The following is a 54,763-nucleotide window of genomic DNA, read 5'->3' as shown; positions in this document are numbered from 1 at the left end:
TTCCATCTTTGACCACGGATGTACTGGCACTGATGTTGAGGTAAGCTTAGGAAGGTCGGGTAGCTCCCGGCCTTTTGCTTTTTCGAGCCTGTTACAAATAGAAGTATTGTTGATTTTTACAACCAAACATGTAGAATGGTATTCGACAAAAGTATCATTATACAATCCAAGATTGCATAGATTCCAAAGAAATCACCTCGCATCTCGAGGTTTGTTTTGGTGTATTACTCGCACATTACTGCAGGGTATTAATATATTATCTCTCAGATGCGCCAACGATAGGGGCGCATATTCGCAGAGCGGCAAATCCATAGGGAGCTGTGTGGCGGTCAGTCATGTACAGCCGATGGTTGAATGCATCTTGAACATTTGTCTTTTGGCGGCAAAATATTAAGCTGGCAGACTGAAAGATCGAGCAGATGACGGATCAGACAAACACCCCATCTTCCGAAACGCCGGCGCAGCTCAAATGGCTGACGCCGGAGAATGTTGGCACGGTATTGAAGGGCCTCCCGCTCAAGGCCCAGGCAGCCTTGCGTGCCGGCGCCCATCTTCCCCGCGGCACTCTGACGATTACGACTCCTGACAGGAAGGTCTTCAAAGTGGGCGGCAAGCAAACCGGGCCGGACGCTTCGCTTGTCCTGCACAACTGGAACCTGCCGCGACGTGCCTTTGCCGGCGGCACGATCGGCGTCGCCGAATCCTACATGGATGGCGACTGGGACAGCCCCGATGTTGCCACCTTTCTCGAACTTTTCGTCGTCAATGAGCAGGTCGGCGAAGATCTTGCCGGAGGCTCCAACTGGTTTATCAATACCGTACAGAGAATGCGCCACTGGTTGAATGACAACACGCGGACGCGTTCGCGCAAGAACATCTCGGCACACTACGATCTCGGTAACGCGTTCTACCGCGAATGGCTTGACCCAACGATGACCTATTCCTCGGCGCTGTTCGGCGAAGGTGCCAATGACCTCGAAAGTGCGCAGACCGCAAAATACCGCGCCCTCGCCCGCAATATCGGCATCACGGCCGGCAGCAAGGTTTTGGAGATCGGTTGCGGCTGGGGCGGCTTCGCCGAATATGTCGCGCGTGAGGTTGGTGCCTATGTGACGGGGCTCACGATCAGCCGGGAGCAATTCGAATATGCGACCCAGCGCGTGCAGAAGGCAGGCCTTTCCGACAAGGTCGACATCAAATTTCAGGACTACCGCGACGAAACAGGGAAATATGATCACATCGCCTCGATCGAAATGTTCGAGGCAGTCGGCGAAAAATACTGGCCCGTGTTTTTCGGCAAAGTGAAGGAATGCCTCAATCCGGGCGGCAGTGCCGGGATGCAGATCATCACCATCAATGACAAATCCTTCGATCGCTATCGCAAGCGTCCGGATTTCATCCAGCGCTACGTGTTTCCTGGCGGAATGCTGCCGACACCGGAAAAGCTGAAGAGCCTCGGCAAGGATTTCGGCCTCAGCATGTATCGCGAGAACGTTTTCCCGCAGGATTACGCCCGGACACTCGCCGAATGGCGCCAACGCTTCTGGGGTTCCTGGGACCGGCTGCGCCACCTGGGCTTCGATGGCCGTTTCAAGAAGCTCTGGGAGTTCTATCTCTTCTACTGCGAGGCCGGCTTCCGGTCCGAATACATCGATGTGCGCCAGGTGTTCTACAAATCATGACAACCGATACGCTCGACGAAGCATTTGAACGCGTGTGGAGGATCGCGGACGGGCTCCATCTTCCCGAGCTAGTCCGCAGCACAACCCACGGCACGCCCTCGTTGAAAGTGAAGACATCCTTCATTGGCCGCTTGAGAGACAAAGACACCTTTGCCATCCATTGCCCGCTCGAGGAAAAACCGCTCCTCATGGAGAACGTCCCGAACATTTATTTCGAGACCGACCACTACAAGGGTTGGCCGTACGTCCTGATGCACCTCGACGCCGTTTCAGATGCCGAACTCGCCCATCGCATCAAACTCGCCTGGCACGCCAAGGCGCCTGCCAAAGTCAGGAAGGCCGCGGCGACGCAATGACGATCCGGTTGGACGGAGAATCCGATATCCGAGGAAGGTTTGAACAGGAATGGTGCAAATTCGGACAAGAATCGGCGATTCCTGTTCAACGAATGGCAATTCCGGTACAGGATTCTCAACTCCAGCGCGAAATATTGGTGTGGTGACGCGAAGTTCCCGCTAACCTGCGATTTCTATGAGCGCTGTCTCAACCCCGAGACCGGTTCGGTCCGCGACTTCCCGCAAGGCAAATGACGAGTTGATTTTCGTGACATGCGGCATCGCCGAAAGCCAGAATTTGTGTATCCGCTCATAGTCTTCGAGATCTTTTGCCGCAATTCGAAGCAGATAATCGTATTCGCCTGACATGAGATAGCAAACCAACACGTTGGGGCAACGCTTTACCGCTGTTTCGAACTCACGAAGCTGCTTGTCCGCCTGCCCGGAAAGAGAAATATTGACGATTACAATGACCGGATGGCCGAGCATCTTGTTGGAAAGCCGCGCATGATAGCCGCGAATGACACCCGACTTTTCCAATATATCCAGCCGCCGCGAGCACGCCGATTGCGACAGTCCGACCTTCTCGGCAAGCGTCGCATTCGACATGCGGCCATCCTTCTGCAGGCTGTCGAGAATGGCGATATCAATCCTGTCCAATGACATTGTTCGAGCTTTCTTCGATAAATGCACGATATTGCGCAAGAATATTCGAAAATGGAGCCTCCGTCGAGCCTTCTTGGCAAGGACATGCGACACGATTCGTGGTGTCATATCTGTCTCAAAAGGGAACTCTAAAAACACTAACAGGAGGCGTTATGCGCGTAGGCTGCCCGAAGGAAATAAAAAACCATGAATATCGCGTCGGCCTCACTCCGGGGGCCGTACGCGAATACATCGCCCATGGCCATACGGTCATCGTCCAGTCCGGAGCTGGCATTGGAATTGGCGCCGACGACGGAGCCTATCAGGCAGCAGGCGCAAAGATCGTCAAGACTGCAGAAGAAGTTTTCTCGCAATCAGATATGATCGTCAAAGTAAAAGAGCCACAGCCATCAGAATGGGTGCAGCTTCGCGAAGGTCAGATTCTCTATACCTATCTTCACCTTGCCCCGGATCCGGAACAGACCAAAGGTCTCTTGGCTTCCGGTGTTACCGCCATCGCCTACGAAACTGTCACCGATGACCGCGGTGGCCTGCCGTTGCTTGCGCCTATGTCAGAAGTCGCCGGTCGCCTTGCGATACAGGCCGGTGCGACCGCGCTCCAGAAGGCCAATGGCGGGCGCGGCGTGTTGCTTGGCGGCGTGCCAGGCGTCCTGCCCGGCAAGGTCACCATCATCGGCGGCGGCGTTGTCGGCATCAATGCGGCGATGATGGCCACGGGGCTCGGCGCCGACGTGACGATCCTCGATCGTTCGATCCCGCGTCTGCGCCAGCTGGACGACCTCTTCCGCGGCCGCATCCATACCCGCTACTCAACCATCGAAGCCCTTGATGAAGAAGTGTTTTCTGCCGATATCGTCGTTGGCGCGGTTCTCATTCCTGGGGCGGCCGCTCCGAAGCTGGTCACTCGCGAAATGCTTTCCGGTATGAAGAAGGGCGCCGTCATTGTCGACGTCGCCATCGACCAGGGCGGCTGCTTCGAGACGTCCCACGCCACCACCCACTCAGAGCCAACCTACGAAGTCGATGGCGTCATTCATTACTGCGTCGCAAATATGCCGGGAGCAGTCCCGGTCACGTCCGCCCATGCCCTCAACAATGCTACCCTGCAGTATGGCTTGCAGCTGGCTGACCGCGGCGTCAAGGCGCTGGTCGACAATCCGCACCTGCGCAATGGCTTGAATGTCCACAAGGGCCGTGTGACCAACCAGGCGGTCGCCGAGGCGCTCGGTCTTGAAATGGTCGAGGCTAAATCAGTCCTGGCGGCTTGATTTAATTATATAATAACGAAAAGCCCGGAGTTTTCTCCGGGCTTTTTTCATGTCAACTCTATACGGCACTGGAAACAGTTGTTCCGAGCGGACCGCATGTGCACATAGGCAACATCATCGCGTCTCAGAAGTTCGTCGGCCCGATTCGCAATGTCGCCGGTCTTGATAACCCCACCCGTCCCATAAACAATCCGGTCCTGGCACGAATAGCCACGGAGGATATAGTCGCTGCTCTCACGAAACATCGCCGGCATTTCCGCCGTTTCCTCATAACGCACGCATTCGTCCGCGTGCAGAAAAATCGGGCCGGTTTCTGCATAGGGTTGCGGCGCCGGAAATGGCCGGTGCGACAGGATGAGATACCTGTCGCCCGCCCTCACATTCTGCAGGCAATGACGGCAGGGTACGCCGTCGCCATCTGAAATGTGCACCTCCGGCTTCTGGCCGTTAGCGTCTGCCCCGCTCGCCTGGTAGTGGCGGGTAAGTGTCGTGGGCATTGCAATGAATCGGATATTGCTCATCGGGTGAACTCCTTTGTTAAAGCAAAGAAAACACCTCGGTTCGCACTTTAGCCACCCGATTCTTGCCGCATTTCACTTCGTCACCGTAATATGAACAGTGACATAACTATAAGCATCGCTACCCGGAGCTTTGCTCGAAACGATCAGCTGATCGGTACCGACGAAGCCCGGCTTAGACGTGTAGTAAGCCCCAACCGCCGCTACTTTGCGACTGTTGCACTTGTGTAGTGCATGACCCGCCGCATATGAAGGAGAAATTGAGCCTTGCCAAAGATCGATTGTACCATTCGCTGGAGGAGTCGCGACCTTGAAGGCCGGAACTCTGCCGCTTGAGCAATCGGGATTGACCATGTGGGTGCTGAGCAGGCCCGTTTTGTGGTCCGATTTTGCAGAAATCGTGAAAGTAGTCGATCCAGTCCGCGTCGTTGTCAGCTCCGAAGTTTGACAACCCGCAACCAACAACACTGACGAAATTGCTGCCGCGGTCAGCAATACTTGCTTTGAATGCATTTAATTCCCCTGAGACCATTCGATAACGGGCTCGTAGAGAGATTCTCGGCGCTCGGCTATACAACTAAAGGTGGAAAAAAGGAGATACGAATACTAATTCCACGCTTCTATTTCTGCTTCTGCAAAACTGACGGGCTTGAAGCCCATTCTTTGATACATTTGCAGTGCTCGCGGGCTATCCAGCGTATTGGTCTCAATGATTACTTTTCGCGGACTACTCATCCATGCGGTCGAAATCGCCTCGTTGAGGAAGAATTTGGCGAGCCCCCGCCCCTGAAATTCCGGCACCAGGCCGAAATACAAGATCTCGGTTACGCCTTCGCCCTCATCGAGCACGAGTTCGAAGAAGCCTGCGGGCGAGCCATCGGCATAAAGCACATGGATGTCGACATTCGAACGATGGATGATCGCCGCCAAATCCCGATCGCTCAGATGACGATGCACTGACCAATGATGCGGCTTGCCGACCTGCTCGTAAAGAAACCGGTAGAATGGCAGGGAAATTTTCGTTGCCCGCATCAGCGCCAGCTTGAAGGCAACAGGGGTCGGAACCGACTGCGTCGGCCGTTCCGTCATTTCCAAGTGCGTAACACGCGTTTTCAGGATGCGTGGCTTGACTATGTCACTCATGACTTACGCTTCACCGGTTACGACCGGAGTATCCCTGGCTCCGCCCCACTCGGTCCACGAGCCATCATAAAGCATATTATCTTTGTGGCCGAGGGATTCGAGAGCAAGTGTAATCACTGCCGCCGTGATACCAGAACCGCAGCTTGTGACGATGGGTCTGGAAAGGTCGACTCCCGCCTGGTCAAAAACCTGCCGCAGGCCATTGATATCCTTCAGATACCCATTGTCAGCAAGGCTCGAAGACGGGACATTGCGCGCGCCCGGCATATGCCCTGAACGGAGCCCTTCCCGCGGCTCAGGGTCAACACCCTTGAAGCGGCCTGCCGACCGCGCATCGGCTATTTGCCGTGAGCCACTGTCAACGATCGTTCGCATGTCCGAAAAGCTGGCAACCTTCCCGGCATCAAATTTCGGCATGAATGCTGACGGCGCGATCTTCGTTGCCGTGTCAGTGACCGGTCTGCCGACGTTCTTCCAATTTTCGAATCCGCCGTCGAGCACGAAAACGTTCTTGGCACCCATGGTCCGGAACATCCACCAGACCCGCGGCGACGTGTGCATGCCAGGACCGTCATAAACGACAATCGTATCGTCACTTGTGATCCCCATGCTGCTCACGGCGGCGGCAAACACTTCCGGCTTGGGCAGGGTGTGCGGCAGCGGGGACCCAGGATCAGACATTTCCTCGTGGTCGAAGAAGATAGCACCCGGAATATGCGCCGCATCATACTCTGCCTTGGCGTCACGATTCTGAAACGGGAAATACCAGGACGCATCCAGGATACTCAGACCTGGTTGACCGAGCCTTTCCTGCAACCAATCGGGCGAAACCACATAAGCGCTCTTGTCCGTCACGTTCATTCTCCCTCCGGCAAGGAGCCAAAGCGGATACGAAACCGCCGGTTTTCCTTGCCCTTCTTCTCAATTTTTCCGATATGGACGGCACCAACCTCGCCGGTGGTTGCGACGTGGGTTCCGCCGCAGGGCTGCGAATCCACTGATGCGTTCTCCCCAATGCATACGAGTCTTATGCGTCCTGTCCCCGCAGGCGGACGAACATTCTTGGATTTGATCAGGCCCGGATTGGCCGCCAATTCCTCGTCAGTGATCCAGCGCGTGAAGATGGGGTGGTTGGCATTGACCAGTTCCATCATCTTCGCGGTCACGCCTTCCTTGGTCACACCGGCGTCCGGAAGGTCAAAATCTACCCGGCTGTCATCCTCGCCAACCGCAGCACCCGTAATCGGATAGGGACAAACGACGCTCAGCAAGTGACATGCCGCGTGCATGCGCATCAATTTATATCGCCGCTCCCAATCGATGCGGAGCCACAATTTCTCCTCCACTAACGGCACTGCCTGATCGGGTGCAGGGATATGAATGATCTCTTCCTTGCTCTCGCCGGTCACCGTCGTAGCAATCGCGATAGTCGAACCATCGGAGCGAACAAAAACGCCGCTATCACCCGGCTGACCGCCTGACGTGGCGTAGAACACCGTCTGGTCGGTCAGTATGCCGCCACGTTCGTTGATCGCAAGCACCGTCCCTTCGATAACCTTGAGGTAGGAATCGTCGCGGAAGAGAATTGCTGTATCGTATGCCATCAGGATTTATTCTCGTACGGAACGGATATATCGGTTTTCGCTTCCATCCATACCGGGACAGGCAGATCCTTGGAGCGCAAGAACTCCGGATTGAACATCTTTGATTGATAGCGATTGCCGTAATCGCACAGGACCGTCACGATGATGTGGTCGGGTCCCATGTCCCGCGCCATGCGAATGGCGCCGGCAACATTGATACCCGACGAGCCGCCGAGGCAAAGCCCCTCCTCTGTCACCAGATCGAATACGACCTCCAGCGCTTCCGCATCGGGTATCTGATAGGAAAAGTCAGGCCTAAAACCTTCAAGATTGGCGGTAACGCGGCCTTGTCCAATGCCCTCGGTGATGGAGCTTCCCTCGGCTTTGAATTCACCGGTTGTGTAGTAGGAGTAAAGCGCCGCCCCTAGCGGATCGGCGAGCCCGATCTTGATCGACGAATCCCTTGCCTTCAGCCCCTGCGATACACCAGCCAGCGTGCCTCCGGACCCAACCGCACAAATGAACCCGTCCACCTTGCCATTGGTATCGCGCCAGATTTCCTGCGCTGTGGTTTCGACATGCGCCTGGCGGTTGATGACGTTGTCGAATTGATTCGCCCAGATTGCGCCGTTCGGTTCGCTTTTTGCCATCTGCGCGGCCAGACGCCCAGAGACCTTCACGTAATTATCCGGATTTCTGTAAGGAACGGCCGGTACTTCCACCAGCTCTGCACCCAGTAGCCGCAAGGCATCCTTCTTTTCCTGGCTCTGGGTCTCTGGGATGACGATAACAGTACGGTAGCCCAAGGCTTTGGCGACCATGGTGAGGCCAATACCGGTATTGCCGGCCGTGCCTTCGACAATCACGCCACCGGGCCGGAGCAATCCGCGTTTCTCCGCATCACGAATAATATAGAGCGCCGCACGGTCCTTCACCGACTGGCCAGGATTCAAGAACTCGGCCTTGCCATAAATTTCGCAACCAGTGAGGTCGGACGCTTTCTTCATGCGAATAAGCGGCGTGTTTCCGATGGTATCGATCACTGAATCAAACATGGGGCCCGGTCCTTCATTCTGCTGGACCTGAACCTATTTGCCCCGGCTTAAGCGTTCAAGCGCAGAATTTCTCAATCGAGAGGATAAGCAGATATTTGAGCCAGCAAAAAGCCGCCGGCACGATGTGCCGACGGCTCGATAACGATTTCAGCAATGCCGATCAGGCTGCCTTGGCACCGAAGCTCTTGCGCTTGTTGCGGCGAAAAGGACGCTTCTGTGCCGGCGCACCGGCATCATTGCTCCAGACCTTTTCGCCGCGCGCTTCACGCGGCTTGCCTGCAGATTGACCGCGATGCGGCTTCTTGCCCGGAGCACCGCTACCGCCCTCACGGCGCGGCGGGCGCTGATCGCTATTTGCCGCGCGGGCCGGCAGGCTCGATAGATCGATCGGCGAATCTGCCATGGGCAATCGCATGCGCGTGACACGCTCAACGGCCTTCAGCTTTACGCTTTCTTCGGCCGGATCATACAGCGTGATCGCAGAGCCCGAAGCGCCGTTGCGCCCGGTACGGCCAATACGATGGACATAGCTCTCCGGCTCATCCGGCAGATCGAAATTGATCACATGGCTGATGCCGACAACATCGATGCCGCGCGCAGCGATATCAGTTGCCACGAGGACACGCACGGAACCGTCCTTGAAGCCGTTCAGAGCACGCTGGCGGGCGTTCTGCGACTTGTTGCCATGAATGGCAGCAACTTCGTAGCCGTCCTTCTCGAGTACGCGAGTAACAGCATCGGCTCCATGCTTGGTGCGGGTGAAGACAATGACCGAGGCCAGCGTCTCATCCTTGAGCATGGCCGAGAGAACCTGCTTCTTCTGCTTCGTCGGGATCATATGCACAACCTGCTTGATCTCGGCAGCCGTCGTGCCTTGCGGGGCAACTTCAACACGAACAGGATCGCGCAGCAGGCCAGCTGCCAACGCAGCCACTTCCTTTGGCATCGTCGCGGAGAACAATGCGGTCTGACGGTCGCGATGCGTCCCCTTTGCGATGCGCTTCACATCGTTGATGAAGCCCATATCGAGCATGCGATCGGCCTCATCGAGCACCAGCCAGCGTGTCTCAGAGAGATCGACGCGGTTGTCGCGAACAAGGTCGGTCAAACGGCCCGGCGTCGCAATCAAGACGTCGACGCCAGCCTGCATTTTGTTGATCTGCGCCACACGCGATACACCGCCAAGCACGAGAGCCGTAGAGATGTGCGCACCCTTGGAGAGCTTGCGGATCGTCTCTTCGATTTGCACTGCAAGCTCACGGGTTGGCGCAAGGATCAGCGCGCGGGCTGTCTTGCCTTTGCGCTTGTCACCGATGGTGATGATTTTCTGGAGGATCGGCAGGCTGAACGCGGCCGTCTTGCCGGAACCTGTCTGGGCGATGCCAAGAATATCCTGACCGGCGAGCTGTGCAGGGATAGCCTGTTCCTGGATCGGCTTGGGAGTAGCCATTCCAGCTGCCTCGACTGCCTTCAGCAGTACGGCATTCAGGCCCATGGCGGCAAAGCCGGTTTTTTCAATAGTTTCCAATTCAATCTTCTTTCATTGGCCGGCGCGGAAAGCCGCGGGCCACACAACGCATCACAGGGCGCAACCTGCGTGCAATAATTTTGGGATAAACGACGAGACGCGAGGAACCCTGCGCCAATGGCTTTGGGTTCATGCGACTTGCGCAGCCGTGCCCATCGCATCATGCGGATGGGTCTCAGACGCCACGAAGTCCTCAATCGGAAGACCGGGTTGCCCGGTCCAAGCGCCTGAGCGGCATATGGGCCTTCTCATGCAAAAAAGCAAACGATTTTATTGTGCGGCGCAAAAATGCGCTTTCACCTGGCGAAACGTTTGGCACCGGCGACGCACAAAATAACGGCAACGGTAACAACGACCATCGGCCAGCCAACTGGTTCGTGCAGGAGCGTGGCAGCCAGAACCAGACCAAAGAATGGCTGCAGCAGCTGGAGCTGGCCCACTGCTGCGATTCCACCCTGCGCCAAACCGCGGTACCAGAAAACAAAGCCGATCAGCATTGAGAACATCGAGACGTAGACGAGGCCGATCCAGGCAGGCTCGCCAACGGCGCTCCAGTTCCCAGGCATGACATAGACAGTCAGTGGCAGCATGACCGGCAGTGAGAGCACAAGTGCCCAGCAGATCACCTGCCATCCACCAAGCTTGCGTGAGAGCTGGGCCCCTTCGGCATAACCCAGCCCACACACGACGATTGCAGCGAACATCAGGAGATCGCCGGTTATCGACGCAGAAAGATTTTGCGTCAGCGCAAATCCTGCCACGATCAGGCTACCCAGAACTGAGAAAAGCCAGAACAGCGGGCGCATTCGTTCGCCGGCGCGGATGACCCCAAAGATTGCCGTGGCCAGCGGTAGCAGTCCGATAAACACGATGGAATGTGCCGCGTTGATGTGGCGCAGGGCCAGTGCGGTCAAAAGTGGAAAACCAACGACAACGCCCATTGCCGTCACGAACAGCGCTCCCAGATCTGATTTCGCCGGGCGCTTTTCGCGGAAGGCCAGCAGCAGCGCGAGGCCCAACAGGGCAGCGATGGTGGCGCGGGCGCTCGTTACGAAGATCGGATCGAAGTCTGCTACTGCGGCACGGGTTGCCGGAAGCGATCCGCTGAAAATCAGCACACCCAAAACGCCGTTGATCCAGCCTGCCGTTGTTTTGTCCATGCTCACTTGTCCAATCGCCAATTTCATTTTGACGTCTATCAATCGCAATCAATGGATTTTCCAGATAAGGTGCAGTACAATTCATACAAACTGTAATGGCATGGGAATCAATACAGATGGACGAAAGCGTTGCGATAAACCGCGAAACCATCACGCTTGTTGAGCGCGTAATGCAGGCCGTCCGTCAGCGCATCGCTGGACGAACGCTTGTGCCGGGTGCGAAACTGCCTTCGATCCGTAGCTTCGCGGAAACGATGGGAGTGTCAAAATCGACAATCGTCGAAGCCTACGACCGGCTGGCGGCCGAGGGCGTTATTCAGTCGCGACGCGGATCGGGCTTTTATGTGGCCGGTCATCTGCCACCATTGTCCTTGGCCGAGATTGGTCCGCGACTGGATCTGGCGATCGATCCGCTCTGGGTATCTCGCACTTCCCTTGAAGCGGGTGAGGCTGTTGCGAAACCCGGTTGCGGCTGGTTGCCTTCTTCATGGATGCCGGAAGACGGCATTCGAAGGGCACTGCGCGCATTGGCGCGGGGAAAAGACTCTTCCCTCGCCGACTATGCACCACCACTCGGAATAAGTGCGCTACGGCAACATCTTTCGCGTCGTATGGCGGAACATGGAATTGAAGCCGCAACCGACCAGATCATCCTGACCGAGTCGGGTACGCAAGCAATCGACCTTCTCTGCAGGTTCCTGATTGAACCTGGACATACGGTGATCGTCGACGACCCCTGCTATTTCAATTTTCATGCTCTGCTCAAGGCCCACCGTGCCAAGGTGATTGGCGTGCCCTACACTCCCTCCGGACCGGATCTCGAATACTTTGCCAAAGCGCTCACCGAACACCACCCTCGCCTCTACATCACCAATTCTGCGCTGCATAATCCGACTGGTGCTGTACTATCGCCCGTCATCGCCCATCGGCTGCTCAAGCTCGCCGAACAGTACAATGTCACAATCATCGAGGATGACATCTTTGCCGATTTCGAACATGAACCGGCCCCTCGCCTTGCGGCGTTCGACGGCCTTGACCGTGTTGTGCACATCGGGAGTTTCTCCAAATCTTTGTCCGCGTCCGTTCGCTGCGGCTTCATAGCCGCTCGGCGGGATTGGATCGACGGATTGGTGGATCTTCGCATTGCCACGTCCTTCGGCGGCGGTCGATTGGCTGCTGAACTCGTCCTTTGCATGCTGACCGATGGCACCTATCGCAAACACATGGATGGTTTGCGAACGCGTCTGGCTCGTAGCATGGGTGAAACCAGTTCAAAGCTGAAGTCCCTTGGCCTCACACCATGGATCGAACCGGCAGGAGGCATGTTTCTATGGTGCAGGTTGCCGGGCGACGCGGACGCTGCAGCAGTGGCGCAGCACGCGCTTGCAGAACGGGTGGTTTTCGCGCCTGGCAATGTCTTCAGCCAATCGCAATCGGCAAATTCCTATATGCGATTCAACGTTGCGCAATGTACCGATCCCCGCATTTTCGAGGTTCTGCAAACCGCTCTTGCATCAACCTAGATTGCAGCCGCCATTTTCTGGATCGTCAGGACAGTACGCCAGTTGCGCGCGGTCAGCGGGACCTTCAACACCTTGTCGAGAGCAAGGGCCAGCTTCGAAGTCCCAAACCCATCCGGCGTATAGAGATAAAGAACGCGGTTCCTCAGCGTGAAGCTTTCCGACTCGGAGGCTTTGCCGGCGAAGTCTGCCAGAGCTGACTCCGTGGGATCGCCGTCGAGAATGACCGCGTGAAGTGATTTCGGATTGTCGCTGGCCCCCGGGTAAGGGTTTTTGGCAATCATGCAGTTCCATTCATCGATATTGCGAACAGAGACGCGCGATTCGAAGCCGAATGTCGTTGGAAACAAGGCCGATATGCTCTCGCCGACACGACGCGCTGTCTGGTTGGACGTGAGAACCAGATTGCCGCTTTGAATATAGGTTTTCACATCGGTAAATCCTGCCTTGTTCAGCACCGTGCGAAGCGTCTCCATTTTCACGACCTTGTTGCCTCCGACGTTGATACCCCGAAAAAGCACAATATAGGTCGTCATCGCATCTCCTTGTCCTGCCGGTCTGCCAATTGCTCAAGCTTCAGAACTGTATTCCAGTTACGCGCTGTAGTGGCAACTTTTAACGTCGACTCAATTTTTCCGTGCAACTTGGATTCGGATGCCCCTTGCGGCGGATAGTAATAAAGCACCTTATCCACGATTTCGAACTGTTCCGGCAACCCGAGTGCTTTGCGGTTCAACGCCTCGACGGCTTCGGCGTCCGGCTCTTTCTCCATCAGGTAAGCGTGGAGTTTGTTGCCCTCTGCCGTCCGTTCCGGGAACGGATTGTTGGCGATGAGTTTCTTCCACTTGGGCCTGCTGACGATCATGATCGCTTTCGAAAAAGCAAACTTTTCCAGAGTAATAGCTGCAACTCTTTGTACAATTTGTCTAGGAGACAGGCCGGAAGTCAGGACCACGTTGCCGGTATTGATATAGGTGGCGACGCGCTCGAACCCATCCTCGATTAACGCCGCCTTTAACGGTTGGACTGGTAGTAGCGTCGCGCCGCCTACACCTCGAAACAGGACGATGTAGGTTGTGTGACGCCCCATGCCGCCTCAGGACCTGACGCCAAGAATACGCCTCCAAGGCGTTAGGCCAAACCGTTTGCTGACAACAAGATATGCAAAGATCAACAGGACAGCGACAAGTACAGACCCAAGGGAGATGCCATTTTCCGCCAAACCAGCCAGAAGTTTTGCGAAAAGAAAACCGAAAACAATAAAGGTTATGAGATCAAGAACGAAGGCGAGGACGATGCGCCAATGTGCCGTCGGCTGTTGCACGTCGTTCATCAGAAACCCTCCCCGCCCAAACTCAACTGAAAGCAAACCTACATGCGATCAATATAGAACAGCAACCCTTAGTTGCATTCAAATGATCAACCCTGCGATGGCTTCATTCTCGGTGATGTCCTGATATGCCCAACCAGCTTCGTCAAAGCGTTTGAACAGAATATCAAAATTGACCTTGTTCTTGGTTTCGATCCCAATCAGCACTGAGCCGAAATTTCGCGCGGACTTCTTGAGATACTCGAAACGTGCGACATCGTCCTCTGGGCCCAACAAATCGAGAAAAGATCGCAAGGCGCCGGGCCGCTGTGGGAAGCGGAAAATGAAATATTTCTTCAACCCTTCATAGCGCAGCGACCGTTCCTTCAGTTCGGGTAACCGCTCGAAGTCAAAATTACTGCCGGAAATGACCAGTATGATCCGTTTGCCCTTGATATCGCTCTTCTTCAGATCCTTGAGTGCATCAATAGCAAGTGCACCCGCCGGCTCCACGACAATACCTTCGACGTTGAGCATTTCCAGAATGGTTGAACTCAAGCGGTTTTCCGGAATCAAAGTGACAGCATCAGACGTGAAACCCTTGAGAAGCTTGAAGTTTTCTCGCCCTATCTCGGCAACCGCCGCGCCATCAACGAAATTATCGACGGCGTCGAGCTTGATGCGTTTACCCGCTTCAAGACTGCGCTTCAGGCTTGGAGCACCTGCTGGCTCAACAAAACGGAACCGGGTTTCCCAGCCAAGATCGGCAAGATAACGTGTGACACCACCAGAAAGACCGCCTCCGCCAACCGGCAGTATCATCAAATCGGGCTTGCGCTTGTCCGGCAGTTGCGCCGCGATCTCGTGCGCGACCGTCGCCTGCCCTGTAATAATGTCCATATGATCGAAGGGAGGTACCATCACCGCCCCGGTTTCCGCTGCGTAGTCTTGGGCGGCGGAATAACATTGGTCGAAAATATCACCCACCAGACGAATTTCGATGAAATCTCCGCCGAAGCTACGCGTCTTGTCGATCTTTTGCTGAGGCGTTGTCACCGGCATGAAAACCACGCCCTTCTTTGCAAAATACCGGCAGATAAATGCAAAGCCCTGAGCGTGATTACCTGCCGATGCACAAACAAAACTGGAGGTCTCCGATTTGTGCTCGTTCAGATAGTGGGAGATGAAGTTGAACGCCCCCCGGATCTTGTATGAGCGCACCGGCGACAAATCCTCGCGCTTCAGCCAGATCTGCGCACCATACTTGTGCGAAAGATAGTGATTGAGTTGCAGCGGTGTTTCCGGGAAAAGAGCGCGCATCTTTTCCGTCGCGCGGTCCACGGCCTTGATGAATGCAGTCATAGGAATAGGTCAACCTTCTCGAATGTTCTGACATCGATAATGCCGACATCGGAAATGCGCAATTCCGGTATTACCACGAGCGCCAAGAGCGAATGCTGCATATAAGCATTGTTGAGGCTGCAGCCCATCGCACGCATGGCGTCGACGAGCTTGTCAGCTTTCTCCGCAACGATTTCGGCGCGCTGATCGGACATGAGCCCCGCAATCGGCATCTCCACAAGAGCAAGCTCACGACCCTTGGAAAACAGAACCACACCACCCCCGACCTGACCAAGCCGGTTGGCGGCCTTCGCCATGTCGTCCTTGTTGGTGCCGACTACGATCATGTGGTGGCTATCGTGGGCGACAGTCGAGGCCATCGCACAATCAAGCGTATAGCCAAAACCAGAGACGAAACCGTTGACCACCGCCCCCGTCCCACGATGTCGCTCGACGAGAGCGATCTGGCAGACGTCATTACGCCGGTCCATTTGTACAATGCCGTCGGAAACAGCAAGATCTGCTTCCAGCGCCTTCGTTGGCGCCTGATTCTCGATGACGCCGATAACCCGTGCGGTGAGGTGCCTGGCGGGTTTCGGAGCTTTTATGTCGAAATCCCGGGCATTCAACTTCTTACCAAGCTTGATCGTATTCTTGGCGAATGACGGATAATTGTATGTTGGTATCTCAGTGATGAGCTTGCCCTTCTCCGCCAGATGCAGGCCTCTCGCATAAACCCGGTCGATCGTCAGGTTCGCGAGATCAGACACGATCAAAAAGTCTGCGAGACGTCCAGGGGTGATAGAGCCGATCTCCCGCTCCAGCCGGAAATGCTGCGCTGTGTTAAGGGTGGCCATCTGGATCGCGGTGACTGGTTTCAACCCTTGCGCAATCGCGTGCCGGACAACGCGATCCATGTGACCTTCATTCACCAAGGTTCCAGAGTGGCTGTCGTCCGTGCACAATATGAAATTGCGCGGATCCAGCCCCTGTTCCGTCACTGCCTTGATCTGGCTGGCAACATCGTACCAGGCAGAACCAAGGCGCAACATGGCGCGCATGCCCTGCCGCACCCGTGCAATGGCATCTTCCATGCGCGTGCCTTCATGGTCGTCTTCTGGTCCACCCGCCACGTAGCCGTGGAAAGCCCGGCCGAGTTCCGGTGATGCAAAATGGCCGCCAACGGTTTTACCGGCTTTGACCGTCGCATCGATCCCGCCGCGCATGGTCGGATCATTGTTTGCGACGCCCGGAAAGTTCATCACCTCACCTAGCCCGACAATGTTCGGCCAGGTCATGGCCTCGGCGACGTCCGCGGGAGTGATGACGGCTCCGGCGTGCTCCAATCCAGGAGCGGAAGGCACGCAACTCGGCATTTGGACATGCACGTTGATAGGCATGGCGAGCGCTTCATCGTGCATCAACCGTACGCCCTCAAGTCCAAGAACATTGGCGATCTCGTGCGGATCGATAAACATGGACGTCGTGCCATGAGGAATGACGGCACGGGTAAATTCAGTCACTGTAACCATGCCGCTTTCGACATGCATATGGGCGTCGCAAAGACCTGGCACCAGGTAACGCCCGCCCGCGTCCACCACCTTGGTTTTGGGTCCGATGCAGTGCTCCACACCGTGGCCGACAAAGGCGAAGCGCCCCGCCACGATTGCGATGTCCATACCCGCAATAATTTCTCCGGAGTAAACACTGACGAGCCGGCCATTGCGCACGACCATATCTGCGTGCCTGCGACCCATGGCGACATCCACCAGCAAGGGAGCCGATTCCGGCCATGCCGCAGGTTTGTTGCCTTTTGCCTGTTTGCTCATCACGCACCCTCTGATCATCCGTTCCTAAGACCAATGCATATACGAAAATGAAACGCCGCGGTCCTGTTCACAGGAGAATTGTCAAAAAAATCTGCGAAGCCCATGAATTACTTGACAGACCCATCATCGTTGCATCCGATAGGGTAAATGCTACGCGCTGAGTATGCTGCTGCCAATCCGCGAGAAGAAAAGATGTTAGCGGCACCACCGGCATGAATGCGTTAAAGCTGTCTGAATGCATGTCTGGGAGGAACATCGATGCATAAACTCTCTATTTTTCTTGCTGCGACCGCAGCCCTTGCCTTGGTCTCCGGCACGGCCGGGGCCCAGGGTTATCCCGAGCGCAGCATCACCATGGTGGTGCCTTTCGCAGCGGGCGGCCCGACTGACACGGTGACGCGCCTTGTTGCAGAATCAATGTCGAAAGATCTCGGTCAGCAAATCATCGTGGAGAACGTTGGCGGCGCCGGCGGCACGCTCGGAGCATCTCAGGTAGCGAAGGCTGAACCGGATGGATACACCCTTCTTCTCCACCACATCGGAATGGCAACGAGTGCCACGTTATACCGCAAGCTGCCTTATGACACGATGAACGCTTTTGAGTATGTCGGGCTCGTCACAGACGTTCCGATGACGATCGTCGCCAAGAAGGATTTCGAGCCTACGGACATGAAAGGCCTGATTGAGTACGTCAAGGCAAATGCCGACAAAGTCAGTCTTGCCAATGCCGGTATTGGTGCCGCATCCCATCTGTGCGGCATGTTGTTCATGAGCGAGATCAAAACGCCGCTGGTGACCGTTCCCTACAAGGGCACCGGTCCCGCCATGACCGATTTGCTTGGCGGGCAGGTCGATTTGATGTGCGACCAGACCACCAACACCACGAAACAGATCAAGGGCGGCACGATCAAAGCATATGCCGTGACATCAGCAAAGCGCCTGGATGCACTTCCTGACCTGCCAACAGTCGCCGAATCCGGATTGCCAGGCATGCAGGTTGGTATTTGGCACGGTATCTACGCACCGAAAGGCACACCTGCTGAAGTCACGCAAAAGTTGTCGGCGTCGCTGCAGAAGGCGCTGAAAGATCCGAACGTTGTCGCCCGCTTTGCCGAACTCGGGACAGTACCCGTAACGGATGCGGAAGCCACTCCGGAAGGGCTCAAATCAAAGCTTGAAAGTGAAGTGACGCGCTGGAAGCCGGTCATCGAAGCTGCCGGTCAATACGCCGACTGACCAATGCGGGATCAGGAGCGGACAGCCGCTCCTGATCCTTCAAAGGAACCAAAAGAACGGCGGAGGAGGAACGCATGAAATCATTGAGCTTCAGTATGCGCGATTTGATATGTGGACTGCTTTTTATTGCGGTTGGCCTGTTCTTCGCCATTCAGGCCTATGGTCTTGAACTCGGAACGGCGTTTCGCATGGGCCCCGGATATTTTCCCCTCGTCCTTGCGGGTATCCTTGTGCTACTCGGCATTATCGTCATCATTCAGGGCACACAGCTCGAGCACGAGCCAATGGGCCCGATCGCCTGGCGTGGCTTGCTGTTCATACTGCCCGCCCCCATTTTCTTTGGCTTGACGGTGCGCGGTTTGGGATTTGTTCCTTCGTTGTTCTTGACTGGTCTCCTCGCGGCTTTTGCCAGCACCAGAATGCGGCCCGGAACTGCCCTTCTCCTGGTGGGCGGGTTGACACTCTTTTCTGTAATCGTTTTCAGCTATGCTCTCGGCCTGCCCTTCCGGCGTTTCGGCCCTTGGCTTGGACTGTGAGGGGCGAAGCATGGATCTTCTCAGTAACCTCGCCCTCGGATTTGCCACAGCGGCATCGCCTTGGAATCTGTTATTCTGTCTGACCGGAGTCCTGCTGGGAACACTCATTGGCGTGCTTCCCGGCATTGGCGCAACGGCGACCATTGCCATGCTCTTGCCGATTACGTTCCAACTGGAACCGGTTTCTTCTCTCATCATGCTGGCCGGCATTTATTACGGCGCACAGTACGGCGGCTCGACCACAGCTATCCTTATCAACATGCCGGGCGAATCTTCGTCTGCGGTGACCGCTATCGACGGGTATCAGATGGCGCGCAGGGGGCGGGCGGGAGCGGCACTGGCTATCGCCGCCATCGGCTCGTTCTTCGCTGGAACAGTATCGACAGTCCTGGTTGCGGTGTTTGCACCACCATTGACGGCCATTGCTTTGCAATTCGGCTCGGCCGAATATTTCTCGCTGATGATTGTCGGCCTCGTTTCCTCGATCGCGCTGGCACATGGCTCGGTTGTCAAGGCGCTCGGCATGGTCGTGCTCGGCCTCCTTCTCGGCCTTGTTGGCACCGACATTTACACGGGGACCCCACGCTTCAACCTTGGTATCCTGGAACTTTCGGATGGCCTGAATTTCGTCGCACTTGCGGTCGGGGTATTTGGTATTGCGGAGATCCTGCGCAATCTCGAAAACGAGCATGAACGCGATGTGATGATCAAGAAGGTCACCAATCTCTGGCCAACGCGCGAGGATTGGAAGCAGATGACAGCTCCGATCCTCCGAGGCACCGCAATTGGTTCGGCGCTCGGGATTCTGCCCGGTGGCGGGGCAATTCTCGCATCCTTTGCCTCCTATACGGTCGAAAAACGTATCTCCAATTCCCCCGGGGAATTCGGGAAGGGCGCGATTGCCGGTGTAGCTGGCCCGGAATCAGCCAACAATGCCGGCGCTCAAACATCCTTCATCCCGATGCTTACTCTTGGCATTCCCGCCAATCCCGTGATGGCACTGATGATCGGTGCGATGATCATCCAGGGTATCGTGCCTGGCCCCAACGTCGCCACCGAGCAGCCAGCCTTATTTTGGGGAATCATTGCTTCGATGTGGATCGGCAATCTCATGCTGATACTGCTCAATCTGCCATTGATCGGGCTGTGGGTAAAATTGCTGACGATTCCCTATTATATGCTGTTCCCCGCCATTATCGCGTTCTGCTCAATCGGCGTTTACAGCGTCAACTCCAATGTCTTTGACCTCTATGCCGTCGCCTTCTTTGGCCTTATGGGCTACGGGCTTGCGAAGTTGCGTTGTGAACCGGCACCTTTGCTGCTTGGATTCGTTCTCGGGCCCCTGCTCGAAGAGCACCTGCGCCGTGCCATGATCATGTCGCGCGGCGACCCCACGACCTTTCTGACAAGGCCGATTAGCCTCATTCTCCTGCTGCTCGCCGTGGGGGTCCTCGTAGTTGTGCTGCTGCCGAGCATTCGCAAGAAGCGCGATGAGGTATTCGTCGAGGATTGATCTCTGGAACAGAGCCTTCCGCCCTCTGAACCTCAACGGGCCGGGAGGATGACGTAGCTCACTTTCTCCGAGCGATCCGGATAATATTTGTACGTGAGTTCGATCGATTTGATGTTGGCAGGTGGCATCACAATGCCAGCTCCGTTCATTAGTCCCAAGACCGTCGGGTTCATCCCTTCGCCAAACCAGACGAACAGTGCCGGCAAATGGATGCGCGACGCAGCGTTTGGCATTTCCGCATGCACCGGCGTGATGGAGTTGTCAAACAGACGCAGATTTCCGGGCAATTGCGGACCGTCGGAGACGACAGTGCCGAATGCCCCCTCGGCACGGGTGACAGCAAATAACCTTGCGTAGTCCAACTGGCCGATCGAAGGCGCCTTGCCATCGCGGGCATACAGCATATTGATCGCCAACCCTGGTATGACAATCAAAGCGCAGATTGCACCGACCACGGCGAAGCGTTTCAGCGGTAGATGACTTGCAGTGGAGCGCTCAAGAACAATGGCAAGAAACAATGGAGAGAGGAAGAGGATGGGCTGCAGCCATCGATCCTTGACCTCAGCTGCACCGCTGATGAGGACCCCGACGAAGACGCCGGCCAGTGCAAAAATCAGAATTCTGGCAATGAGCCTTTCGGCATCGGCCCAGACCCGCTTTTCGGGAGCCTGATCTGCGCGGCTTCGCCACCAAGCGATTGCAGAGAACGCGAGCGCAACGCCAGCAAATAGAACGCTGTTGAGAAACAGCTTCCATTCACCATGAAGCCTGCTGATGAAAAACTGGCCACCGGAGTTCATCTCAAACTTGTGAGTACGCGCAAGCAGGTTTTCCGTGTGTGCGAGCGCCCAGAGTCCCGTCGGTGCGATGGCTGCAGCAAACGCGAGTGCTGCCAGAATGCTCGTGCGCGACAGCAACACCGAACGGTAGACCGGTATTGAAATGCCGGCCAGGATAAGCGCGAGAAGGAAGAAGCTAGCATTGAACTTTCCCAGCAAAGCGCAGGCAAACCCGAGCCCCAAAAGCATGGCAGAAAGCCAGGAACGCGATTTCATGTGCCATGCGAACGCCAGAAACGCCCAAGCGCAGCCGGTCGTTGCGCCCACGGAATGCGTGAGCGTGCGTTGGGATTCCCAGGCGATCTGTGGAAGCATAAAGATTCCCACCATCCCCGCAGCAGCCACCGTCCGGGAAAGACCGAGCAAGCGCGCGCCGAAATAAACACTTGCGAATAAGCTGGCCAGCATTCCGAACTTTACCAAGTAGATCGTGAACAGGCTGATCCCGAGCACACTGCCCGCAATGCTGTTTATCCAGGTGTAAAGCGGCGGCTGTGAACCGCCATAGCCCCACTGCAGAGCTCCTACATAGGCCAGTTGTTCAGCATCATCGACACCCGCGCCGTTTGAGATGGTGGTCAGAAAGAAGATCTGGAAGGCGAAATATAACAATACGAACAGCAGCGCCGGATTTTCCGAGGCAAACCCTCTAATCCTGTCGCCAGGAGATTGGACCGAAATGGCAGGCATCGCTTTCTCACACTGTTAAGTGCGCCGCTTGTATTCGAAGTTGAATTCCAAATCCACCCGTCGTGGCTCCGGGGCAGTTTCAGCGGCGATCACATTGTCAGGAATGGCTCTTCGTGGTGCGGACGGCGGGGGTCGAACCCGCATGACCTATGGCCGAGGGATTTTAAGTCCCTTGCGTCTACCAGTTTCGCCACGTCCGCACTGTAGGATTTCAATTACTTAGGAGATTCACGGAAAGCAAGGTTGCACAACGCAAAATTTGTTGTGCAATTTCATGTTCTTTGGTTGTTCCTTCAAACATGACCAAATCCTTCCATGCTGGTCTAACTGGCTTTTATCCTGCACTTCGACCATTGGAGATTTGGCTTCAAGTCGCCACTACCCGTTAGAATATCCTGTAGCCAACCGAAGGGGCCGGCCCATGGTTAAATCTCATCGGCGCATTTCTGATAGGTTACGGGCTCCTGGTCCGGCTAGCCGCTAGTTTGATATACTCGGTGCAGCCTTCATTGGCTTCATTCCCGGGACGGGAGTTTTGCCCCGCGGCACTTTTGTCCCCGGCGTGTTGGTGGAAACAGACTTGATAGTGCACTCACCGGCACCCTCGGAGTTTCCACACGTGGGCTTACCTTTAATGCAACCCCCACTCGCGGAGTTCCCACTGTCCACGCAAGTCACTCCGTTATCGCTCCAGGGCTTGCCACACGAGCCCCGTTTCGTACCGGTGGTGACGGTTACCACAGAGCCGTCCGAGCATTTGATGCTTGTGGTAGCCTGGGCCAATGCCGCACTGAGGCCACCCATGGCTATGAGAACCGCAAGAGCTAGACCTGATACACATGTCCGCATGGTAACCTCCCGCTTCACTACAAATGACACGGTACTCCTACGCCTGGTTGGTGTCGACGTGGCAGCCCCCACCACTTCGGACTAGTGAGCCAACTCAAGCGTGACATTCTCGGCCAATGGTAGGATTGTGTCTCATGGACACTGCCCGCCACATTCTCGTTGTTGCATTCACTCGAGCTGACGATTGTCAGCTTGTGCCGGCATATGATCCCATGCAGTTCGACACTGAAGGAGATGCTACGCGGATGGCCCGCTCCCTGGCTGCAAGCTGCGCGGGCGTGTTGGCCTGGAGCCGTGACGCCGATGCTGACACTGGCACTTATGGACCACCGACAATCCTGTTTCAGTCTGGCGATGTGCCGGAGATGGAATAGACAAGCTACTTCCATTGTGGTCTCAACCGAACCCAACCACGACCGATACAATGCAATTTCGGGGAAGCCCGCATGGCGATTGCCAGCCCCCCAACCCCGGGCAACAAGTTTCTAAGTCCCTGAAATAATGCCCGCACCCGCCATCTCTTCCATGGCTTTTTTTGCTGGTTCGTCGCCATTGTCGGATGCCTTCTTGAGCCATTCCGCCGCTCTGCTGTTGCTTTGCTCTACACCTCTACCACGATAGTACATTAAGCCGAGATTGCGCTGCGCAACGGGCTCACCGAGTGCTGCAGCCTTATTGAACCAACTTAAAGCAGCTGCATCGTCCTGCTTCACGCCCTGTCCCATGAGGTAAAGGTAGCCGACGTTGGTTTGCGCACCGGCAACTTCCTGGACGGCTGCCTTATTAAGCCACTCAAAAGCTATGGTGTCGTCCTTGGGAACGCCTTTACCTTCCAAGTACAACTGACCGATATTCGCCTGAGCTGGACCAAACCCCTGCTCGGCAGCCTTGCGATACCAGTAGACCGCAAGGTCATAGTACTGGGCCACCCCGGAGCCAACCTCATACATGTAGCCAAGATTGTTTTGTCCCTCCGGGCTACCTTGCATCGCCGCTTTGCGGTACCATTCGGCGGCCAACTTGTCGTCTCTTGGTACCCCATCGCCGCTACTGTATAGGACACCAAGGGCGACTTGCGCTGGTGCAAATCGCTGCTCGGCAGCCTTTCTGTAATAATCCGCCGCTATAGCTTTGTCCCGCTGAACACCGTCGCCTCTTTCGTACATTATTCCAAGCAGTGTCTGGGCGGGGGCCATCCCCCCTTTGGCCCACGGCTCTAGCAGTCTTAGTGCCTCTGTATAATTTTTTGCGAGTAGAGCATCACGGCCCCTCTCGAATGAGTTGAAAAACAGCCAATACCCCAACAGGCACGCTGCAAGAACTCCGGCAACAATCCAGACCGTTCGTTTGGGTTTTCGATGCAATGAAGGATATCGGGATTTGTAATCTATTGTTTCGCTTACAGTCGATTCTTCGCTCAATTTTGCCCCCCGGCTGATCCCCTAAATATTCATATCAAACCTGTTCGCTTTTGAAAGCGTATTTACGGCGGCTACCATAAATCCCGACGGTCAACGCCACCATTGTCGTTTGCAGACCAAGTACGGGTAATGCCGGCGCTGTAGCGCATAGTAGTTCGTAGGAGCGCTCTCCAATCGCGTATCAGGGACTCCCTAGGCGATACGTTGGCAATGGAATAGGATAAATTTCCTCCAACCTTGACTCTTTTCCTGCACCAGACCATCTTATGGGCAACGCGGTAGCGACGGCCGTTCCAAACACAATTTGAACATTGAAACTCTGTCTGGCATGGGGACGGACAGGCATGTCTCGACGAAAGGAGGCGCCTGAAAATGACCCGCAGCCGCGGCGCGATAAGATACATATTGCCTCTAGCGAACGCGCTATAGGGGATAGCCTACTTGCTCTTCATATTTCTTCTGTTTCTGGCCGTCTTCCTGCATTCGATCTGGAAGGCTTACCAGGACTTTGCATTCTATCGAAACAACGACTGGGACTATTCAGTCGATAGCGGCGTCGAAATCTATCACGGGGATTCCACCGACAAAGAAGCCAGAATAGGCAACCGAGACCGGCTTATTTATGGCCATGCATTCATACTGACTGTGAGCGGTATTTCGTGTTTGCTGGCCTGGCATTTATGGGATTCCGACATCTGAACGGCGCGATAATCCAAAAGGATTAGTGCCGGAACACGCGCCCCTCTGCTACCGTTTGGGACCATGGAAGACTACAAACCGTTCAAAATCGCTTCAGTCCTGCGGGACGGCCGCGCCGTAGGCATCACGTCAGCGTATGACGCGTGTCGCAGGGTTCCAATTTCAATTAGTGGTAACCCTCAAGGCCCTGTCCGCAACCGGACAATCGGAATATCCGGGCCTGTTCATTCGCGAGAGGTACAAGCGTCAGCATCTTGTTCATGTTGTACGATTGTCGGGGTTGGGCGCGTTCCGTTTGGGCTGCGATTGCGGCGATGATGGCAATGTCTCGGTGGCCCAAATCAAACAGGCGAAATACCTGCTTGGCCAAGCGGTCGGCATACGGATGGTTTTTTGGGGATCGGCCCAAATTCTTCGAGGCGCTGTCATGGGCAGCTTGCAGCACTAACCAATCATCGGCGAGTTTGAGTGGGGTGCGGGTTTTGAGATTTTGGGCGATCAACATATCTGTCTCCTCGCGGTTAATAGGCGGGAGCAGATACTCTCAAGCGTCAGTGGCCGTTTCATGCCTGACGACATTCAACTAACGCGCTTAAATCATCAGTAAGTCAATGGATTACCCATCACGCTCTTGAGCCTTCGCAATTCCGTCTCCACTCACAGCAAAAAACGACGCTTCGGCGTCCGCCGACTGGAAAATTGGAAGGGTGGCATAAGAGTAGACGGAGTCGAAGATAACGGCCCGTTTGTCCGCCATCGGACACATTCGGAACGTTTGTCACATTCGCAAGTTTATAGCGAGTTGGAGTCCGTCCCCAACAGAAGCCTGGTGAGAAGCCACCCCGTTTCAACGCGTCAGGCCTCACCTTGCGCCGTGAATGCCATGGATGATGAGGTATGTAGAAGTAGCGCGAAAGTAATTTGGCGACCGCGGGGTTAATCGAATGACAGACGATCATCCGTATTGATTTGAGCAGACGGTGAAAAGCTAACCGACTGAGTGCCATGAGGGTCAATTGCAGTTTCGGCAGATCGGCATATAAATAGAATTAATCATAACGATCGGAGTGGCCGTGGGCAAAAAACTCAACAACAAGCTTGAATGCCCCAAATGCCATACAATTTATCTTACCCTCACGCAAAACATAGAACCGAAGACGCCCATCCACTGCAGCTCTTGCGGCACATACCTTGGCACGTGGATCGAGCTTGAGTCCGATTTCATCGCCCAAGGTGGGGAAAGCGGCGTATTCGAGATGCGCGAAGGTCAAATCATTCGGAAAGATTGACTGTGGCCCGTTTTAGAGTTTTTGCTGATTGATATAGATGCCTGCCTCGCGAGCCGCGTCGACAAAGGCATTCCTCGCCTTCGTGCAGGTGATTTTTCCGTCGAGAGCGTCAAAACACGCTTGTCGGGCCTCTGAGAGCATCTCGCCCTTCGCAATTGGCCAATAGAGGACCAGCCATTCGGCGGCCTCTGCCACTGAGCATATGTTCCCCGTCTTACCGGTGGCGCCCATCGACACCGTCACGTGTGGAAATGGTAAATCCCGTGTGCCCCCAAGAAGTTTGTTGGAAACGACCGTTTCGGGCTCAGCCTCCCGCAGGCGAACCAACAATGCCAGGAAGCGTTCGTCGATACCCGCCGTCTGGTATCGACTGCGCAGAGCATCCCTCAACTCGGATTGCTTGAGCAGTGCTCTTGCAACCTTCGCCTTGGGATTCTCCTTTTCATTCTCAACCATCATCGTCGTCCCTCAGCCCACAACCATCAGGAATGGCTTTGGTTCCAAGCGACACTAATGCCGAAATAGCGCACTGCAGAGATTTATCGCAGCGAGCATAGGCTAGCTGGCGGAGCTAGCGCCTGGATTGAAAGACATCTCGTTGACGCAGGCCAACATCAGGTTTTTAATATTTCTGTCGCTGGTAATATCAACGGCACACCAGCGCTTGAGAGATGGAACGCGCTCCCGCCATTTGGTGGAGGAGGAGCATTCTATGTCACAGCATCTTTTCGACCAACTCACCTATAGCGAAGACGATTGGCATATCATGGAGAACGCGCACATCAGGGCGTGCGAGTTGCTTGGCGAACACCCGGCCCATTATGAGAACAATGACCGCCTGGCCCGAACGATTATGCAGGTCTTCGGCACAGGTGCCCGCGATTATGAAATCATTGCCTCGATAGCCGCACAGCGCGAAAGAATCATGGTTTACCTATTATCTACGCGTCATTGAGATGCCGGATACACCTGTAGCGCCTGCTTGCGCGAGAAAGGATTCGCCCATTTGGAACCGCAGGGTAGACTGTTGCGGTCGCCAGGTAATATCGGCCACTGGTGTTTGTGAGATAAGATGTGCTCCCGCCCTAAGCGGGCATATTCTTCGAGACCACGCCGAGACCTCCGCCGACTGGGAAGCTGGAGAGGTGGTATAAGAGTACGCCGAAACGGCGTTCAGGTTAGCGCGATCGCACGACGCCAAATTATTCGGAAAGGGTGCTCATCCCGCAATGTATATATTTGCGTCCTTGGCTGCTTCGATGAATTTAGTTCGCGCGAGGTCCGCATCGATATTTCCATCCATTGCCTCAAGGCAGGCCTGTCGGGCAAGACCCTGCCATCGTGTGCGCTTGCCTGGCCACTCCGTCAATAAGAACGCTGCAGCCTCCATTACCGATGTGATGTTCCGAACCTCGCCGGGCTTTCCGGTCTCAACTGTCACGGCGGGGAAATGGACGTTCTCCATTTTCCGAAAACGCTGAATCGTTCACCTTGTTCCTGACAGACCTGGGCGGGGCTGTGGCTCGCGTTTTTTCCGCCACGTAAACGTCGATTTCCTTGGCGGCCTCCACAAATGCAATCCTTGCGTCGTCCACCGATGCCTTCTCTTTCAAGGCATTTGCGCACATTTCCACGGCCGCCGTATGTTTGGGGCCGCACTGTTTTGTCCAACCGTTTTCCAAGAGTTCGGATGCCTGTTCTACGGAAGTGACGTTCAGAACCGTGCCCGAGCGTGGAGATTGGATCATCACATGTTCGAAGGATGAATCGCGCATGACCAAGAAATGCGGGACGTTCGACTTGGTTCCAGATCAATTAAAGTTGTTGGGCGCGCGACGCGATTTGCGAGTGCGCCTCAGCGGGGGATGAGCGGCCTGGCACAAGAGCAAGCCTAGGCGACGGGCCTAAGAGCTGACGCTACCGCATAGCGCGGGCGCAAATCCATTTTTCTATTGTTGCAGCGAGCTCGTTGTCCGTGTCATCTTCAATATGCAATGGATCGGGCCTCCGGATTGGACAAAGCGATGATTTTGCTCTTGGCACTTCTGATCGGGATGGTAGCTGGTTTGCGCGCAATGACGGCATCGGCACCTTTCGGCTGGGCGTGGACGGCAGTTGATCGGTGATCAGCTCCGCCGCCAGCGAGACAATTCAATAAGGCATTCGTTGAGGCTGCAAGAGAGTCTGGAATTTATGTCGAAACGGTTACTAGGCCGCCACCGACTGGCAAGATTGATCGATGGTACAAGAGTAAGCAGCGGAGACGATAACGAAGCGTTTGTCGGCTACTGGACATAGCCGGAACATTTGTCCCATTCCTAAGTTTATAACGAGTTGGAGCCCGTCCCCAACAGAGGCCTGGCGAGGATTCACCCGCCCTACCCGTCAAATTGTCAGGCCTCACTTTTGGGTGGGCACGATTAGTCCGTGGTAGCGGGTTTGCGCGCAATGACGGCACCGGCGGCCATCAGTTGGGCCGCCTATCTCGGTTGGCTGCATCTGGGTGACAGTTGGCTCGCGTCCCTTGGATATGCCTTCACACAGTGGATATTTACCGTCCTGGCAATCGCGGAGCTGATCTCCGATCAACTGCCGTCCACGCCCAGCCGAAAGGTGCCGATGCAATTTGGTGCACGCATTGTCATGGGAGCATTCTGTGGCGCGGCCGTTGGTATCAGTGGCGGATTGGTCATAGGCGGCCTTATCGCGGGGATGATCGGTGCAGTAATTGGCACTCTGGGCGGTGCCGAAATCCGTGGGCGTCTTTCCAGAAGCTTTGGTCAAGATCGCCCGGCGGCACTCATTGAGGACGCCGTGGCCATCGTTGGTGCATTCCTGATCATTCTTCCTTTGCCGTGAGGAAATGGGCGGCGACAGAGATACGACCGCCGCCGACTGGAAAACTGGAACGGTGGCATAACAGCAACTCCCGCCGCCGAAAATCCTAAAACTCAAAGTTTTGGGTTTGATCCGCCTCCACTGTTGATACACTCGACGTAAGGGAGGACTGAGGATGAGCAATATATCTACTGTGTGCGCACTTTTGGGCCCAGGCTTGGCTGGCGTAATAGCGCTATTCTTTCTCATCGTTATTAAAGAGCGCAGATCAAAGGCAAGGCGGATACTTCAATAACGACCCGTTAAGGGCATTCGAAACGACTCCGCGACCACCGGAAAGCTGGTGCGCTGGCATAAAAGCAAGCAACGGCGAAGGACATAGAAGCAAAAACCCGCCAGCGGTGAGGCTGACGGGCTTTCAGATAGCAAGCGCGCTGGCGCCGTTAAGAAAGGTTCAAATACACACCACTCAGGTCCAGTTTCCTGAAATCGTCCCGATCATGGGACGATAAGAGCCAATGTGAATACTCGTTCGTTGGCTGTTCTTGAAATCTGTATTCAGGCATAGGATTGGCCTTTATTGGCTGGGCCTGCAATTTCTCTGCCCTTTTCGGATCATCTGAAATGATCGTTTTCTCCGTTCAATTCGCGAGGATAAAAGTGCTTTCTCTTTATCCAACGGAACAACGGCCAAAATAATGGCCGTCACGAATATCCACATGATCCGTGAAAGTGCGCTCGTCTGGCCTTCAGAAGTCTCTATCTGGCACGTAAAGGCAGATGGAATGGTCTATGGATGGGGCACCTGTGGTAGTACAGCGATGAAAGAACTGATCCTTTGATCGCTTGATGCGGGTGTCGCGGTATGGAATCAACTCTCCGGTTGCAACAACGCGGTAACCGTTTGGTGTTTCTTTGATAGCCCCATCCTTCTCCTGCCAGCAGTCAATCGTGCTGCAACACTCTGCCCCGTAACGCCAACCCAATGGCGCATCGTGCGCTGTTGCAGAGGTGACAAACAATAGTGAAGCGATGAGCACCTTATGGAACACGCAAGCCTCCATTGATGATGAAAGCGACAAAGCCCAGAATCATGGCAGATACAAAAAGCCACATGATCTTGGAGAGTATACCGCTGACCTTCTCGATTTTCTTGTCCAGATCGTCAAAGCGCTTGTCCACGTTCTTCCACTTCTCGTCTGTGCTGCCTTCTTTGATCCGGGACTGCATCTGCCATTGCTCAAGCGAATTGAGCCGCGTGATGATCGACTGATCGACGTGCTCCAACGAATTTACGCGGGCGCGGAGATCCGCATCATCAGGTGTTGTCATGGCTTCCATCCGCAGAGTTTCTTGCCCTTCAGATTGAACGCCAGCATGTCGGCGACTTCCTGATCGGACATTGCATCGATCGTGGCCTGGGACGGCCGGAATGGCTTCGAGATGCTACAAAACGACCCGCCGATAGTCTGGCAAGCCGTCAGGATCATCAGCGAGGCGATAAGCGCTATCTTGACCATTTGCTGAGTTCCTTCCGGTTCTCATCCGGATCATTCCCGGCAATGGCCTGGTCAATCCGCTGAGCCTCTGACATAGCAACAGCATCGCGTGCGGCCTGCTTCCCACGCTCTGCATTGGCGCCGCTCGATCGACCTTTCATCCATGCGCCGGCAATCGCGGCAATGACCGCTGCAATGCCGATGAACACGCCGTTGCCACCCGTGAGTAATGAAAGCAGCGCGGTCATTCACTTGGCCTTTGGGAGGTTCGGGACAGCCCACACGAGCACGGCGGTCAGGGCAGCAATCAGGTTCGAAGCCGTGACCTCGTCGACACCAAGATCAATCCCATAAAAGGACTTCGCAAACGAGAGCGCCACCATGACAGCGGCAACGAGGAATTTTGAGTACGACAGCATGTCAGCTTCCTTTCTTGAAGAGCCGTGAGAAAAGGGCAAGGAGACTCGCCAGCAGCGATTGCGGCTTGACGGGCTCGGGAGTGGCGGGAATGGGCGTGGATGCTTCTGGCGGGGCTATGGGAGCCGGTCCGACTAGAGCTTCGTCGCCATAACCATCAGCCTTCAGTAGATCATCGAATTGTTCGGCATATCCGGCGATCAGGGCGGCCTTGTCGGTGCCATTGATGATCCGGCGGGCATTGACGAAATCCGACTTTGACAGCGTCACGTAGTCATCGAGCTTCTTGCCGGTGAACGTGCCGAGCTTCATGCCTTTGACGATGATATGGACGGCCATCTCCGGCTGCTCGGCGAGTTGCGGTTCCTTGAGCAGATCAAGCCCAAGACGCCTCGACCAGTCCGTGTAATTGCGCCGGCCGGTGATCTGGACGAACCCGCGGCCCATGAACTTCTTGCCATCGCCCGCCACGGTGTTGCCAAGGTCCTTACGCCCCTCGTAGCGCTTTTGCGCAGACGTCGGGCCCCAGATTTCCCGCATGTACTTGTAGGCGCCGGTTTCGTGCCAAGCGGTTGCCAGCACATAGGCACACTGATTACGCAGCAGCCCTTCCCGCTCGCATGACTCCACGAGCAGGCGCGTCGATGGTTGCACCAAGTTCATGATTCTATTCCTGATTGTGTGGGGGTGTGGTATAGTTAGGGAAGCTGAAAACCAGGCTATCAACCGGTCCGGCCCCGTCGCTGTAATGAGTATCCGGCAAGTTCGGCTTAGGAATTTGTCGTCGGAGCTACCGTCTGGCGGAAAGCCTGGCTAATGGTAATGTCCCAGCTAAAGTGAGGCTTGGTCTGTTACTCAATTGCGGGCCAAGTCTTGCCACCCACGATGACTTTGCGGGGCGTTCGTTTCGCAGTAAGGTGAACCGCTTACTCTGCCGAGCAGTAGAGGCTTGGTCGAACAGTCGCTGGGCAGTGAGTGACGACCAAGCCTCGACCCATTCAAAGCAACCTCGTCAGGAAATTTGTGCATTGCACAAGAATTGAGCCCATGTATTGTATCATGGCGCCAATCCCCGGTTGGCGGAGGCTCGCTCCACCGGTATTTTGCGTTCTGGTGGAGCGGGTCTCGTCTATCGCGGTCTAGCTACTTCGATGTATAGCCGGAACGTGTCCTGGCTGCAGGCATTGAGTAGATGTCGGGAGAGCCCACATCTCCCCGGCAGGGGCTCGGTGCGATTCGCCGGTCTCGCCCTGCCATGCGCCGAGCCTCACGGATGCGTTTGCTCGCTTGGCTTCGGTCTCAATAGGCCTCACTTTTTTGGAACACCTTCCGCGCGGACGGCGGCTCAATCATTTATTAACCATGCAAGAGCAGCCTTTCGTCGCTGACCCCTCCCTAAGTCCCCAGAGTAGTCAGCACCCGACCGCTGTCCCCATCGGCGGTAGCACTCGCGGCGCGAGTCCGACGTAGAATCTGAATTAGGCGTATGGCGGCCAGTGGCTGTCGTCGGAAAAATCAGACGGAATGGGTTCAAGTGCTTTCAGCGCCCATGCAGCTGCATAAACATCCGACACGAATGCAGACGATTGTAGGAACAGGTTCACGATCTGGTGAGGCGTCAACTCGTGATCAACGTTGGTCCCATCGCGGAATACGGTTGTGGTGGTCGTGTCACCGGAAGCGATACGAATTTGCGCCACGCTGAGAAGCGCTTGCAGATTTCGGGCATCCTCATCCCGACCGGTTAAGCGCCTGAAAGTGCGCGCCGGCAAATGCCCCTACTCCGATACTGTCGTAGTCGATCGATGCACCAAGTTGCCGGGCGATGGCATGTACCCTGCCCGCAGATTTCAGCAGCTCATCCTCTCTTGCCTTCCACTCATCAACGTGCGTTGCAAGGAAGCCATGAGAAGCGACAGTGGCGCACTTGTCATTACCGCTATCCGCAACGTCGAACCCGACACGCTTGACGCATGATGGACCCATCGAATACACCAATATGGTTCGCCCGCTCCAGGGTGGCGCGCCTGGCCTAAAGAGCCAGCGCAGTCGATGAGGCGCTCGGCGGTGCGGAACGCTAAGGTGGAGAAAGCGTTTCCACTGTAGGCGGCATCCATTAGCGGGCGGAGGAAATTCAAATGACCGATAATAAGCCAACTTCCAATTGGAAGAAACGCGCTCCGGGAAAAGCCGGAGAAACTTACACCGTCGATCACCTCATGGAAGCATTCAACCTCAACAAGGATGATGCCGAACAGTTGATCATTAAATACAACGGTGATTGCGAGAGGATCAATGCTTCGGTAGGTGCACGAAAGGTTCGAAGGCTCTCCACTCCGCAATAGAAATCCGTTTGCCGCGAGCTAGTCTGCTCGGGCTGGGTTTGACCGGCGAGTATTCCCTGTCCCTAGGTCCGTACTGAACATCAAATCATCCATCTGCGCGTATACACTGATTTGTTTCCTATGTGAAGGATTATTTTCACATACCTTGTTAGCTCCGACGGATATCGGGATTCTCGCATAGCGCGTTGAAAAGAGTAACTAATTGATTGTTGCCCCCAAGGTAGGCATCGCAGAAATCCCCAAAAACACAGGTGCATCAGCCGAAGCTCTGACCTGGAATCCAAAACTCTCCGAATATGCAATGGCCCGAGCTTCTTGCGGACGACGGCTGGACGGGAGGGTTCCCGCCCCAGCCATGCCTTGGCGGCAGTTTTCGCATCTGTCGGATTCGGATGCTGCTGCTATCGCGGCCTACCTCAAGAGCCGTCCGCCACTGAAGAACAAGGTTCCCGGTCCGTTCGGGCCAGGCGAAAAGGTGTCGAGCCTCATGATGCGGATCTTGCTGCCGGGCGAAACCGTAGCTGCTGCGCCGAAGTAGAAGGTCGGCATTTGCAGCTTCCTTGCGGTCCTGCCCAGCCTGCGCCGCCGGCGGGGTTGCGGCGGCGGCAAAGCTAGGTCGAACGATGAAAAGTGTGGAATTGTGGACATACTGGACGCTGCCCGCAGCCTCCACGAAGCAGCAGCAACAGCAACCCTCAACAAAGCATTGCGGGCTTATGAATGCTAGCTCGTTGCTGACCGGAACGGCCGGGAGCAATTCCGTCTCGTGAACCGAGTTCAGAGTCGATTGCCTGCGCCGTATCGTGCTAAACTGACGTGGCGCGAGCCGTGTTCTGGACCATGATCAAAGTAACCGCTCTACCTGACCAGATGAACTTCGAGGTTGCCGCCGGCGAGACGTTGCTCGAGGCTGCTTTGAGGTCGGGTGTGCCGTTTGCCCATGCCTGCGGCGGCCGGGCGAAATGCTCGACCTGCCGCGTCTGGGTTCTGGACGGCGTGGAGGGTTGCCCGAACCGGAATCGAGACGAGAGCTTGATGGCGGAACGACTGAGGCTGGCGGATGAGGTCCGGCTGGCCTGTCAACTCAAGCCGGAGGGCGAGCTTCGCGTCCGACGCCTGGTGCTGGATGAGACCGACTTGATAATAACCAGCCAGCTTCTCAGTTCTGCCGAGACGCGTTCCGGCGAGTCGAAACAGGTTGCGGTTTTCTTCAGCGATGTCGCCGATTTCACGAAACTGTCCGAGCAGCTTTCGCCCTATGATGTGATGTATCTGCTCAATCGCTACTTCGCCCAGGTTGGCGACATCATAGAGCGGAATGGCGGGTTCATTGACAATTTCATCGGCGATGGGCTGATGGCAATCTTCGGAATCGACGATCAGCGGGACGCTCCGCTTCGAGCCGTCAACGCGGCGATTCAGACCGTTGCCACAGTCGATCGCCTGAAGCCGTTCTTTGCCTCTATGTACGGCATCGATTTCGATATTCGTATCGGTCTCCATTATGGCGAAGCCGTCATCGGCACATTGGGCTTCGGCGGAAACCAACGCCTCACGGCAGTCGGGAACGTCGTGAACCTGGCCAGCCGGATCGAAGCCGCGAACAAGGATGCCGGGACACGACTGCTGATTTCCGAGGCGCTTCACGGCCAGATCGCCGACAAGGTGGAGGTCGGCGATTTTGTCAGGGTACGCCTAAGGGGTACCTGCGAACGTACGAGCCTGTTCGAAGTCATCAGGCTCAAGCCCGAATGCGACGCTGAACTGAACGCCAGGCAACCCCGCGAAGCCATCCGTCATGCCGGCAGGAGGTGGGTCCGCGCATTTCCCGAGGACGAGCTTCAGCCCCACGAACGACGGATTCTCGATTTCGAGGATTACGATGTCGTCGTCGTTCGCGGAACCGACAGCTACTGCGCCTTCAACAACGCCTGCCCGCATCTTCATCTGCCGTTCTACGAACGTCGAAAACCTGCCGAGGTGAAGACGCTCAATCTCCCACACACGGAGAGCACGATCACCAGTGATCACGGCCTCGTCTGCCGTTGGCATCAAAGCTGTTTCGACCTGTTTTCGGGCGAAATCAGGAACTGGGCGCAGTTGCAGCAGGATGGTACTGCGCCGGGCTATGAACACACAGGTGACATCTCGAAAAATCCCACCAGGCTGACGGTATACCCCTGCCGAATACAGGACGGATGCCTGTGGATCGGGCTCGACTGACAAGGAACGGTTTCGGTTTCTTCGGCGGATGCGTTTCGCTCTGACCCGCTGGGATCCTTGTCATCCTTGAAACTCTCCTCGAGAACCTGAAACTCAAGCTGGGTGAGAAACTGATCCACGATGCCTAGATTCGTTGCTTGCATCCGCACTAAACAGCTTCTATGTGGCTGAAAGATAATGACATTGTGGTGATCCTAATAGATTGAATGCTATTTGCGGAATTCGGCAACTCCGGCGTTTCCAACTTAGAACCAAGCTTTTTTTCGATCCGGTGACCTTGTTACCGTTACGTACTTTACGGCTGACCAATATCCTTCGATGCTATCGGAGCCACCAGTACCCGAGTTCGGTGAGGTGAGCGATGTAGATGGCATATTCATGGAAACTGTGCCCCGCCGAGATGGAGGCATAAACGCCGATAATTTTCTTGGTTTAGCGACGTTCTTCAAGAGCTAGTTTCGACATCTAACCAGTAGTCCCATCTCGCCATGCCTTGTCCTGCGGGCCGCACAGGCCAGTAAACGGAGGGGATTGAAGTGATGATTAAGAAAAGCCTGAAATGCTTGGCGCTAGCCGTTGCATTGGCATCCAGCGCTATCGCTGGAGCGCAAACGCAGCCGAAGTGCGCATGGAGCGCATAGCTGCTCAAAGTGTCACTCAGTCCTCTGAGGAGGCTCAGTCGCTAGCGGCGGCTTCCAGGCCGGCGATGTCGAATTTCACCATCTTGAGCATGGCCTCGGAGACCCGCTTTGCCTTAGCGCGGTCCGGATCACCCATCAGCTCACCGAGCCGCTTGGGGGTAATCTGCCAGGACAGACCCCAGCGATCCCGTAACCAGCCGCAGTGTTCCGTCGAGCCGCCCTCTTTCAACGCATCCCACAGGTGATCAATCTCAGCCTGCGTCTCGCACTCGATGATGATGGAGAAGCTGTGGTTGAACGGGTCGAGCGGTCCGGCCTCGATGGCCATGTAGCGCTGATCGCCAAGCGTGAAACCTGCTAGCTTTACGCTGTCAGCCGGCCCGCTTGGATTGTCTGCGGGAATGGTTGATATCCAACCGACGAATGAGCTCGGGATCAGCGAGGTATAGAACCGGACCGCAGATTCCATGTCCTTTTCGAACCAGAGATGTTGCGTGACCTTCATCATTTGTTCCTTTCTCTTGAGACTTAACCCAGAGCGGGCAATCTGAGGACGAACCGGAGAGGGCCTTCCCGACAAGGCAACGCAAAAAATTGCGTGTTGTCCCACACACGATGAGGGCATCAGTGTAGGTGCGCGATCATTTCAATTTTAACATTTCGCTCAATCCATATTTTATTGAACAGAGGCCAGTATGAAGCCCTCACAAAGCAGGGCCGGAATGAGCGACAAGTTGAAAGTAAGATCAAGCGAATGGACCAGGCCCCCAACGGATTCGAGGAAGCAACCACGAAATCGTCGCCACACGTATTGGCGCTGGCACCTCCAACGCTGGACATTGCCAGTCCTTGGACTGGCGATGTGTTATTTCTATTTTGTCGTTTTCCCCGAACCAATGGAAAGCGCACACGCAAGTCTCACCAAAGGTCAACAGCTCTATGTGATTGACGGCGACACGATCTGGCTCAACCGGGAGAAGATCCGCATCGCTAACATCGATACCCCCGAAATCAGCGATGCCAAATGTGAGAGCGAGCTTGCCCGCGGGCTCGAAGCCAAAGCCGCGCTGAAACGATTGCTCGATGGCAACGAAATACAGATTACGCGCGGCGACCCCAAAACGAGACGCATGATCGACCAATATGGTCGAACGCTTGCCCTTGTCAGGGTCAATGGCAAAGACGTTGGAGAGACTCTTATCGGGCGTAACCTTGCCAGGCGGTGGATCGGCAAACGCATGCCTTGGTGCTTCTTAGAGAACTAAACGCAATAAACCGGAAGCGAGCGTCTCGGACCTCAAAAAGAGGCGGAGTGAATTGGCTAGGGTGGGGACCTTTTGCCGTCTGCTCCGCCTTAAAGTGCTGGCGACCGCGAGACGGGGGCATGGGGAATGCGTCGTCGTCCTCGCAGCTCAGCCCCTTCACAATACACCCGAACGGGCTTGCCGACTAAGGAATTGATGGGTCGACGGTCAGCGGTTTTTCCGCCAGTTCAGGCTGATTGCACAGGACAGTCAGCCCTATAGGTGCCCGCACGCAATGTGGGCATGCTAGCCTCGATCGTACTATCAAGGTTGCCCTTTTTCATATCAAACTCATCTCACGCTGAGAGCGCGTCCTCTGATTCGCAAGCTTGCTTCAATGGCGCCCATTTACGCTGGTCGAAGACGCCACCTCCTTCGCTTTATGAGACTTTTGATTATGACGAAGAGGGAGGGCCAATCTATGGCCAAGTGCACTATCCCCCATTCGACGCAGCCAATCTTAATGGTACTTCGTTTGAAAATGTTCACTTCGAAAATGCCGACTCTCGAAATGCGAACAACGTCGCTCTTGCAAACTTCAAAGGTGCAACCGGACTGGACACTTGCATTTTTGGTATGGATGCCATGGGAAACAACGATCTGCGATTAGCGAATTTAAAGTTTGCTTGAGTATGCTCATCGAAAGGCGCGGGGCACCATTCGCCCGCCAATAGGTGCGGGAGCTCGCCCCTCAATCCGCGGTTCAGATTGTAAAATTTTCCGGTCCGTGGAACCTATGCGACCGGGCGCGCTTCGGTTTGGGGAGATTCTAAAAGTATGAGCTGGGGATATGAGCGCGGGGATTTACGACCGGCGCGGAGAAGTACACGCACGATTTGGTGGCCAGCAACGGGGCGGCATCATTACGCCTGCTAGACATGCGTTGGTCATTATCATTACTGGCGAAGAAGGCTTGGAGCACGGATACGCCGATCGACTTCGAGCAGATGGGACCTTTGAATATTTCGGTGAAGGCCAGGTTGGGCCGATGACGATGCACAAGGGCAACGCCGCGATCGCAAATCACTCTGCTAACGGTAAGAGTCTTTTGCTCTTCAAAACGACGAAGCAGGGTCTTCGGTTTGAAGACGAGATGGTCTACGAAAGCCATCATATTGAGCAAGCGCCGGACCGAGAAGGCAACCTCAGGGACGCCATTGTTTTCGAGCTCCGTCCAATAGACGGTGTGACCGAAGTTGTTGAGGAATTGGCGCCTAGGCCGAGCTCTTCTGACACAGAGCTTGAGGAACTGCGCAAACGTGCCTTCGCCGCCGCAAAAGAAAGCCCCGGCAAGACTAAATCGGCGTCGACAATTTTCGAACGCAGTCGAGATGTCCGCGATTATGTTGTGGCGCGCGCCAAGGGCCATTGTGAGGGCTGTGAAGCCCCAGCCCCGTTTCATAGACCCTATGGAGTTCCGTACCTAGAACCGCATCATATTCGAAGACTCACGGACGGAGGTCCGGACGACCCCAGGCATGTGATTGGACTTTGCCCAAACTGCCATCGCCGTGTTCATTCTGGAGCAGATGGCACGACCTACAACCTGGATTTGGCAAAGAGAATGCTTGCTATTGAGATAGCCTAGATAGAGGTAAGTGGAATGTTCGACGGGAGTCCGGTGTGGGCCACACCTTCACTCCGCGTAGCCTACACCGAGCTTTCATGATTGAGATGTCACACAGATTTCGGGCGGCGGATTAAGCCTGTACTGAATGAAACTTCACATTTGCACAAGGTCGGCTCAGAATGTCGGTGTGGGCCGACCATACCGAAACTGCGGTGAGAAGAGCCCGAGCGGAGGATCTCATGGGTGAGGATCACGTTTACAAGAAGATCGAACTCGTTGGCAGTTCAACCGACTCGGTTGATTTGGCAATCAAGAACGCCATCGCGCGCGCATCGAAGAGCGTGAGACAACTCGACTGGTTCGAGGTCGATCAGATCAGAGGGCACATTCAAGATGGCAAGGTGGCCCAATTCCAAGTTGTCCTTAAAGCCGGCTTCCGCTTGGACTAACGAACAGGGGAGCGGATCCCGACGGGCTGCGGCATGAACGAGATGAACGGGAATTTGCGCGACAGTTCAGGCGCGGCGGTACGGCCGCCGATCGTCTGGGCGCTCGCGGCGATCGGCGGGCTCGCGCTCGACGGGCTCTATCCGCTGCCGTTCCTACCGCCGGCCGTACCGGCCGGCTGGCTCGGCGGCATCGTGTTCCTCGCCGGCCTGGCGTTGTTGATCTGGGCGGCGGCGACCTTAAGTCGTGCGGAAACACAGATCCAGACCACCCAGCCGACGACGACTATCGTCGACGAGGGGCCATACCGCTTCACGCGCAACCCGATCTATATCGGCATGTTCTTCGGCCTCATCGGCCTCGCCGTTGCGTTCGACAGCCTGTGGCTCATCGTCTTATTGGTGCCGTTCTATCTCGTCATCCGCTACGGCGTGGTCGCCCGCGAGGAGGCTTATCTCGAGCGGAAGTTCGGTGACGTCTATCTCGCCTACAAGGCCCGCGTCAGGCGGTGGGTGTAGCGAGACGAAAAAGAGCAACCCTGCCGCTACTCAACGCCGGTAAGGGGTCGATTCCAGCAGCACAGCAGACTTCGAGGAGCCTTGCTCAGACGTGGTCGCGGACTTATCATGAACGGTTCACCGGCCCGCCTCAGAAGGCCTGGCAACACAGGGAGGTTATCATGAAAATCGCATCGGTATTTGCAATCGGCTGCATTGGATTCTGCGCAATCGCTTCCTTTGCCTCGGCGGAGGATGCGCACACAATGGTCACTCCCAATGATGTGAAGTGGGCCCCTGCTCCCAAAGTGCTCCCTGCCGGAGCAGAAGCGGCGGTCTTGTTCGGCGATCCCACAAAGGAAGGTTTGTTCGCCCTTCGGCTCAAATTGCCGTCTGGGTATGCGATCCCACCGCATACACATCCTGCGAATGAGGTGATCACAGTCATATCAGGGACTACTCATCTTGGAATGGGCGAAACTGCCGATCGGAGCGCTACCAAGGCACTGCCTGCGGGTAGTTTCTTCGCGCTGCCGCCCGGCATGGCGCATTTCGTTTATTTCGACGAAGAGACTGTCGTCCAAATCACCACCAATGGCCCGTGGGGCCTCAAGTACGTCAATCCGGCGGACGATCCTCAAAAGTCGCAATAGCCAGCCGCGAGCTTGAACGGTCACGCGATTGAGCGAGACGAGCAAGTAGTGCGGGGACGAGGATTCTGTGGAATGGCAAGACGATAGCGAGATAAATGCGACCGAGTAAGTTGTTTCGCTGAACCAACGTAGTGGCAGTAACCCGGCAGGTGCTGTCATTCAGATTTGTGACGTCAACGATGAGCCGGAAGTTAAGGTGCATGTCGTCAACGCCCAGAACCACCCGCTCTGGGGAAGATGAAAAAACAGGAAGGCCAATGCGGGAACGGTCTGACAAACGCCCCTCAGCGCCGGCCTTCAGCCCGAACGGAGAGACGAGGACGTTGCGTATAGCCAGAAGTTTTGCAATCCAACCGGGTGGCCGACTGAATGCCAATTGCGTGGCTTGAGGCGCGTTCAGGCCTGCAATATCTACGTCAATAGCGAATGCGTCGCTGAAGTCTGCTGGCGGTAAGATCTGCTCACAGTCTTCAGGGATGGATACAGAAAATGGTCGCATATAATCCTCCTTCCGATTGAAATAGGCTGGTGGCCGTCATTATGCGGTCCGGCTCGGTACTTCGCATCCGAACCGCTTAGCTCGAGGGGCTGATCGCGGGCACTACTCCGTAGATGATCATTGCGAGTGCAGCGGTCATTAGAATCCAGCTTGGATGAGGTCGGCGTGTTCCCCATAGAGCGCCGAGAGCACCAAAGAGAAAAGAACTCGCCGCAAAAAAGCTTACCGCGAGCTTCACCTCATCTCCAGACCACATGGCGGCGGCGATCAAAGCGAAACTGCTGAGCAGCCAGTTGAACGTCGTGAATTGTAAGAGCGGCGGTATGAGCCTTCGCAATATCGCCCCGTCGGCGACAAGAAGCGGGTCTATTCGGCGGATTATTAGCCTCCGCAAAAGGACGCCGTGAGCAATTGCAGTTCCGCCACCTATCACTCCTGCTGCCATCAGGGCTGTGCTGTGCGAGTCCATTTTTGCCTCCATACATCACTGTATGGTCACATTGGAATCTACATTGCCAGAAGTCAATACAGGTGTGTATGGTCCGTCCATGGATGAACGTCTCACAAAGTCAGATTGGATCGACCACGGCCTGCAAACGCTTGCAAACCGTGGCCCTGGTGCCTTGAAGATTGGAGCCATGGCCGCAGAGCTCAACGTTTCTCGGGGTAGCTTCTATTGGCACTTCCGAGACATCGCTGATTTTCGGTCACAACTTTTAGAGAGCTGGAAGGACTGGACAACGCAACGGATCATCCGGGAATTGGAGGCAGATCATGACGATCCGGACCGTTTGAAATCGTTGTTGAGCCGCGCATTTGCTGGCGAGCCAAAGACTGATAGGTCGATAAGATCCCTAGATAAGGCGCTACGGGCCTGGGCGATAGACGACGACAACGTTGCAGCGGTCGTCGCATCCGTCGATGCTGACAGAATGGCATACATTTCAAAGTTGCTTGAGGAGACGGGGGTAGAAAGCCAAAAATCCGCACATCGTGCGGCCTTCCTCTATTGGGCCTATCTGGGCCAGCCAATCGTGATGGACGCTGGCCTTTCATCTTCCACAGCGGCTGCTATCGACGATATCTGCGATCTATTTATGAAGTAGCACGAGGCGGAAATCTATATTGTTCTTATGCCGCAGGAGTGAGCTGTCTCGGCTCGAATTCCACTGGCGTCATTCGCCCGAAAAGTTCGACTAGAGCTGACCTTTCCCGATTTGGTAACCTCCTGAACAACGCCTCCAAACATTGCGAATGGGTTCAAGCTGTCCGTTACCAAAATGCCCTCGCCTTTCGGGAACTGCATTTCCGTTGACGCCTTCTTCGATTTCGCTTCTTGTTTTCGATCGTCGAACTGCATATCGATTTCAGCTAGGTAGATCGCTTCCACGTGCTCTGCGGATATGCGAGCAGGATGTCCGTCGACGCCTAGGATGCACTCGACTCCATCGCAGGTGCGGACCTTGAAAAAGTTTCTTTCTACCTGCGGAAGCCCAATAAACAAATAGCGCGGCATCAGAGCACTTTCCCGCATCGTGTACGTATGTGTCCGCTTGTTCTTCACTTCCATGCGGCTGCGTGGGTAATAGATGTCGTAGCCGGCCTTGCGGATATTCTCCGAGGCTTTCGCTTCCGCCTTCACATTGGTTCGCACGACGTACCAGTGCCTGTCTTTGTCTATCACCGCTTTCATCAAGTCTGCCTGCTACTGAATGAGATTTTGAGCGGGCTTCACCCCTGCCCTTGCCATGATCTCGCGCATCTGTTTGCGGTACCGCACCTCATCGCAGAGCTGTGCCGTTGAGGGACAGAAAGCCTTGTGTGCATCCTTCACCTCGCCCTGGCGGAAGCACTCGACAGCAGCGAGAACGTCGACGCAATCGAAGTCTTCAACGGCTTCGAGATAAGCGCGGAGTTGCAGGTCAGGGTCGGACATGGGCGATTGCGGGAAACTGCCGAACAGCTTGGTCAATGATTTCGTCGCCTCGATCTTCTCCGAATTGTTCATTTCCCTGTAGCTCCTGAATGAGTGATTGTGCTGCGTCTGTTGATTTCCGAACATGGACAAATCCATTCGGTTTTCGCGCGCTTGCGGGCTCTGAAAAACCGGCAGGTTTTTCATCTATTCTGTTCTATCTTTTCTTATAAAGGTGCTTGTCTCAGGCTTGTCTTTTAAACCCTTGTTTTCATTCAATTCAGCTTCGTTTTCGCGCCGATCAGACTGAGATTTCAACCGAGTTTCGTAGCTGTTTCGAGCGGATTTCACGTCTCTTTTTGCGCGCAAATTGGAGAGATAACCGTCTTCAAATTGGATCTTATTCTGCTCGACCAGACCGTCGGTGAGGCTCGTAGCCTTGCGGATTGAACAGCCAAGAATGCCCGCAAGATGTCGATCATCACGCATCGTTTCACCGCCGCGTGCGTAAATCAGATCGAGCAGGACAATGTAGGCGCCAATCAGTTCTGGCCCCATTCCCTGAACACCGTCAATGAAGGCTCTAGGCTCGCGTTTGTATCATTCCAAGCCGTGTTTCACGCCGCACCTCGGTCACGTTCAGCTGCGCACCGATAATCGGATGCAGCTTGGTTCAAAACGTTCAGCTCGCGAGAAACACGCTCAATGTCATGATCCGGTCGCTTGCTTCGACCAGCCGAGAAGTTCTCAAGCCAAACATGCTTTCCATAAATGAGCTTGGAAAGCTCGTCAGACATCTCCTCACTGCTCAAGCGCCGCGTCATGCCGCTTCTCCGAACTTGCCGGTTTCATTGCCCCACACCGTCCAACCTGGGCGGTTGGTGCGCGAGAAGAGTTCAATGCGGGATGCGTTGGGCATCAACCGCTCGGCCTCCCGATAGGCCTCTTCAGGCTTGCGAGAATGCTCGCGCGCCTTGCCATGGATCACAGACCGGGTCGATTTTGTGAGCTTTGGTTCGCCCCGTTTGACGATGATGAATGGCTCATGTGACCCGCGAAGTCCGTAGCCGGTTCCGAATGACACCTTGTCGTTCTTGGTCATCTTCACCCACACACCCTCGGTGCAATACTCGAAACCCCATGCCTTTACGGTCGTGAGCTGCTGCGGAAGCATCGGGGCCGTGCACCAAAGCCATAGAAGACAGTTCGGTGCGGCCAGATCCATGACAGGAATTGCGTTGATTTCATCCAGGGCCATGGTGTCGTAGTGCGCCTGGGCGCTCTTCCCCCCGCCTTTCGGTGATCGCACCACAAAGCGCCAGGGTGGGTCGGCCATGATCATCTCGAAACTATGGGGATTTATGTGGCCGAACGGCCAATCGAACGGGTGCATCAGATCCTCGCGATGAAGAACAAGGGGAAGGATGAGCCAAGCGATCGCTACGAATAGAAGCCCGGCGCCGACGGCGACGTGCCAGAACTTGGTCGGCTTGTCGTGACTGTACAGGTTGCTCATGACGGCTCCCAAATTGGGGATCCCTTGATCTCGATTGTTGTTATTGGACCTCCGGCTTTTTCATCGTCGAAAACACCAATGACGAGCCTGCCCGTGAACCAAGCGAAGGTGTCGAGGTCCGTGCGGCCAGAGAACAGCAACGGGCCATCCTCAGACTGGTGGTGGCCGTGCACAACATGCCGATTACCGTGTCCGATTGCATAGCCGTCCGGGTAGATCATCCATTGCATTGTTTGTGCGGATTGCTTGTCCAGGGGAATAGTTTCGTCAACACCGGCATGAACAAAGATGCGATGATTATCGACGTAGATGAGCGGCAGAGATTTCAGCCAATCAATATGCTCTTGGGGTATCACGCCAACGTCAGCCAATTCACCAACCTTCTGGCCATATGACATGAGAGTTGCGCCGCCACCGTTTGGTAGCCACCACGAGCCAACCAGTTCTGGCTCCGCACGTACGGTCAGCATTATCTCTTCATGGTTTCCCTGAAGGCAAATCCACTTCCAGCGCGGGTCGGATGGCCCGGCCATGAGCCGTTCAATGACTTGGCGCGACTGTGGTCCTCGGTCGACATAATCCCCGGTGAACACAACCGTCCCGCCAGAGTGATTGCCTTGCTCGATACTTTCGATTGCGGCGAGTAAGAGGTCGTATCGCCCATGCAGGTCGGCTATGGCATAGGTCTTGCTCATTTCACGATCCTCTTTTTTGGCGCTTCGGTCTCCGCGGCCCCAGCCAAATCCGTTGCATCGGTGTGACCGGCAACAAGATCAGCAAGCCACAGAGCTTTCGAATTAGGCGCATGTCGTGCTCTTTCAGTTTCGTAGAGTTGGTCAGCTTTTGCGGATGCCTTCTGATAGGCTTCTGCAATGGATGCGAAGCTCGAGAGCATCATGTCTTTCATGTCGTGCCGGTTGCGCAGGCGAAGAATAATGGTAGCGGGAGCACCCCATTTCTTTTGCGCTCGATGCGCCGCAGCCTCGATTGTATCACCCATTCCCTGATACTCACGGCGCAACAGGAAATCGCCCATTACGTCTACCAGTTTCGCCACGTCCGCGCGCTTTGCTTTTCGACGGTTAAAGCGCGATTCAGTCAATCGTTGTTTTGCGGTGCAAACGTATCCATCGATATGCTGCAAATGGCTTGCGACGTTCCATTTGCAGAATTACGGTCGCGTACCTGATATGGAGAATCTGATGACGAATGAAGTCGTGACCGCTGCCATGCTCGCCATTGGCGACGAATTGCTGTCCGGCCGGACCAAGGACAAAAACATCGGCCATCTTGCCGATATCCTCACGGCCGTAGGCATTGACCTTGAAGAGGTCCGCATCGTTCCCGATGAAGAAGATCGGATCGTTGACGCACTGAATGCCCTGCGAGAGCGCTATGACTACATCTTTACCTCGGGTGGAATAGGCCCAACCCACGACGATATTACGGCAGACGCGATTGCAAAGGCATTTGGCGTCCCATGCGAACATGATGCCAAAGCAATGAAACTCATGGGCGACAATTATGCTGCTCGCGGAGTTGAATTTACCGAAAGCCGTCAACGCATGGCACGCATGCCGCGTGGCTCGGTCCACATTGACAATCCGGTTTCGACAGCGCCGGGTTTCAATATAGGAAATGTCTATGTCATGGCCGGCGTCCCTTCGGTTTTTCAGGCCATGCTTGATAATGTCATTCCGACATTGAGGGTCGGGAAGCAGTTGCTGTCCCGCTCGGTGAATTGCCCTTTAGGCGAAGGCGCGATTGCCGTACCGTTGCGTGATATCCAGGCAGCTCATCCGGATACGATCATCGGATCCTATCCAAAATATGAAAGTGGCAGGTTTTCAACGGAGTTGGTCATTCGCGCCCGTGATGCCGAAAAACTTGTTGCGGCAGAGACCGCTGTCAAGAATATGGTGGAGCAAATAGCCGCCACAGCCAACACCCGCTGACGCGCGTTGAATCTACGCAAGTTGCAGAAAACACAAAGCAATTGTTGCATTGAGGGCGTATAATAGTGCCAGATACATTCTACGATGCAGCAACCTATGGAGGCCGGTATGGCATTTCGCACGATCATCGCATTCATTCGCAGCGAGCGTGAAGCAAAGCGGGTTATCGGCGCCGCCAGACTGATCGCTTCCTCGAGCGACCGTACCCATATCATCGGCCTTTATACCATCCCCTCACCCATTGTTTATGCTGACCCGACAGGTTTTGCCGATACGACCCTGTTCGAAGCGCATGAGCAACGCCATAAGGAAAATTCGGAAGCGATTGCAGCGCTGTTCAAGGCGGAAATGGCCAAAGGCACCATTTCTCATGAGTTCCGTATTGTACGCTGTGAGAGCAGCAGCCCCTCGGCTGGCGTAACGCAGAGTGCCTTGCGCGCCGACATCATCATAGCCGGGCAACCTGACCCCGACGATCCCGACAGCGTCAACGACGTTACCGATCCGTTGGTCATGGAGAGTGGCAGGCCCGTGCTGTTCGTTCCGTACAAGACCGCGCTGCCGGAAAGAATTGACCGCGTTGTTGTTGCTTTCAACGGCAAGCGTGAAGCCTCTCGTGCTGCCTTCGATTCGCTGCCGTTGCTGCTTAAGGCGGAGAGCGTTGACATCGTCTGGGTTGATCCGAAGAAATCCATTGATCCAAGCATGGATATTCCCGGCACGCCCCTTTCTGATGCCCTTCGCCGCCATGGCGTCAACGTTAACCCCCATGCTATCGAGTCACATGGAGAATACGCAGACAAGATATTGCGGCGTCGAATTGCCGAAAACAATGCATCGCTGTTTGTTATGGGTGCCTACAGCCAGTCACGTCTGAAGGAATGGGTGTTCGGTGGAGTTACCAGCTCGATCATGGCCGACATGCCATGCTTGACGTTGATGTCCCGCTAGAGCGGTCGGAAATCTGCAGTGAGCTGCAAAAATCACACCTTTCTTGCCATGACAGCCCGCGAGCCGCGCAAGCCGCTTGCCATAGGCTTGCATTTCCCGCTATTGCGAAATGCATTCCACGCGGATTTTCCGCTGTTTCTGTATTCATTTTATGGAGTGCGCGCCATGTCCCTTCCCGACAAAGCTTTTCCAGTCTCTTGGGATCAATTTCATCGGGATGCCCGCGCCCTTGCCTGGCGCGTTGCAGGCATGCAGCGCGAATGGCGCGCCATGGTGGCAATTACGCGTGGCGGCCTCGTACCCGCAGCAATCATCTGCCGCGAACTGGGTATCCGCATGATCGAGACCGTCTGCATTGCTTCCTATCATGAGTATGACGAGCAAGGTGAACTCAAGGTGCTCAAGGATGTCGATTCAAAGCTTCTCGAAAATGGGGGCGAAGGTATTCTGGTTGTTGATGATCTGACCGATACCGGCAAGACGGCCGCAATTGTCCGCGCGATGATGCCGAAGGCACACTTTGCAACGGTTTATGCTAAGCCGAAAGGTCGCCCCCTCATCGATACCTTTGTAACGGAAGTATCACAGGACACCTGGATCTATTTCCCTTGGGATATGGGCCTGACTTATCAGGAACCGATCACCAAGGGGCATCGCGGGTAAGGGTTCAAGAGGGTTGATGCTCTAAAGCCAACCGCTCTTGCGGAACCGCCAGAACAAGGTCAGGCATACGAGAAGGATCACGCCGAGCACCCAATAATAACCGTTCGGGGAGTCGAGTTCCGGCATATGTTTGAAATTCATGCCGTAAATGCCGGCGATTGCAGTCGGCACGGCCAAAATGGCCGCCCAGGAGGCTAGCCGCTTCGAAATAACCGTTTCCTGGCTTTGGCCTACGAGCAGACTCGCCTCGAAAGCAAAGGCCAGGACCTCCCTTAAGCCGTCAATCTTCTCCTGAACCGTACGGACATGATCAGTAACGTCGCGGAACAGTGGCTGCATCGCCGTCTGAATCTGCGGTAAATCCGTATTGCTGAGACGCCCGCAGACATCAACAAGCGGCCCGATGGCATTGCGCAGGCGAAGCAGATCCCGGCGCAGCATGTAGAGCCGTTCGATGTCACCACTGGTCATTGGCTTGGCCAGAACACGATCCTCGATGGATTCGACCTCGTCGTGAATGGCCTCCAGGACAGGCATGTAATTGTCTACAATGAAGTCCAGGATAGCATAAAGGACAAAATCCTCACCCTTGGCCAGTGCGTAAGGTGCGGTTTCCCAATGCTGGCGAACCGCGGTGTATGAGGTGGAAGCGCCGTGGCGAACGCTGACAATATAACCTTTTCCGAGAAAGACATGGGTTTCGCCGAAGGCCACTCTTCCATCTATAAGCTGGGCCGTTCGGGCAACAACAAAGATCGCGTCACCATATTGCTCGAGCTTCGGGCGCTGATGGGCGTGTTCAGCGTCTTCGATGGCCAGACTGTGCAGCCCAAACTGCTTTTGCACGCGGTGCAATAGTTCCCCGTCGGGTTCCAGCAGCCCGATCCAGACAACGTGTCCTTCCTTGCGCGCCCATTCCCCGGCATCATCAATCGGAATATCCGCTACCCGTTTGCCATTGGCATAGGCACACGAGGCAATGATACTGGCGGTCTCATCTCCAGAAGCCGCAGCATCGGCAGATGGCCGAACACGTTCGAATGAGGTCATAGAAACTCCCACGCAGCGTTGACTAAGACTATCTTTTGTAACCAATGCTTTCCAGCTATCCTTTAGACTATACTTTTCCACAAGAGATAACCATTTGTTTTCAAATCGTTACAGAATATTGTGATTTTTTTGCACTGCTGTTCAAAAAAATGTCACAAGTCGCATCTAAGCACTGAACAGTAGTGATGGATGATTGTTGTTTGAACGAATCGGTTCACAATCGCATTTAAGCAAGATCAAAGAATGAGCGGAGCCCTTGAACGTAACCTTTCAGGACGAGATTGTGGTCGATAAGCGGATAGAAATGCCCGACGGCAGGATTCGCCAGGTTGCTGCACTCGTCTATCGTGTCAAAAAGAACCAGCCTGAAATTCTCCTGATCACCAGCCGCGGTACGGGACGATGGGTTTTGCCTAAAGGCTGGCCACAAATCGGCAAGACTTTTGCTCAATCAGCTCGGGCCGAAGCCTTCGAAGAGGCCGGTGTGCGCGGCGACATCGCCCCCTTTTCAATCGGCACATATACCTACGCAAAACACGACATGAGTGACGGCGAAGTTGGCGATTTTATCGTCGATGTCTTTCCGATGCACTTTTCGCATCAACAGAAGAATTGGCCAGAACGTGGCGTGCGGAAACTCGAGTGGCTTAGTGTTGAGGAATCTGTGCGGCGCGTCGAAGAGCCGGAACTCAAAGCTCTTCTTGCAGGTTTCGATCCAGCATTGGTAGACGTTCGCTAAGCGTATCGCCTGTCACCTGCCCAACTGATGACTCGTTCGCTGTATTTGTGAAGGCTTCGCAACGCGGACTCCACACCTATTGCTGGTACCAGCATCTCCCCACGTTTCTCCCCGTTATCCACATGTGTGACACACAAGATATTGCGGTCACAAATATGTAAAAAACTATTTCTTGACGCTCGCGTGCGAGTCATTTTTTATGGTCTGCGGCGTTGCGTTAGTAGCGTGACCGGAGCGTCAGTAGCCGGTTCTTCTCCAGTTTGTGCAGTGTTTTCCGGACCTTGTACCTTATCGGCGCGGGCGGCGGATAGCTGTATCTGGCAACAAAAAATCTGAGTGTACACAGGCAAATATTTGTTGGGTAAATAGCGCCTTAATACAATATTTAGTGTTTACACCTATATTGAGTACCAGATAGTGTGACGCTCTCATCAACGATGAATCACACGACAGGCGTCAGAAAAAAGGGCCGCCAGGCCGGGAAATGAAGCGGGAGACCGCATCGATGACGGGTCAGGGTGAAGCGACCGGTTTCAAGCCATTGAAACCGGATAGGGCGGATTTGTGTTCATGGACGCGCAGCACTTCACATGGCGTCTAGGGGACACTATATATAGGGACAAGGACGAGACAGATGCGGATCGAACGGCGTTTTACCAAAGAGAACCAGTCTGCCTATGCGGAGATCGAATTTCGCGTAGCGACGAGTGAGATCAAAAATCCGGACGGATCTGTCGTGTTCCGCCTGGAGAATATCGATGTCCCGGCCCAGTTCAGTCAGGTGGCCGCCGATATTCTGGCACAGAAGTATTTCCGCAAGGCAGGTGTGCCGGCACGGTTGAAGAAGGTCGAGGAAAATTCGGTACCTTCCTGGCTCTGGCGTTCGGTACCCGACGAAGAAGCCCTGGCTGCTCTTCCCGCCGATGAACGGTACGGTTCCGAGATGGATGCCCGCCAGGTTTTTGATCGCCTCGCCGGCACCTGGACCTACTGGGGGTGGAAGGGCAAGTATTTCGATAGCGAAGCCGACGCACTCGCCTTCCGCGACGAACTAGCCTACATGCTTGCAACCCAGCGTGTCGCTCCGAACTCACCGCAGTGGTTCAACACCGGCTTGCATTGGGCTTATGGTATCGATGGTCCGGGACAGGGCCACTATTACGTCGACCCGGAAACCGGCAAGCTGACCAAATCCAAATCTTCCTACGAACATCCGCAGCCGCACGCCTGCTTCATCCAGTCCGTTGCCGACGATCTGGTCAATGATGGCGGCATTATGGACCTGTGGGTGCGCGAAGCACGCCTGTTCAAATACGGCTCCGGCACCGGTTCAAACTTCTCTTATCTGCGCGGCGAAGGCGAAAAACTCTCCGGCGGCGGCCGTTCATCGGGTCTGATGTCATTCCTGAAGATCGGAGATCGCGCTGCCGGCGCCATCAAGTCGGGCGGCACCACCCGCCGCGCCGCCAAGATGGTGGTTGTCGACGTCGATCATCCGGATATCGAGGAATATATCGACTGGAAGGTGAAGGAAGAGCAGAAGGTTGCAGCTCTCGTCACTGGCTCCAAGATCGTCAAGCAGCATCTCGCCGCCATCATGAAGGCTTGCGTCAATTGCGAAGCCGACAACGGCGATTGCTTCGAGCCGACCAGAAATCCTGCACTGAAGCGTGAGATCAAGGCGGCGAAGAAGAACCAGGTCCCGGAAAATTATATCCAGCGCGTTATCCAGTTCGCCAAGCAAGGCTACACGGACATCGACTTCAAGACCTATGACACGGACTGGGATTCGGAAGCTTATCTGACCGTAGCCGGCCAGAATTCCAACAATTCCGTTTCGCTCAAGGACGAATTCCTGCGCGCGGTGGAAAGCGATGGCACCTGGAACCTGACCGCCCGCAAGGACGGCAAGGTCATGAAGACGCTGAAAGCCCGCGATCTTTGGGAAAAGATCGGCTACGCGGCATGGGCGTCCGCTGATCCGGGTCTTCACTTCAACACCACGATGAACGATTGGCACACCTGCCCAGCAGCTGGTCCGATCCGCGCCTCCAATCCGTGCTCGGAATACATGTTCCTCGACGACACGGCCTGCAATCTCGCCTCGATCAATCTCCTCACCTATCGCGGCAAGGACGGCAAGTTCGACGTTGCAGGTTACGAGCACACCGCGCGTCTCTGGACGATCGTTCTCGAAATCTCGGTGATGATGGCGCAGTTCCCGTCCAAGGAAATCGCGAAGCTGTCCTACGAGTACCGTACGCTCGGCCTCGGCTACGCCAATATTGGCGGCCTGTTGATGACGTCGGGTATTCCTTACGACAGCGATGAGGGCCGCGCCATTGGCGGAGCGCTCACGGCGATCATGACCGGTGTCGCCTATGCCACTTCCGCTGAAATGGCAAAGCAGCTTGGCACATTCCCGGGCTATGCGCCGAATGCAGCCAGCATGCTGCGCGTCATTCGCAACCATCGCCGCGCCGCCCATGGCGAGAGCCAGGGTTATGAAGGCCTTGCCGTAAACCCGGTGGCGCTGATTGCCGCCGATTGCCCGGACCAGGAGCTGATCACCCACGCGAAATTGGCCTGGGACAAGGCCTTGGCGCTTGGCGAAAAGCATGGCTACCGCAATGCGCAGGCCACGGTTATCGCCCCGACAGGCACAATCGGCCTCGTCATGGATTGCGACACGACAGGCATCGAGCCTGACTTTGCCCTGGTCAAGTTCAAGAAGCTCGCCGGTGGTGGCTACTTCAAGATCATCAATCGCGCCGTGCCGGAAGCTCTCCGCACGCTCGGCTACTCCGAGAGCCAGATCGCCGAGATCGAGGCCTACGCTGTGGGTCACGGCAACCTCAATCAGGCGCCTGGTATCAACCCCGGCTCGCTGAAGGCCAAGGGCTTCACCGACGAGATCATTGCCACGCTCAACACGGCCTTGAAGTCGGCCTTCGACATCAAGTTCGCTGTCAACAAATGGACGATCGGTGAAGACTTCGCCAAGAACGTCCTCGGCTTTACCGACGAGCAGCTCAACGACATCTCCTTCGAGATCCTGCCGGCTCTCGGCTTTTCCAAGAAGGAAATCGAAGCCGCCAATATCCATATTTGCGGTGCGATGACACTTGAAGGCGCGCCCTTCCTCAAGGAAGAGCATTACCCGGTCTTCGATTGCGCCAACCCGTGCGGCAAGATCGGCAAGCGTTATCTGTCGGTCGACAGCCACATCCGCATGATGGCTGCAGCGCAGCCCTTCATTTCCGGTGCGATCTCCAAGACGATCAACATGCCGAACGAAGCAACGGTCGACGACTGCAAGTCCGCCTATATGCTCTCCTGGAAGCTGGCATTGAAGGCCAACGCGCTTTATCGCGATGGTTCGAAACTGTCACAGCCGCTGAATTCCTCACTGCTTGCTGATGAAGACGAAGATGAGGATGAAGCAATCGACGCTTATATCGAGGCCCCTGCCGCTGCCCGCGCCGTGCAGGTTACCGAGAAGATTGTCGAGCGCGTCGTGGAGAAATACATCCATGATCGCGAGAAACTGCCGAACCGCCGCAAGGGCTATACCCAGAAAGCGACTGTCGGCGGGCACAAGATCTATCTGCGCACCGGCGAATTCGACGACGGCCGTCTCGGCGAGATCTTCATCGACATGCACAAGGAAGGCGCCGCCTTCCGCGCAATGATGAACAACTTCGCCATCGCCATCTCGCTTGGTCTGCAATACGGCGTGCCGCTGGAAGAATATGTGGAGGCATTCACGTTCACCAAATTCGAACCGGCAGGGATGGTTCAGGGCAATGATGCAATCAAGAACGCGACATCGATTCTCGACTACCTGTTCCGTGAACTGGCTGTCTCCTATCTCGATCGTCACGACCTTGCCCATGTTGATCAGTCGGATTTTTCCAACACCTCGCTTGGTCGCGGTATCTCCGAAGGCAAGGCGGAACCGGTCTCCAAGGGCCTGACACGGGGTGCTTCGCTGAAGGTGGTTTCACCGGGCAAGGCTGATCCCAAGGGTTTTAGCAGCGCAGGGGGAACAGGCGTGTCAAGTGCGCCGAAGGCAACTGCGTCATCAAATGTCACGACCCTCACCAGCCGCGCCGCCACTGCAATCGCCGCCAAGCCGGCAATTGCCGCCATGCCTCAGGAGTCCACCGCCTTCAAGCGGGACTATGAGGAGCGCGCCAAGGACCAGACCGAAGCCGAGTCGAATGCAGCCGCTGCCCTGTTCGACAACACCGATGCAGAAGCCGCAGCTGAAGAAGCCAAGGCCGAGGCAAAGAAGGTACTGTCCGACCGCCGCATCAAGTCGATGATGCAGGGTTATACGGGCGACAGCTGCTCGGAGTGCTCCAACTTCACGATGGTGCGTAATGGCACCTGTTTGAAGTGCGACACCTGCGGTGCAACAAGCGGCTGCAGTTGATTGATGTTGCTAACGCGGCAACACCTTGACCGTTTGCAGCTGTGAAGGCAGACGAATCTTCAAATCCGGACGTCTCGGCGTCCGGATTTTTTGCATGAACGAACGCAGATCAAGCGGACGTGTTGTCAAAGAACCGGGTGTGATTTCCCCTTGCCACGCCCTCATCTGAGTCTGGCCATTGAAGTGGTTGGGAAGACGGGCGGTCATCGAAGCGCGTCTTTGGGGTAGTAATGGTGCGATCCGAAGACCGCCCGTCCGGCGACTTTTCATCCCGTCCGTTCCGCTTGGGAGGCCTCGGCATCGGGGAGTACCATTTGCGATACTCCATGCGTCGCCTACGCGCCCCTTAGAGTGCTCGTCCAGCACGCGCCGGTCATAGTACCGGCAGGGGAACCCTTGGACGGAACTTCCCCGGACAGCGGGCCCGTTACCCGCCATCGGAGGCGCCGGTCCTTCTCCCACTTCGAACGGCTCCGGAAGCAGTTCCCATATGTGGACGGCTCCCGCTTGCAAGTGTTTTCTGCAGATTTTTTTTGATCAGATCGCTTGCTTCCATATGTGCGGCCTTTGTGTGTGGTCGCACATGACCACTGG

General features: G+C 55.4%; 61 protein-coding genes, 1 tRNA gene and 1 pseudogene. 25 read left to right on the top strand and 38 right to left on the bottom strand.

Translation table 11 applies throughout. From position 1 onward, the window contains the following. The first annotated feature begins 419 nt into the window (after positions 1 to 419). A complete protein-coding gene (locus CU102_RS12215) occupies positions 420 to 1,682 on the top strand; it encodes an SAM-dependent methyltransferase (RefSeq protein WP_106711384.1) in 1,263 nt (420 codons plus the stop codon). Continuing rightward, positions 1,679 to 2,038 (top strand): MmcQ/YjbR family DNA-binding protein, encoded by a 360-nt coding sequence (locus CU102_RS12210; protein ID WP_106711383.1) that lies wholly within the window; start codon positions 1,679 to 1,681, stop codon positions 2,036 to 2,038. Before CU102_RS12215 ends, CU102_RS12210 begins: the two co-directional genes overlap by 4 nt. A gap of 159 nt (positions 2,039 to 2,197) precedes the next feature. On the opposite strand, the gene CU102_RS12205 is transcribed toward CU102_RS12210, so the two are convergent. Then, entirely contained in the window at positions 2,198 to 2,683 is a 486-nt protein-coding gene (locus CU102_RS12205) for an Lrp/AsnC family transcriptional regulator (protein ID WP_106711382.1), read from the bottom strand. A gap of 152 nt (positions 2,684 to 2,835) precedes the next feature. On the opposite strand from CU102_RS12205, the gene ald reads away from it, so the two are divergent. After that, on the top strand, positions 2,836 to 3,951 hold the full coding sequence (ald, locus tag CU102_RS12200) for an alanine dehydrogenase (RefSeq protein WP_106711381.1): 1,116 nt from the start codon (positions 2,836 to 2,838) through the stop codon (positions 3,949 to 3,951). A gap of 47 nt (positions 3,952 to 3,998) precedes the next feature. Here ald and CU102_RS12195 read toward each other — a convergent pair whose 3' ends face one another. From CU102_RS12195 to CU102_RS12160, 8 genes are all read right to left on the bottom strand, one after another. Then, a complete protein-coding gene (locus CU102_RS12195) occupies positions 3,999 to 4,472 on the bottom strand; it encodes a DUF1203 domain-containing protein (RefSeq protein ID WP_106711380.1) in 474 nt (157 codons plus the stop codon). Between the two features lie 72 nt (positions 4,473 to 4,544). Continuing rightward, the gene (locus tag CU102_RS12190; RefSeq protein ID WP_106711379.1) at positions 4,545 to 4,982 is read right to left on the bottom strand and encodes a hypothetical protein; all 438 of its coding nucleotides are present in this window, start codon (positions 4,980 to 4,982) and stop codon (positions 4,545 to 4,547) included. 93 nt (positions 4,983 to 5,075) lie between these two features. Continuing rightward, positions 5,076 to 5,612 carry a GNAT family N-acetyltransferase gene (locus CU102_RS12185; protein WP_106711378.1) on the bottom strand — a complete coding sequence of 179 codons (537 nt, stop codon included), beginning with the start codon at positions 5,610 to 5,612 and terminating at the stop codon, positions 5,076 to 5,078. Positions 5,613 to 5,615: 3 nt separating this feature from the next. Continuing rightward, positions 5,616 to 6,467, bottom strand: coding sequence for a 3-mercaptopyruvate sulfurtransferase (sseA, locus tag CU102_RS12180; RefSeq protein WP_106711568.1), 852 nt, complete (start codon positions 6,465 to 6,467; stop codon positions 5,616 to 5,618). 2 nt (positions 6,468 to 6,469) lie between these two features. Then, complete coding sequence (locus CU102_RS12175; RefSeq protein ID WP_106711377.1) at positions 6,470 to 7,216, bottom strand: alanyl-tRNA editing protein; 747 nt, start codon at positions 7,214 to 7,216, stop codon at positions 6,470 to 6,472. Beyond that, the gene (locus tag CU102_RS12170) at positions 7,216 to 8,250 is read right to left on the bottom strand and encodes a cysteine synthase A (protein ID WP_106711376.1); all 1,035 of its coding nucleotides are present in this window, start codon (positions 8,248 to 8,250) and stop codon (positions 7,216 to 7,218) included. Before CU102_RS12170 ends, CU102_RS12175 begins: the two co-directional genes overlap by 1 nt. A gap of 160 nt (positions 8,251 to 8,410) precedes the next feature. Further along, a complete protein-coding gene (locus CU102_RS12165) occupies positions 8,411 to 9,745 on the bottom strand; it encodes a DEAD/DEAH box helicase (protein ID WP_106711567.1) in 1,335 nt (444 codons plus the stop codon). A 329-nt stretch (positions 9,746 to 10,074) separates the two neighbouring features. Then, positions 10,075 to 10,938 (bottom strand): DMT family transporter, encoded by an 864-nt coding sequence (locus CU102_RS12160; RefSeq protein WP_106711565.1) that lies wholly within the window; start codon positions 10,936 to 10,938, stop codon positions 10,075 to 10,077. A gap of 116 nt (positions 10,939 to 11,054) precedes the next feature. Here CU102_RS12160 and CU102_RS12155 point away from each other — a divergent pair, with 116 nt between their 5' ends. Next, positions 11,055 to 12,461 carry an aminotransferase-like domain-containing protein gene (locus CU102_RS12155; protein WP_106711566.1) on the top strand — a complete coding sequence of 469 codons (1,407 nt, stop codon included), beginning with the start codon at positions 11,055 to 11,057 and terminating at the stop codon, positions 12,459 to 12,461. On the opposite strand, the gene CU102_RS12150 is transcribed toward CU102_RS12155, so the two are convergent. The 5 genes from CU102_RS12150 to ade all read right to left on the bottom strand — a co-directional run bounded on the left by CU102_RS12150 (position 12,458) and on the right by ade (position 16,937). After that, a complete protein-coding gene (locus tag CU102_RS12150; RefSeq protein WP_106711375.1) occupies positions 12,458 to 12,994 on the bottom strand; it encodes a DUF1697 domain-containing protein in 537 nt (178 codons plus the stop codon). The two genes, CU102_RS12155 and CU102_RS12150, sit on opposite strands and share 4 nt — an antisense overlap. Beyond that, on the bottom strand, positions 12,991 to 13,548 hold the full coding sequence (locus CU102_RS12145; RefSeq protein ID WP_106711374.1) for a DUF1697 domain-containing protein: 558 nt from the start codon (positions 13,546 to 13,548) through the stop codon (positions 12,991 to 12,993). The genes CU102_RS12150 and CU102_RS12145 overlap by 4 nt, the downstream gene beginning before the upstream one ends. Positions 13,549 to 13,554: 6 nt before the next feature. Next, a complete protein-coding gene (locus CU102_RS12140; RefSeq protein ID WP_106711373.1) occupies positions 13,555 to 13,791 on the bottom strand; it encodes a hypothetical protein in 237 nt (78 codons plus the stop codon). A 78-nt stretch (positions 13,792 to 13,869) separates the two neighbouring features. Further along, positions 13,870 to 15,129, bottom strand: a complete 1,260-nt coding sequence (gene ilvA, locus CU102_RS12135) for a threonine ammonia-lyase IlvA (RefSeq protein WP_106711372.1) — start codon at positions 15,127 to 15,129, stop codon at positions 13,870 to 13,872. Further along, complete coding sequence (ade, locus tag CU102_RS12130; protein WP_106711371.1) at positions 15,126 to 16,937, bottom strand: adenine deaminase; 1,812 nt, start codon at positions 16,935 to 16,937, stop codon at positions 15,126 to 15,128. The genes ilvA and ade overlap by 4 nt, the downstream gene beginning before the upstream one ends. A gap of 258 nt (positions 16,938 to 17,195) precedes the next feature. On the opposite strand from ade, the gene CU102_RS12120 reads away from it, so the two are divergent. The 3 genes from CU102_RS12120 (at position 17,196) to CU102_RS12110 (ending at position 20,222) form a co-directional block, all read left to right on the top strand. Further along, positions 17,196 to 18,173 (top strand): tripartite tricarboxylate transporter substrate binding protein BugD, encoded by a 978-nt coding sequence (locus tag CU102_RS12120; protein WP_106711369.1) that lies wholly within the window; start codon positions 17,196 to 17,198, stop codon positions 18,171 to 18,173. A gap of 74 nt (positions 18,174 to 18,247) precedes the next feature. Next, entirely contained in the window at positions 18,248 to 18,709 is a 462-nt protein-coding gene (locus tag CU102_RS12115) for a tripartite tricarboxylate transporter TctB family protein (RefSeq protein ID WP_106711368.1), read from the top strand. Between the two features lie 10 nt (positions 18,710 to 18,719). Beyond that, complete coding sequence (locus CU102_RS12110) at positions 18,720 to 20,222, top strand: tripartite tricarboxylate transporter permease (protein WP_106711367.1); 1,503 nt, start codon at positions 18,720 to 18,722, stop codon at positions 20,220 to 20,222. Positions 20,223 to 20,254: 32 nt separating this feature from the next. Here the strand turns inward: CU102_RS12110 and CU102_RS12105 are convergent, their stop codons facing one another. Then, positions 20,255 to 21,751 carry an ArnT family glycosyltransferase gene (locus CU102_RS12105; protein WP_106711366.1) on the bottom strand — a complete coding sequence of 499 codons (1,497 nt, stop codon included), beginning with the start codon at positions 21,749 to 21,751 and terminating at the stop codon, positions 20,255 to 20,257. Between the two features lie 114 nt (positions 21,752 to 21,865). Then, a tRNA-Leu gene (locus CU102_RS12100) sits at positions 21,866 to 21,951 on the bottom strand. A 783-nt stretch (positions 21,952 to 22,734) separates the two neighbouring features. On the opposite strand from CU102_RS12100, the gene CU102_RS12095 reads away from it, so the two are divergent. After that, a complete protein-coding gene (locus tag CU102_RS12095; RefSeq protein ID WP_106711365.1) occupies positions 22,735 to 22,974 on the top strand; it encodes a hypothetical protein in 240 nt (79 codons plus the stop codon). A gap of 111 nt (positions 22,975 to 23,085) precedes the next feature. Here the strand turns inward: CU102_RS12095 and CU102_RS12090 are convergent, their stop codons facing one another. Then, complete coding sequence (locus CU102_RS12090; protein WP_133624652.1) at positions 23,086 to 24,021, bottom strand: tetratricopeptide repeat protein; 936 nt, start codon at positions 24,019 to 24,021, stop codon at positions 23,086 to 23,088. 441 nt (positions 24,022 to 24,462) lie between these two features. On the opposite strand from CU102_RS12090, the gene CU102_RS12085 reads away from it, so the two are divergent. Next, the gene (locus CU102_RS12085) at positions 24,463 to 24,720 is read left to right on the top strand and encodes a hypothetical protein (RefSeq protein ID WP_106711363.1); all 258 of its coding nucleotides are present in this window, start codon (positions 24,463 to 24,465) and stop codon (positions 24,718 to 24,720) included. A 166-nt stretch (positions 24,721 to 24,886) separates the two neighbouring features. On the opposite strand, the gene CU102_RS12080 is transcribed toward CU102_RS12085, so the two are convergent. Both CU102_RS12080 and CU102_RS12070 read right to left on the bottom strand, forming a co-directional pair. Further along, positions 24,887 to 25,225: a hypothetical protein gene (locus tag CU102_RS12080; RefSeq protein WP_106711362.1), complete on the bottom strand. Its 339-nt coding sequence runs from the start codon at positions 25,223 to 25,225 to the stop codon at positions 24,887 to 24,889. A 796-nt stretch (positions 25,226 to 26,021) separates the two neighbouring features. Continuing rightward, a complete protein-coding gene (locus CU102_RS12070; RefSeq protein ID WP_106711360.1) occupies positions 26,022 to 26,468 on the bottom strand; it encodes a DUF982 domain-containing protein in 447 nt (148 codons plus the stop codon). Positions 26,469 to 26,721: 253 nt separating this feature from the next. Between CU102_RS12070 and CU102_RS12065 the strand changes: the two genes are divergently transcribed. Continuing rightward, entirely contained in the window at positions 26,722 to 26,964 is a 243-nt protein-coding gene (locus CU102_RS12065) for a hypothetical protein (protein ID WP_133624648.1), read from the top strand. A gap of 264 nt (positions 26,965 to 27,228) precedes the next feature. Here the strand turns inward: CU102_RS12065 and CU102_RS31125 are convergent, their stop codons facing one another. Together CU102_RS31125 and CU102_RS31120 are read right to left on the bottom strand one after the other, a co-directional pair. Further along, positions 27,229 to 27,474 carry a DUF982 domain-containing protein gene (locus CU102_RS31125; protein ID WP_106711564.1) on the bottom strand — a complete coding sequence of 82 codons (246 nt, stop codon included), beginning with the start codon at positions 27,472 to 27,474 and terminating at the stop codon, positions 27,229 to 27,231. After that, a complete protein-coding gene (locus CU102_RS31120) occupies positions 27,440 to 27,757 on the bottom strand; it encodes a DUF982 domain-containing protein (RefSeq protein WP_425351543.1) in 318 nt (105 codons plus the stop codon). The genes CU102_RS31125 and CU102_RS31120 overlap by 35 nt, the downstream gene beginning before the upstream one ends. 700 nt (positions 27,758 to 28,457) lie before the next feature. On the opposite strand from CU102_RS31120, the gene CU102_RS12045 reads away from it, so the two are divergent. Beyond that, positions 28,458 to 28,868 (top strand): DUF4126 domain-containing protein, encoded by a 411-nt coding sequence (locus CU102_RS12045; RefSeq protein WP_106711357.1) that lies wholly within the window; start codon positions 28,458 to 28,460, stop codon positions 28,866 to 28,868. 1,020 nt (positions 28,869 to 29,888) lie between these two features. Here the strand turns inward: CU102_RS12045 and CU102_RS12040 are convergent. The 7 genes from CU102_RS12040 to CU102_RS12015 form a co-directional block, all read right to left on the bottom strand. Then, the gene (locus CU102_RS12040; RefSeq protein WP_245425311.1) at positions 29,889 to 30,179 is read right to left on the bottom strand and encodes a hypothetical protein; all 291 of its coding nucleotides are present in this window, start codon (positions 30,177 to 30,179) and stop codon (positions 29,889 to 29,891) included. Continuing rightward, positions 30,176 to 30,367 carry a hypothetical protein gene (locus tag CU102_RS12035; protein WP_106711355.1) on the bottom strand — a complete coding sequence of 64 codons (192 nt, stop codon included), beginning with the start codon at positions 30,365 to 30,367 and terminating at the stop codon, positions 30,176 to 30,178. The genes CU102_RS12040 and CU102_RS12035 overlap by 4 nt, the downstream gene beginning before the upstream one ends. Then, positions 30,355 to 30,594, bottom strand: a complete 240-nt coding sequence (locus tag CU102_RS12030; protein WP_106711354.1) for an ABC transporter permease — start codon at positions 30,592 to 30,594, stop codon at positions 30,355 to 30,357. The genes CU102_RS12035 and CU102_RS12030 overlap by 13 nt, the downstream gene beginning before the upstream one ends. Next, the gene (locus CU102_RS29815) at positions 30,595 to 30,765 is read right to left on the bottom strand and encodes a hypothetical protein (RefSeq protein ID WP_166648534.1); all 171 of its coding nucleotides are present in this window, start codon (positions 30,763 to 30,765) and stop codon (positions 30,595 to 30,597) included. 1 nt (position 30,766) lies between these two features. Continuing rightward, positions 30,767 to 31,426 carry a carboxypeptidase gene (locus tag CU102_RS12025; protein ID WP_106711353.1) on the bottom strand — a complete coding sequence of 220 codons (660 nt, stop codon included), beginning with the start codon at positions 31,424 to 31,426 and terminating at the stop codon, positions 30,767 to 30,769. A gap of 815 nt (positions 31,427 to 32,241) precedes the next feature. Further along, positions 32,242 to 32,463, bottom strand: coding sequence for a DUF4376 domain-containing protein (locus tag CU102_RS31240; RefSeq protein ID WP_106711352.1), 222 nt, complete (start codon positions 32,461 to 32,463; stop codon positions 32,242 to 32,244). 31 nt (positions 32,464 to 32,494) lie between these two features. After that, the gene (locus tag CU102_RS12015) at positions 32,495 to 32,749 is read right to left on the bottom strand and encodes a hypothetical protein (RefSeq protein ID WP_245425310.1); all 255 of its coding nucleotides are present in this window, start codon (positions 32,747 to 32,749) and stop codon (positions 32,495 to 32,497) included. A 152-nt stretch (positions 32,750 to 32,901) separates the two neighbouring features. Between CU102_RS12015 and CU102_RS12010 the strand changes: the two genes are divergently transcribed. From CU102_RS12010 to CU102_RS12000, 3 genes are all read left to right on the top strand, one after another. After that, entirely contained in the window at positions 32,902 to 33,108 is a 207-nt protein-coding gene (locus CU102_RS12010) for a hypothetical protein (RefSeq protein WP_106711351.1), read from the top strand. Positions 33,109 to 33,310: 202 nt separating this feature from the next. Beyond that, positions 33,311 to 33,646 carry a c-type cytochrome gene (locus CU102_RS12005; RefSeq protein WP_106711350.1) on the top strand — a complete coding sequence of 112 codons (336 nt, stop codon included), beginning with the start codon at positions 33,311 to 33,313 and terminating at the stop codon, positions 33,644 to 33,646. Positions 33,647 to 33,948: 302 nt separating this feature from the next. Beyond that, positions 33,949 to 35,331, top strand: coding sequence for an adenylate/guanylate cyclase domain-containing protein (locus CU102_RS12000; RefSeq protein WP_133624646.1), 1,383 nt, complete (start codon positions 33,949 to 33,951; stop codon positions 35,329 to 35,331). Between the two features lie 675 nt (positions 35,332 to 36,006). Here the strand turns inward: CU102_RS12000 and CU102_RS11995 are convergent. Continuing rightward, entirely contained in the window at positions 36,007 to 36,480 is a 474-nt protein-coding gene (locus tag CU102_RS11995; protein ID WP_208113876.1) for a VOC family protein, read from the bottom strand. A gap of 352 nt (positions 36,481 to 36,832) precedes the next feature. Between CU102_RS11995 and CU102_RS11990 the strand changes: the two genes are divergently transcribed. From CU102_RS11990 to CU102_RS11965, 5 genes are all read left to right on the top strand, one after another. Beyond that, positions 36,833 to 37,237: a thermonuclease family protein gene (locus CU102_RS11990; protein WP_166648533.1), complete on the top strand. Its 405-nt coding sequence runs from the start codon at positions 36,833 to 36,835 to the stop codon at positions 37,235 to 37,237. Between the two features lie 829 nt (positions 37,238 to 38,066). Then, entirely contained in the window at positions 38,067 to 38,864 is a 798-nt protein-coding gene (locus CU102_RS11980; protein ID WP_106711346.1) for an HNH endonuclease, read from the top strand. Between the two features lie 221 nt (positions 38,865 to 39,085). Next, positions 39,086 to 39,295 carry a dodecin gene (locus CU102_RS11975; RefSeq protein ID WP_106711562.1) on the top strand — a complete coding sequence of 70 codons (210 nt, stop codon included), beginning with the start codon at positions 39,086 to 39,088 and terminating at the stop codon, positions 39,293 to 39,295. A 33-nt stretch (positions 39,296 to 39,328) separates the two neighbouring features. Continuing rightward, positions 39,329 to 39,811: a methyltransferase family protein gene (locus tag CU102_RS11970; RefSeq protein WP_106711345.1), complete on the top strand. Its 483-nt coding sequence runs from the start codon at positions 39,329 to 39,331 to the stop codon at positions 39,809 to 39,811. A 161-nt stretch (positions 39,812 to 39,972) separates the two neighbouring features. Continuing rightward, positions 39,973 to 40,443, top strand: coding sequence for a cupin domain-containing protein (locus tag CU102_RS11965; RefSeq protein ID WP_106711344.1), 471 nt, complete (start codon positions 39,973 to 39,975; stop codon positions 40,441 to 40,443). Here the strand turns inward: CU102_RS11965 and CU102_RS11960 are convergent. Both CU102_RS11960 and CU102_RS11955 read right to left on the bottom strand, forming a co-directional pair. Beyond that, on the bottom strand, positions 40,409 to 40,942 hold the full coding sequence (locus CU102_RS11960; RefSeq protein WP_106711343.1) for a DUF2867 domain-containing protein: 534 nt from the start codon (positions 40,940 to 40,942) through the stop codon (positions 40,409 to 40,411). The two genes, CU102_RS11965 and CU102_RS11960, sit on opposite strands and share 35 nt — an antisense overlap. A gap of 76 nt (positions 40,943 to 41,018) precedes the next feature. Then, entirely contained in the window at positions 41,019 to 41,411 is a 393-nt protein-coding gene (locus CU102_RS11955) for a hypothetical protein (protein WP_106711561.1), read from the bottom strand. Positions 41,412 to 41,454: 43 nt separating this feature from the next. On the opposite strand from CU102_RS11955, the gene CU102_RS11950 reads away from it, so the two are divergent. Beyond that, complete coding sequence (locus CU102_RS11950) at positions 41,455 to 42,048, top strand: TetR/AcrR family transcriptional regulator (protein ID WP_342588759.1); 594 nt, start codon at positions 41,455 to 41,457, stop codon at positions 42,046 to 42,048. Positions 42,049 to 42,062: 14 nt separating this feature from the next. Here the strand turns inward: CU102_RS11950 and nusG are convergent, their stop codons facing one another. The 6 genes and pseudogenes from nusG to CU102_RS11915 all read right to left on the bottom strand — a co-directional run bounded on the left by nusG (position 42,063) and on the right by CU102_RS11915 (position 45,430). Next, on the bottom strand, positions 42,063 to 42,635 hold the full coding sequence (nusG, locus tag CU102_RS11945) for a transcription termination/antitermination protein NusG (RefSeq protein ID WP_106711341.1): 573 nt from the start codon (positions 42,633 to 42,635) through the stop codon (positions 42,063 to 42,065). 12 nt (positions 42,636 to 42,647) lie between these two features. Beyond that, positions 42,648 to 42,950, bottom strand: coding sequence for a hypothetical protein (locus CU102_RS11940; RefSeq protein WP_133624644.1), 303 nt, complete (start codon positions 42,948 to 42,950; stop codon positions 42,648 to 42,650). 114 nt (positions 42,951 to 43,064) lie between these two features. Further along, positions 43,065 to 43,445 (bottom strand): annotated as a pseudogene (locus tag CU102_RS11935) (DUF1376 domain-containing protein); the annotation flags it as partial. 232 nt (positions 43,446 to 43,677) lie between these two features. Beyond that, positions 43,678 to 44,373, bottom strand: a complete 696-nt coding sequence (locus tag CU102_RS11925; RefSeq protein ID WP_342588758.1) for an MT-A70 family methyltransferase — start codon at positions 44,371 to 44,373, stop codon at positions 43,678 to 43,680. Continuing rightward, entirely contained in the window at positions 44,370 to 45,068 is a 699-nt protein-coding gene (locus CU102_RS11920; RefSeq protein WP_106711337.1) for a metallophosphoesterase family protein, read from the bottom strand. The genes CU102_RS11925 and CU102_RS11920 overlap by 4 nt, the downstream gene beginning before the upstream one ends. Next, a complete protein-coding gene (locus tag CU102_RS11915; RefSeq protein ID WP_146146467.1) occupies positions 45,065 to 45,430 on the bottom strand; it encodes a hypothetical protein in 366 nt (121 codons plus the stop codon). The genes CU102_RS11920 and CU102_RS11915 overlap by 4 nt, the downstream gene beginning before the upstream one ends. Positions 45,431 to 45,575: 145 nt before the next feature. Here CU102_RS11915 and CU102_RS11910 point away from each other — a divergent pair, with 145 nt between their 5' ends. The 3 genes from CU102_RS11910 (at position 45,576) to gpt (ending at position 47,942) form a co-directional block, all read left to right on the top strand. Further along, a complete protein-coding gene (locus CU102_RS11910) occupies positions 45,576 to 46,328 on the top strand; it encodes a competence/damage-inducible protein A (protein ID WP_106711559.1) in 753 nt (250 codons plus the stop codon). Between the two features lie 108 nt (positions 46,329 to 46,436). Continuing rightward, complete coding sequence (locus tag CU102_RS11905; protein ID WP_166648621.1) at positions 46,437 to 47,279, top strand: universal stress protein; 843 nt, start codon at positions 46,437 to 46,439, stop codon at positions 47,277 to 47,279. Positions 47,280 to 47,444: 165 nt separating this feature from the next. Beyond that, a complete protein-coding gene (gene gpt / locus CU102_RS11900) occupies positions 47,445 to 47,942 on the top strand; it encodes a xanthine phosphoribosyltransferase (protein ID WP_106711558.1) in 498 nt (165 codons plus the stop codon). Positions 47,943 to 47,963: 21 nt separating this feature from the next. Here the strand turns inward: gpt and CU102_RS11895 are convergent, their stop codons facing one another. Further along, positions 47,964 to 48,992, bottom strand: a complete 1,029-nt coding sequence (locus CU102_RS11895; RefSeq protein ID WP_106711334.1) for a magnesium and cobalt transport protein CorA — start codon at positions 48,990 to 48,992, stop codon at positions 47,964 to 47,966. A 304-nt stretch (positions 48,993 to 49,296) separates the two neighbouring features. Here CU102_RS11895 and CU102_RS11890 point away from each other — a divergent pair, with 304 nt between their 5' ends. Beyond that, positions 49,297 to 49,731, top strand: coding sequence for an NUDIX hydrolase (locus CU102_RS11890; RefSeq protein ID WP_106711333.1), 435 nt, complete (start codon positions 49,297 to 49,299; stop codon positions 49,729 to 49,731). Between the two features lie 634 nt (positions 49,732 to 50,365). Beyond that, on the top strand, positions 50,366 to 54,169 hold the full coding sequence (locus CU102_RS11885; RefSeq protein WP_106711332.1) for a vitamin B12-dependent ribonucleotide reductase: 3,804 nt from the start codon (positions 50,366 to 50,368) through the stop codon (positions 54,167 to 54,169). Positions 54,170 to 54,763: the final 594 nt, after the last annotated feature.

The organism is Phyllobacterium brassicacearum, assembly GCF_003010955.1.
Taxonomy (GTDB): Bacteria; Pseudomonadota; Alphaproteobacteria; order Rhizobiales; family Rhizobiaceae; genus Phyllobacterium; species Phyllobacterium brassicacearum.
Note: the sequence above shows the minus strand (reverse complement) of the source record. Positions and strands in the feature narration are given on the sequence as shown.

What these genes read in the sequence shown, in the direction of transcription:
- CU102_RS12215 (WP_106711384.1), top strand. Translation starts at nt 420, where the DNA reads ATGACGGATCAGACAAACACCCCATCTTCCGAAACGCCGGCGCAGCTC.
- CU102_RS12210 (WP_106711383.1), top strand. Translation starts at nt 1,679, where the DNA reads ATGACAACCGATACGCTCGACGAAGCATTTGAACGCGTGTGGAGGATC.
- CU102_RS12205 (WP_106711382.1), bottom strand. Translation starts at nt 2,683, where the DNA reads ATGTCATTGGACAGGATTGATATCGCCATTCTCGACAGCCTGCAGAAG.
- ald (WP_106711381.1), top strand. Translation starts at nt 2,836, where the DNA reads ATGCGCGTAGGCTGCCCGAAGGAAATAAAAAACCATGAATATCGCGTC.
- CU102_RS12195 (WP_106711380.1), bottom strand. Translation starts at nt 4,472, where the DNA reads ATGAGCAATATCCGATTCATTGCAATGCCCACGACACTTACCCGCCAC.
- CU102_RS12190 (WP_106711379.1), bottom strand. Translation starts at nt 4,982, where the DNA reads ATGCATTCAAAGCAAGTATTGCTGACCGCGGCAGCAATTTCGTCAGTG.
- CU102_RS12185 (WP_106711378.1), bottom strand. Translation starts at nt 5,612, where the DNA reads ATGAGTGACATAGTCAAGCCACGCATCCTGAAAACGCGTGTTACGCAC.
- CU102_RS12175 (WP_106711377.1), bottom strand. Translation starts at nt 7,216, where the DNA reads ATGGCATACGATACAGCAATTCTCTTCCGCGACGATTCCTACCTCAAG.
- CU102_RS12170 (WP_106711376.1), bottom strand. Translation starts at nt 8,250, where the DNA reads ATGTTTGATTCAGTGATCGATACCATCGGAAACACGCCGCTTATTCGC.
- CU102_RS12165 (WP_106711567.1), bottom strand. Translation starts at nt 9,745, where the DNA reads ATGGGCCTGAATGCCGTACTGCTGAAGGCAGTCGAGGCAGCTGGAATG.
- CU102_RS12160 (WP_106711565.1), bottom strand. Translation starts at nt 10,938, where the DNA reads ATGGACAAAACAACGGCAGGCTGGATCAACGGCGTTTTGGGTGTGCTG.
- CU102_RS12155 (WP_106711566.1), top strand. Translation starts at nt 11,055, where the DNA reads ATGGACGAAAGCGTTGCGATAAACCGCGAAACCATCACGCTTGTTGAG.
- CU102_RS12150 (WP_106711375.1), bottom strand. Translation starts at nt 12,994, where the DNA reads ATGACGACCTATATTGTGCTTTTTCGGGGTATCAACGTCGGAGGCAAC.
- CU102_RS12145 (WP_106711374.1), bottom strand. Translation starts at nt 13,548, where the DNA reads ATGGGGCGTCACACAACCTACATCGTCCTGTTTCGAGGTGTAGGCGGC.
- CU102_RS12140 (WP_106711373.1), bottom strand. Translation starts at nt 13,791, where the DNA reads ATGAACGACGTGCAACAGCCGACGGCACATTGGCGCATCGTCCTCGCC.
- ilvA (WP_106711372.1), bottom strand. Translation starts at nt 15,129, where the DNA reads ATGACTGCATTCATCAAGGCCGTGGACCGCGCGACGGAAAAGATGCGC.
- ade (WP_106711371.1), bottom strand. Translation starts at nt 16,937, where the DNA reads ATGAGCAAACAGGCAAAAGGCAACAAACCTGCGGCATGGCCGGAATCG.
- CU102_RS12120 (WP_106711369.1), top strand. Translation starts at nt 17,196, where the DNA reads ATGCATAAACTCTCTATTTTTCTTGCTGCGACCGCAGCCCTTGCCTTG.
- CU102_RS12115 (WP_106711368.1), top strand. Translation starts at nt 18,248, where the DNA reads ATGAAATCATTGAGCTTCAGTATGCGCGATTTGATATGTGGACTGCTT.
- CU102_RS12110 (WP_106711367.1), top strand. Translation starts at nt 18,720, where the DNA reads ATGGATCTTCTCAGTAACCTCGCCCTCGGATTTGCCACAGCGGCATCG.
- CU102_RS12105 (WP_106711366.1), bottom strand. Translation starts at nt 21,751, where the DNA reads ATGCCTGCCATTTCGGTCCAATCTCCTGGCGACAGGATTAGAGGGTTT.
- CU102_RS12095 (WP_106711365.1), top strand. Translation starts at nt 22,735, where the DNA reads ATGGACACTGCCCGCCACATTCTCGTTGTTGCATTCACTCGAGCTGAC.
- CU102_RS12080 (WP_106711362.1), bottom strand. Translation starts at nt 25,225, where the DNA reads ATGTTGATCGCCCAAAATCTCAAAACCCGCACCCCACTCAAACTCGCC.
- CU102_RS12070 (WP_106711360.1), bottom strand. Translation starts at nt 26,468, where the DNA reads ATGATGGTTGAGAATGAAAAGGAGAATCCCAAGGCGAAGGTTGCAAGA.
- CU102_RS12065 (WP_133624648.1), top strand. Translation starts at nt 26,722, where the DNA reads ATGTCACAGCATCTTTTCGACCAACTCACCTATAGCGAAGACGATTGG.
- CU102_RS31125 (WP_106711564.1), bottom strand. Translation starts at nt 27,474, where the DNA reads ATGGAGAACGTCCATTTCCCCGCCGTGACAGTTGAGACCGGAAAGCCC.
- CU102_RS31120 (WP_425351543.1), bottom strand. Translation starts at nt 27,757, where the DNA reads ATGATCCAATCTCCACGCTCGGGCACGGTTCTGAACGTCACTTCCGTA.
- CU102_RS12045 (WP_106711357.1), top strand. Translation starts at nt 28,458, where the DNA reads ATGACGGCACCGGCGGCCATCAGTTGGGCCGCCTATCTCGGTTGGCTG.
- CU102_RS12040 (WP_245425311.1), bottom strand. Translation starts at nt 30,179, where the DNA reads ATGACAACACCTGATGATGCGGATCTCCGCGCCCGCGTAAATTCGTTG.
- CU102_RS12035 (WP_106711355.1), bottom strand. Translation starts at nt 30,367, where the DNA reads ATGGTCAAGATAGCGCTTATCGCCTCGCTGATGATCCTGACGGCTTGC.
- CU102_RS12030 (WP_106711354.1), bottom strand. Translation starts at nt 30,594, where the DNA reads ATGACCGCGCTGCTTTCATTACTCACGGGTGGCAACGGCGTGTTCATC.
- CU102_RS29815 (WP_166648534.1), bottom strand. Translation starts at nt 30,765, where the DNA reads ATGCTGTCGTACTCAAAATTCCTCGTTGCCGCTGTCATGGTGGCGCTC.
- CU102_RS12025 (WP_106711353.1), bottom strand. Translation starts at nt 31,426, where the DNA reads ATGAACTTGGTGCAACCATCGACGCGCCTGCTCGTGGAGTCATGCGAG.
- CU102_RS12015 (WP_245425310.1), bottom strand. Translation starts at nt 32,749, where the DNA reads ATGGGTCCATCATGCGTCAAGCGTGTCGGGTTCGACGTTGCGGATAGC.
- CU102_RS12010 (WP_106711351.1), top strand. Translation starts at nt 32,902, where the DNA reads ATGACCGATAATAAGCCAACTTCCAATTGGAAGAAACGCGCTCCGGGA.
- CU102_RS12000 (WP_133624646.1), top strand. Translation starts at nt 33,949, where the DNA reads ATGATCAAAGTAACCGCTCTACCTGACCAGATGAACTTCGAGGTTGCC.
- CU102_RS11995 (WP_208113876.1), bottom strand. Translation starts at nt 36,480, where the DNA reads ATGATGAAGGTCACGCAACATCTCTGGTTCGAAAAGGACATGGAATCT.
- CU102_RS11990 (WP_166648533.1), top strand. Translation starts at nt 36,833, where the DNA reads ATGTGTTATTTCTATTTTGTCGTTTTCCCCGAACCAATGGAAAGCGCA.
- CU102_RS11980 (WP_106711346.1), top strand. Translation starts at nt 38,067, where the DNA reads ATGAGCGCGGGGATTTACGACCGGCGCGGAGAAGTACACGCACGATTT.
- CU102_RS11975 (WP_106711562.1), top strand. Translation starts at nt 39,086, where the DNA reads ATGGGTGAGGATCACGTTTACAAGAAGATCGAACTCGTTGGCAGTTCA.
- CU102_RS11970 (WP_106711345.1), top strand. Translation starts at nt 39,329, where the DNA reads ATGAACGAGATGAACGGGAATTTGCGCGACAGTTCAGGCGCGGCGGTA.
- CU102_RS11965 (WP_106711344.1), top strand. Translation starts at nt 39,973, where the DNA reads ATGAAAATCGCATCGGTATTTGCAATCGGCTGCATTGGATTCTGCGCA.
- CU102_RS11960 (WP_106711343.1), bottom strand. Translation starts at nt 40,942, where the DNA reads ATGCGACCATTTTCTGTATCCATCCCTGAAGACTGTGAGCAGATCTTA.
- CU102_RS11955 (WP_106711561.1), bottom strand. Translation starts at nt 41,411, where the DNA reads ATGGACTCGCACAGCACAGCCCTGATGGCAGCAGGAGTGATAGGTGGC.
- nusG (WP_106711341.1), bottom strand. Translation starts at nt 42,635, where the DNA reads ATGAAAGCGGTGATAGACAAAGACAGGCACTGGTACGTCGTGCGAACC.
- CU102_RS11940 (WP_133624644.1), bottom strand. Translation starts at nt 42,950, where the DNA reads ATGAACAATTCGGAGAAGATCGAGGCGACGAAATCATTGACCAAGCTG.
- CU102_RS11925 (WP_342588758.1), bottom strand. Translation starts at nt 44,373, where the DNA reads ATGAGCAACCTGTACAGTCACGACAAGCCGACCAAGTTCTGGCACGTC.
- CU102_RS11920 (WP_106711337.1), bottom strand. Translation starts at nt 45,068, where the DNA reads ATGAGCAAGACCTATGCCATAGCCGACCTGCATGGGCGATACGACCTC.
- CU102_RS11910 (WP_106711559.1), top strand. Translation starts at nt 45,576, where the DNA reads ATGACGAATGAAGTCGTGACCGCTGCCATGCTCGCCATTGGCGACGAA.
- CU102_RS11905 (WP_166648621.1), top strand. Translation starts at nt 46,437, where the DNA reads ATGGCATTTCGCACGATCATCGCATTCATTCGCAGCGAGCGTGAAGCA.
- gpt (WP_106711558.1), top strand. Translation starts at nt 47,445, where the DNA reads ATGTCCCTTCCCGACAAAGCTTTTCCAGTCTCTTGGGATCAATTTCAT.
- CU102_RS11895 (WP_106711334.1), bottom strand. Translation starts at nt 48,992, where the DNA reads ATGACCTCATTCGAACGTGTTCGGCCATCTGCCGATGCTGCGGCTTCT.
- CU102_RS11890 (WP_106711333.1), top strand. Translation starts at nt 49,297, where the DNA reads ATGCCCGACGGCAGGATTCGCCAGGTTGCTGCACTCGTCTATCGTGTC.
- CU102_RS11885 (WP_106711332.1), top strand. Translation starts at nt 50,366, where the DNA reads ATGCGGATCGAACGGCGTTTTACCAAAGAGAACCAGTCTGCCTATGCG.